The sequence below is a fragment of the Fictibacillus terranigra genome (assembly GCF_030412265.1).
GTDB classification, from domain to species: domain Bacteria; phylum Bacillota; class Bacilli; order Bacillales; family Fictibacillaceae; genus Fictibacillus_C; species Fictibacillus_C terrinigri.
Map to the genome: position 1 here is coordinate 230,687 of NZ_JAUHLN010000005.1, position 57,671 is coordinate 288,357.

Sequence of the window (57,671 nt, forward strand, 5' to 3'; positions counted from 1 at the left end):
CCCCTAACAAAGGGGCCACGGCATAGTCGCGGCGGCCCCTTGCGGGGCTGCTGGGTTAAAACAAATTAATGCCGATCAAATACAGATAATGAAAGGAGAGTCCAATGAAAACCTGTGCGTATTGTGGGAGTCAAGTGACCTATAAACATTCAGGGGACTGTTACTGTTCGTTTTGTGAGATGCAATTGAAACTCGAGGATGTTCAGGAAAACGGCCAACGAAAAAACCTGTTGCCGGCGTGTCAGCCCTCTCTTTCGGATCTGAATAAGACTACCCCGGAACTTATGCTGCTTTCTACAGTGGAATTGCTGTGTCTATTGAAATTTGCCAGAAAAGAACGAGCGGATATTTATCAGAAGCGTTATGTGTTTATTCAAGCCATGAAACAGGGAGCAAAGGAGTTTTCCGAAGCAGAACACTACACGTTTATCGAATACGAACGGGCCACGCGAAAGTGTTTTGTGGTAGAGAACCTGGTTCGTGAACGAATTGGCTATTACCCAACGAAACTGACAGATTCTTATATTCAAACACTGGCAGTGCGAATGGAGGAGTCTGCAAAAAAGGATATGGTCATTCAGCAACCGAAACCGATTTAGTCGGAGGTTAATGATTATAAATAAGTTTTTGAAGAAAACCTGCCAGAACCGGCGATATCATTAGCTTGAGGAAGAAAAAATAAAAGACCTTCGGAAAATACGGCCTATTTGGAGAGCAAAAACTTTGGGAAAATAACCATAAAAAATGGCCATCGTCTCACGTATGAGAATAATGGCTATTCTTGTTTGTGCATATGAAACCTAATCCACCCTACTGCCTCTTCAAACGGTGGCCAAGTATCATCGTTTGCTATTCGGATTGTCCAATCATAGATCTCATCGTCATCTGCAATGAGCGTGTATCCATTGAGATCTAAAAAGCAAAGGCTTTAGCATATGATGTGCGCTTGTTGCCATCGAAAAAACAATGACCAATAGCTAAAAAGCAATGATAAACAGCTGCCTTTTCCTCCAGTGTAGGATAGAACTCAATAGTCCGGATTCAGGCTTTGCCAGCACTCCTTCGAGCTTACCTTTTTCTCTACCTGGAATGCCACCATACTTCTTAAGCATAATATCGTGTATATATTCAACTTCTTCTATTGTAAGATTTTCAATGCTCATTAGTTCTTACTGAGTCTCTCCAATGCCTTACCGTTGGTTTTCATCAGTTTATCCATACTAGCTTTTAGACGTTTTTGGCGATCCGTTTGTTTTTGTTTTTGAGCTGCTACGTTCATTTCGTCATCACCCTTCTTCTTCATTGACTACACCTCCCATATACTCTACGTATATGTAAGTGTGGCCAAGATTAGAATCTATTAATCTTTCTTTACCCCATTTTACTTGATTTATACACAATTACACAACAGAATACTGGATAAATCTTCTAGTCTACTTCAACTTCCAGCCAGGTATGCTCTCATCCGAACAACGATCCTTGGCTACTTTACTTAATGCTTAATCTATGTTTATTTTCCTCATAGACACTCATTTCCTTGATGTTAGTGAAATGATCCGGTTTTACGCTTCTTTTTATTTTCATCGAAATAAGATAAACGACTCCTGCCGCAAGTAGAGATTGAACAGCCGGCAGTCCAAAGGACGTCACATATTGTGTGAAATAACCAACCAATGTGCCAAAGACTAGCGCTATGGTAGCCATCCAGTTCCACCCTTGGTGATCCACCCATTGTTGTTGACGTAAAAAGAAGAAATCGGCCATCATGACTCCAGCGATAGCGGGATAAATTAAAGCAGTCATGTAAAGAAAGTCCATAAAATGATCGAGGATACCGACTAACGCAATGATGATGGCGATAATGGTTCCGCCTAGAGTTAACAGCGCTCGGCCTTTGTTTGAATTAACATTTAACATATTGGCCAGTGCCAGGCCCATGCTGTAATTGTTCACGAGTTGGCTCGTCCATGTGGCAAACCAGAGAATTAAAAATCCCCATACCGGAAAGCCGAGCTTCATCATGACATTGACGATGTCCGCATCGCCGACACCTACCGACATGATGGCGCCGACATAGAACAGCGGGAATCCTACCGCCACAATTCCTAAGGGGATAAGGATATTATCTTTCACTTTGGGTTTGGCATAACGAGTATAGTCAGAAGCTATCACCCATTGAGACACATTGACCCCAATAATTAAGCTTACTGCAGCTAGGAAGGACATAGAGGAGGTTGGTTTCCAAGACGTAATGGTATCCCATCCTGTGTTTTGCAACGCGTAGAAAATCCCAGCGATAATTAACAGAAGACCTGCAGGAACCGCAATGTAGTCGGTCCACTTCATAGAGGCATATCCAATAATAGAGGGGATCGCAAACAATAATCCTGCAATGATGGTCACTATCCCCCAGGAAACGAGATTATGTTCATAGTCAATACCGATCATCGCTGAAATGGCATTACCGGCAACGGCCGTTTGAACCGCCCACCATCCTAAAGACACTAGAAAAATGGTGAGCCCTACAATGAACCGTGCCTGATGAGCACCAAAACTGGTTCGAGCGATAACGGAAGAAGAACGTCCGGTTTTGGCTCCCATATACCCCGCCACGGTGTTACCGATCCACTGAAAGACAATCAAAGCAACCAACAAAATCCAAAAAATTGACGACATTCCAAACGCACCGACCAGGGTAGCGCCGACCATTAACACGGGAATGGTAAATTCTAGGCCTCCAAAAATCATCGCCGGTGTGATCCAGTGCTGCCTTTTCTCCATGGGTATAGCCGAAAGGGCTTCATCACTCCCTGATTTGTTCCAGCCTGTATCCTCCATCTTCGTAACCTCCCTATGGCACTTTTTAAATAAAGGCCCTGTATTATACAAGGCCTATCCCACTAAAACAAACACCAATTCACATGTTTCCTCTCCATCATTAAAGGCTATATGTTCTTCTCCGGCGGGTATGAACGTTGCTTGTCCGGATGATACCCGGTGTTGATTTCCGTTACTTTCCGTCAGCAATGTCCCTTTTACAATCACGGAATATTCATCTTCCGTATGGTTGGATACCCCCGTTAAAGGGACTCGCTCGCCCGGGTAGATGGTCACTGTCCCAATTTTTACTGTTGTATCTTTGTTTTCTTTTTCAAAGACAGTACGAAGAGAAAAGGCCTTATTCTCTTCTGGAGGGATATCTTGAAGTTTAAGAATCTTCATGAGAACCTCCCCTCTCTTCAGACACTCTTTCAACCGCAAATGTTACGGGATGCAAGATGACGCCAAACGTGTCTTTTGCTTGATCAATGGAGATGTACCCGTTTTTCACGTCCCAGGCCACTTGGTGAGCGGGACGATCCAATGGATTTCCATACCCCCCGCCAGTAGCCGTCATTAATTTCACGACATCTCCTGTGTTTAATGGATACCGTGGGTATATGCCGAAAGGGCCGTCCACTTCTCCACTCGCTTTTTCGATCATGAATTCATTCGATGAACCTTCTCCCCCACCATTGAAGCCCCATGGGACAAATTGATTTCTTCCAAAGGTAGCAGATACCATCTGGTTATCTGACATGGCACGGTACGAACGAATGACTCCCGCTCCACCAATGTATTCTCCAGCTCCCGCACCGTCGGTTCGTAAGCTGTACTCATCAATCATCACTCCGTATCGGGTTTCAGCTACTTCAATCGGGACATTGTAGGTCTCGCCATCTCCGATACAGAATTGTCCTCTTGCACCATCCTGACCTTTGCCCGCTCCCCAACCGCCGACAGAAGGTTCCACAATAAGGAACGGTTCGTGGGTATCATGGTGGTTGCCCGACAACGTAACCGCACATACCGACAGCAAATGACCGGCCGATAATCGCTCCGGTAGATGAGGAGCCATCGCCTGCCAGATCAAATCCGCACCTGCCAACATGCTTTCCCAATAAATGGATACTGGAGCGGGACGCTCTGCCGCTAAAACGGATTTGGGATCCGTGATGATTTCCAAAGGGCGGAATACTCCATCGTTTACATCTTGAGAAGGATTGGTTATGGCTAGAAAAATCGTTCGGACGGCCGAAACCAGTGCAGTATAGGAACAGTTAATTGGGCCGGGCACCTGGGGATGGCTTCCTCTAAAATCACAACTAAACTTGTCATCTGTGATCGTTACAGCAACTTGTATCTTGAAGGGGCCATTTTTAAAACCATCATCGTCGATATAACTTTCTGCCTTAAAGGTTCCTTTCGGTAGTTTTTTCAACTCTTTTAAGGCCATCTGTTCACCGTGATCCAACAAGTGTTCGATAGAGGTACGGACCACCTCTTGGCTATGTTTTTCACAAAGCTCTTTTACTCGTTTTTCTCCCGTCCGAAGTGCTGCTACTTGAGCCCATAAATCGCCAAGCGACAGGTCAGGGAAGCGCACATTCGCTTCAATAATGTCCAAAAGAGGTTGATTCACTTTTCCCTCATCAAAGAGCTTCACACAAGGAAATTGAAGACCTTCCTGAAAAATCTCTGTCGCATCATTGCTGAAAGATCCTGGGTCTTTTCCTCCCACTTCCGTCCAGTGTGCTTTGTTTGCTGAGAACGCGACAATTTCACCCTCATAAAAGATAGGCATCACTAACCCTACATCTGAAAGATGGGAACCCCCTCCACCATAAGGATCATTAATGATAATGATATCTCCGGGTTTTAAACCATCCTTAGTATTAAACTTCTTCAAGGTTTGTTTTACCATAAACGTTAACATTCCAATGAATCCCGTTACCCCGTTACCCTGTGTTAACAGTTGCCCTTGTGCGTCCGTTAAACCACTGGCATAATCCAATACTTCATAGATTATAGGACTCATGGATGTTCGCGCCAGAGCAAAAAACATTTCATCTCCTGTAGCGATCAAGGAGTCTTTTACAATTTCTAATGTGAACGGATCGACCTTTACATTGCCTGCAGTTGTCATTATTCCACCCCCGTATCAATGATTAAATTTCCATAGTCATCCACGGTCAACGTTTGGCCAGGATACAACACCGTAGTTGCAGAAGGTTCCTCCACAATGGAAGGCCCATGTACGGTCATTGCGGGTCCAAGCAGATCCCGATCGTATACGTTCGTTTTAGACCAACCCTTCTCTTCATAAAAAACGTTTCTCACTTCTTTTATTGCCGCTTGGATGCTTTGATTTTTGGATTCTAATTTATGAAGTTCCGGCTTTTGTACGGTGCCGAATGCGGTCAAGTGCAAATTCACAATTTCAGTCGGTGCCTCTTCCAACTTGAAGGTATAGTTCTTTTCGTGAAGATCATGAAATCGGTGAATGACTTCTTTTAATGACGACTCCGTTAGTTCACCTTCAGGAACCGGCACTTTTACGGTATGTTCTTGGCCTAAATACCTCATGTCCGCAAATCTCGTAAACAGGATTCGATCCTCTGAAACCCCTTCTTCTTGATACTGTGTCATGGCTTGATTCTCGAGCTTTGTCCATTCGTTGTTGAACGTGTCTAAGTCCGTCCCATGTAAACGTTGAATAAAGGTTTGAATGTAGTCATGCCGTAAGTCGGTCATTAACATGCCCCAGGCTGAAAATACGGATGATGCAACGGGAACGACAACTTTTTTCACACCCAATTCTTTAGCCAGGGCTGGCGCATGCATCGATCCACCGCCTCCAAACGCGACGAGGGTAAACTCCCTTGGATTGTAGCCCTTACGAACGGAGATCAATTTGAGTGCATTCAGCATATTTGAATTCGCAATTCGGATAATACCGAGAGCCCCTTCTTCTTCCGTTATGCCGAAGTGATCCGCTACCTTTTCCTTGATTGCTTTCTTAACACGTGTAAGATCAACCTCATAATCAAAATTCTTTGGAGATAAACGGCCAGATAGTAAGTTAGCATCCGTAGTAGTGGGTTCTGTTCCCCCTTGTCCATAGGCTACCGGGCCGGGGATCGCTCCTGCGGAGTGTGGTCCTACTTTTAAGGAGCCGCCTTCATCCATCCATGCAATGGATCCTCCCCCATTTCCGATTTCTACAATATCGACTACCGGCACTTTGATGGGATAGCCCGCATTTCGATCATTTTTTTCGATGTAGTAGTCGGTTGAAACCTTGACCTCTCCTTTGCTTATTAACGAACACTTGGCTGTGGTACCGCCAATATCAAAGGCGATAATATTTTCCTCACCGATTAACTCTCCTAGAACAGCCGCTCCGTAGATTCCTGCGACCGGCCCTGACTCCACCATATTGATGGGGGTTTCTTTGGCTTGGGTAAACGTGGTGGTGCCTCCATTGGACTGCATGATATAGTTTTGACTTTTCGACTTCTTTTCAAGGAGTTTTTGTTCCAAACGGTTTACATAGGAGGCAGCAATAGGTTTGACATAGGAATTGAGGACCGTCGTACTCGTTCGCTCGTATTCCCGCCATTCTTTCGTGACCTCGTGGGATGCGGTGACCGCAACGTCAGGCCAGACTTCTTTAATGATTTCGATTGTCCTCTTTTCATGAATGGGATTGACGTATGAATGTAAATAGGCAACCGCTATCGCTTCAACCTCTTCTGTTTTAAAATGTTCCACGATTTCTTTTACCTGTTCTGAATCAAGGGGAGAAAGTATATCCCCTCTGTAATTTAAACGCTCGTTTACTTCCTGCCTTAAGTACCGAGGAACAAACGGAGCCGGTTTCTGGTATCGTACATTAAACAAATCCGGTCGGTTGCCTCTTGCAATTTCAAGGACATCACGAAATCCCTCCGTGGTAATAAGACCGGTTTTAACCCCTTTCCGTTCGGTAAGAGCATTGATAATGACGGTTGTACCATGGATAAATGTTTGTATGGATGCTTGGTCTATCTCACTTTTTTCAATCACATCCATCACACCGTTTTCAAAGTGGGGAGGTGTGGTATGACTTTTTGCGATGCCTACTTTTCCTAATTCATCAACATAAACTAGATCTGTAAATGTTCCTCCAATATCGGTTGCGATTCTCATAAAACCGAACCACCTTTCTCTTCTTTTTTTAGAAAATAACCGGCGTCAATACACATAGTATTGTAGATTCCTCGTTTAGGGGATTTTCCCAAAAATGGGGAACCCGAGAAGGGAAATGAATGGAATCTCCCTCTCTCACAAAGTACTCTTTTTCATCTACATGAAAGAGGACAGCTCCTTTTAAAACGTAGTAAAACTCTTCTCCTGGATGACTCGATGTTTGCGTTTGAATCTGTTTAGGTGACAGTGTCACTAAAAGCGGCTCCAGCGTTCGACTATTAAACTCCCCATTTAATCGCGTATACGTTGCGGGAGAGCCTTCAATGGTAAAAGGCTTTCGGCTTTCTATTTTTACGATGTAGTTGTGATTGGTTTCTGTATCAAAAAAATGGGTGATGGGGACTTCGAACGCATCCGCAATTCTTTTTAGAGAGGTAATAGCTAAAGAAGAGGAGCCTCTTTCTACTTGAGATAAAAAACTGACGGATAAATCCGTTTTGGCACTAAGATCTTTTAACGTGAGGCCTTGTTGTAAACGTAAGTTTTTGATTTTCTTGTATAGTTCTTCTATGGTAAACACCCTTTCAGTAATACAGAAAAAATTTACTAGTACAGTAAATCATTACAGTCTTGCTTTATTTTTAATAATGTTATCATAGTGTTTTTTAAATTGAAAGAATATTTTTTTAATTCTAAAAAACAAGAAAAGAGCAGAACTAACCAGTCTCAAAATTAAAGAATCCTAATCATTTTTTTAACGAGGGTTTAGTATTTTGTTTTCATTTGTATAATATACTTTTGTTTGTGCTTGCAATTACGTTTGTGTAATCAAATAAAACAAGGGAGTAATCTTCCTTGTTTTATTATTTTTATGAGGCAGCCTCTAAACATGAGGACAATGATTATAATCGCAACTGGCCAGCATACTCTCCTCCCGACTACATAATTCGTTCGACAGAAGGGGCGTTACATTCGTATTTTATGTAAAAAGGTCTCAATTACAGTAAACAAAAAAGCACCCAAAATGGATGCTCCGTCTCTTTATCAGTTGTTGATAATATAAATTTAACAGGTTATTCATCAAATAGATGAAAGGGATTTGAAAAATTTCCTAAAACATTCTGACATTAATTTGAAAATAAAGGTTCAAAGATTGGGGTACTATAGGACCTGTCCTTGTTGTTCTTTCTTTTGCACACTGGAATTAAGAAATGTTTTTTTTATCGACTGTGAATTCTTTTTCCCAGTAACTTGCATTTTTAATTCCTAATGCCTTAGGGTTAAATACAGGATCCAATCCTTGCTTTTTCTGTCTTTCATAATCCTTTAATGTTACCAATGCCGGTTTAGCCAGAATTAAAATAGCAATAACATTCAGCCAAACCATGATGCCTAATCCTGCATCTCCAAGTGCCCAAGCTACTTTCGCAGTCTTAACCGCACCATAGAAAGAAGACGCCATGATTACAATCTTTAATAATAGTGTCGTCCATTTGCTATCTCTACGGAATAAATAAGTAATATTCGTTTCGGCAATGTAGTAATATGCCATGATGGTAGTGAACGCGAAAAAGAAAAGGGCTATTGCCACAAATCCTGCACCAAAACCAGGAATCACACTGTCAATGGCTGCCTGAGTAAATCCTGGGCCCGCTTCCATCCCTTTCAGGTTGTTAGCGATGAATGAACCATCTTCTGCCTGTGTATTATACATTCCAGTGAACAAAATCATGAATGCTGTCGCTGAGCATACGAACAAAGTATCAATATAAACAGAAAATGCTTGTACCAAACCTTGTTTTGCGGGATGTGACACTTCAGCAGCTGCGGCTGGATGTGCTCCCGTACCTTGGCCTGCCTCATTGGAATATATTCCTCGCTTTACTCCCCACGAAATGGCCATACCAATCAGTCCACCGAAGGCTGAATCAACCCCAAACGCACTTTTGAATATCAGTGCAATGACATCTGGTAATTCTGTAATGTTCATGATTACGATGATTACTGATAAGAGAATATATCCTAGAGCCATGAAAGGTACAATAAGCTGTGCCGCGTTGGCAATCCTTTTTGTTCCGCCAAAGATGATAAAGCCTAATAAGAGGACGATCCCTAATCCAGTAATTGCCGGTTGGATTCCAAAAGCATTTTTTATCCCTAGAGCAATAGAGTTAGCTTGTACCCCAGGCATAAGAACAGCCATAGCGATTAATGCTGCAAACGCAAAAAGTACGGCAAACCATTTCCAGCCTATACCCTTTTCAATATAATAAGCCGGTCCACCCCGATATTGCCCATCCTGTTTTGCTTTATATATTTGGGCAAGAGTGGATTCAACAAATGCACTAGAGGCCCCAATGAATGCAATGGCCCACATCCAAAAAACTGCACCGGGACCACCAAAAGCAATGGCTGTAGCAACACCAGCTATGTTGCCAGTTCCGACACGTCCGGAAAGCGCAATGGAAAGCGCCTGGAAAGATGATACTCCAGCCTCAGAACTTTTTCCCTGGAACATAAGCAAAATCATATCTTTAATGTGCCGCACCTGCAAAAAACGTGTCAAAATAGAAAATAACAATCCTACTCCAAGTAATGTGTAAATAACAGGATTGCTCCACAAGATACCATTTAAGCTAGTGACAAATCCCTCCAAAATATCCCTCCCGTTTTCAGAAAATTCATTCTTTACTATTATAAATTAGGCTAAATATTTCGACAATATGTTTGTGATAATTCCTTACAATTAATGTAGTATTGTTTAGGAACATATATATAATTTTTGCCGCTTTTCTAGCCGTCCGAACTGGACTTCAGGAAAATGGAACGCGAACGAACTCCTGCCCGGTTCCCAGCCGGAGTTGATGAATTTTTCAACGGTTGAACTGTTGTTTCATTTGAAGTTTGCTCGAAAAGAACGAGTGGGCTACTATCCTTCTAAACTTACGGATTCTTATATTCAAACGCTGGCAGCGCGAATGGAAGAATCAGCAAAGAAAGATAATCGTTCAGCAGCCAAAACCGATTCGTTAATCCTTCCGAGTATGGCCAGTCGGAATTCAGTGAGTATTATTCAATATTAATATTCAAACAGAGGATGAGAATACATGGCAAACATTAAAAAGGCTACGATGAACTGCACATTCCGTTTACAAAGCTAAATGAAGGATTTTTTGAAGGGGACCTACCAGAACCAGCGATCACCATTCAAAGCGGAGGAATAGAAAAAAGGGATTGAGATTAGTAAAAAGTACGGTATTCCGTTGAAATCCTTGTCTTGAAAAGTAGTTTCATGGTGTTGTATAGATCATTTCCTTTGCTTCTAAAACTTCCGCACTTAAGAGTTCTAATCGAATAATAAGGCCTCAATTATTTTGAACTACTTTTTTTACTTGTATTAGTGCTGAATCAATGGCGCGTAACCTGAGGAAGCCACTTGAACATTCAGTACCTTTGTAACTTTTTTTTCACACTACTCATCTTGCTTCCAATGGCGAAGTATTTAAAAGCAAACTTACTTCCACTTACGGTTTTAATATTACATACAAGTTCGATTGTGTAATTAATTATAAACTTATTTTCATAAACGCTTGTGTTTACAAAAGTGTAATTGCAATCACAAATAATGTCGGATTTAAAATCAAACTTATGATAGTCATAAAACTGCTTGGTTAAACATGCGTAAACAATAGTAAGTATTGCACACAAAAAAGTATTTATAATTCACAAACCAAATGCAGATGCAGGCATAGAGCAATAGAAACTTTGTATAAATTCCTAAATAAATTGATTAAAATAAAAAAACCACCAAATTAGGTGGTTACGATTGTTGTAGTTCTTTTTCAAGTTTTTGAAAATAATCAATTAATGCTTGGTTAATGATTCGTGTTTTTTCTCCGCGTTCACCAGCGATCTTATTAAAGGCTTTTAAGATATCATCTCGGATCCAATAGGTGGATTTAGTATGGGTGTCTTCAAATTTGACTCGTTTAGGTTTATTCGCTGCAGCAAGCTTATCGGCAAGCTGAGAGATATCTACAGTATCTGTTGAAACTGATTCTTTACTGGTCACTACGCTTTTAGTTTCACTTGTGTTGTTGGAAGTGTTTTCGTTTCCGAAAAGAGCAAGATGAGCGTTTTTACTTACTTCGCCCTTACTTGTTTCTTGATCTTTATCTTTAAGTAGTGCGTTGAACCGGTCTTTTTTGGACACGCTCTTTCAACTCCTTCACAAAATCAATGTATTGTTTCAATGCTTCATTGTCTTTCTTTGTATGTGTTTGAATACCTTCAATGGTATATTCTTTAATTTTGCTACGACGGCGAATCACAGCATCGAATACGAGATCTTCATAATCATTTTTTGTTTTCTCTAAAATTGAAAGATCTATCGTTGCTCTAGCGTCTAACATACACGTTAGGATCCCAGCTAACTTTAAATCATTGTTTGTATATTCTTTAACTCCTTGTAAAAACTCCAAATACCTCTCGAGTGCATCATAACAAAATGGTTCAGACTGCAGCAGTACCACTGCATAGTCGCTTGCCGTCACTCCATTTACTGTATGGTCTCCCAAGTTGGGCGGCATATCAATAAGGATATAATCATATTCCTCTTTCACCACGGCCAATGTTTCTTTAAGGAGCTCATTCACGTTTTTACCTGAAGGTGCATACTCCCTGTATAGGTACTGCGGCAGCGTAGAAAGGTAGTCTTCTGCAGGCAGCACATGCAAGTTGGGTGTTACTTCATATATGTACGGTATTGGATTTTTATCTTTTAATGCTTGTAACACCGTTTTCTCTGTAAAGTCATAAATGTTTCGTTGTGTAAGAAAACTGGTTAGATTACCTTGTGAATCAAAATCAACAGCCAACACTTTTGCATCTTTACTAAGTAAATAGCTTGTAATCGCCGCAGTTGTGGTTTTACCCACCCCACCTTTTTGAATGCCAAAACTAATTGTAATTGCCACCACGTTCCCTCCTTTCTTAATCTATTCGATCATACAACTACAATTCCTTCTACACAAGTGTAAATGATTGTGTATCCACTTGTACAGTATTATAACATAGCGGCTATTTCGTTGTTTATGGAATGTGTTTAATAACATATAAAACTACACTCAATCGACGTTTATATAATACATTAATAATCTAATATTTACACATGCAAAAACACATACGCAAATAAAAACGCGTGTGTTTTTGTATTATACAAAAACTAATCGATCATCATTTTGAAATAATTATTGGGAAAAGCATCAGGAAACTTTTGTTAAACGTGTTACCTACATACCAAACTCAGTGGACAGGATTCCATTTCATCCATCTTCATTTACACTTTTGTTTACGAAACCAAAACCAACTGTGGATATTCAGTTTCAACCGTTACTGACAAGCTTTATCGTTCTCAAATATGAAATATTACATCTAAAGTTCACTGTTAAAGATGTAAGGCCGTTGCACAATGACACTCATTAGCTTTTCACAGCAACATTTAATAATATCTTATAATACTAAAAATTACTTCACCCCATAAACATAATTAAGCAGTGTATACCATATAAACAAAAACGTTTGTGATTACACAACCATAAACACATATCATATTTGCAAGAAACATCAATATCCTTAGGACACGCATAACGTGTCCTAAGGATATTAAGTAAATCAAGTATGTATCCTTTACTAAGGGAAGAGTTGAAATTATGAAAACCTTCAAGAGTTATAAGTCTATTTATTGGTACTACACTTGTTTATGCTTACATAAACACTTGTGTTTACAGAATTATTGAGATACTAACTCATGGATTATTTCTTTTTAGATGGAATGCTGTGTTTCTTACCGTGATCCAATATCTTTTTTGCGAGCTTTGCAGCCTCTTTATCACTCATTTTTAACTTAGACACTTATAAGCACCTCCATAACTAATCCTTCACCTAACAACAGGATGGACAACATTTCAAAGTTTCATACCAAAAAGTCAAAAAACACAGACAATAAGGATGTGTCCTAAACATAAGGAAGGATTAAACGGAGGGAATGGAGCATAAAGAAGTGGGAATGTATTTAAATACTCTTATTCAAAACAATCCCACATACGTTTTCGGAAGTGTGTTTGCTTTTACTTACAAGATAAAATATTCTATTTTGTGTTTCATATACGAAAGAGGCTGATAATACTTTTCATCGTAGATTTAGGGAATAGATCAATTGAAGTCATTATCCAAGCATTCATTAACGAATTAAGCAAATTAATTCATGGAAACACTAAAAATACCGGGGAATTTTTAACTGATTAGTCAACCTGAAAGTCCAAGAATGTTTCCTATTTAATAATCCATCCGTTGCATGCAACGATTACCGTAGGAACATGTGGATATACACTTACATATACAATTATGTAAGTGTATATGCTTGCGTTTATTTTATATGTTTTATAATTGGATTACTAACGTACCTCAGGAGTGAATCGGTACAAAATAGAATAAATCCAATCCCTATTCAGTATTTGTTAACTTTTTAATGGAAAAGGTGCCTCCTTCACTTTCCGGGAAGTTTTACATTATAAAAGATAAAAATATACGTATAGGAACAGTGTGATTTTAACGTAATTTTGTACTGTATCTCCAGATTGTATGTTCTGAAAAAGTATGCTCCTCTCCTCGTATCCGTATAGTTCTTCTTAATCAACAGCTTGTTTCTTTTTTATAAATCATTTACTGATCATAATTTAAATTCATTAATATAAAAGCAACATCGCTCTTGTTTACGGAAGCGTTTTCGCTTTTTAACTGGATAATTTTATAGTTAAGTTGTAGATTGCGTAAACACAATTATAAACGTTTGTGTTTACAAATGTTTATAATTCAACATTATTTAAACAATTAAAAGGAGCGGTCCACTAGTTTTCATCCATACTCTTCCCTCTTCAAAAAATATCCTAGGACAGTGAGAATGTGTCCCAACCTTATTCTTCCTTTGGGTAATAAAAAAAGAGGGAAAGGACCCTGAGTGAGGAATATCGTTGCAGCATTCTTTTGCGAAAACATCATATTGTTAATTTCGATGATAATACTTTCTAGCTTTTAACATAAAAGTACAAATATATAAATACAAGCGTTTTTGCTTGTGTAAACATAAACAAATACGGGACTCGGTAGAATACCTTCTTAGCATTGTGTTTTTTATTAATTCCGCCGATATTCTTTTCATACTACGTCGTTCTACCCCATATACATATTTTAGGGCTGTGAGAATGTGTCCTAATCTTATTTATCCATTCAGAGGTGAATGATGAAGAAAGAAGAAACCCGTACGAAAACCCGTAAAGTGCGCTGCGATAAAAAACGAGATGTGAAACCTACGATACCTCTTGAAATGTATGATTGTATTTCACGGCTTTCTTATGTTACAAATCGACCCATTAAAGATGTCGCTGAAGATCTCTGCAACTATGGATTATCCTCGAAGGCCGTTATAGAGAAATTAAGTTCATATTTTCGAAGAGATTTCTTAGTTTCAGAACATTTATTGTATCTAGGTGATCTTACCAGACAAACCCCTCGTATCGTTAAGAGGGGGGGTATAAAGAAGAGGGTAACTATTCGCTTTCAACAAACCACCCATGATAAACTTGCCGACCTCGCCTACGCTCTCGATCTTACGGTTTCCTCTGCCACAATGATTTTGTTAGAAATTTCTATTAAGCAAACAGACATCGTAAAAACCTATATTGAATCTTTTGTCCATCAAAAACTAGATCCAGAACGAATGAAACAGCTTAAAGAGGTTCTTAAATTTATCAATAAGAACAACCCTTATAATGAAGAAATAACATTAGCTCAGTTAATTAGTTTTTTGATGGAAGAGTTTAAAGATCGAACTATCCACTTAAAGCATATGGTGGATGAGTGGCTGCAACAAGTGAAGAATTAATTTCTTTAAATTATTTTATATATATTAACGTTTGCGAAAACACAAGCATGTACAAAAGTGATTTTGATTTTTCGATTTTCATATTTTTCATGTTTGTTTCCACAAACACTTGCATCAACGGAAGTGTTTATAATTGATATCTCTAAATCAGCTGAACTAACTATCACGTTAACTTAATGGAGGTTAATTCTCATTTCACTCTCATATTCTCATATAATCAACCGTTATATGATTCAATTGTTTATCAATGTTCTTCTTAAAGAAGGCGTTGATAATTGGAGGATCATCTCTGAACTCTGGAAGTAAACTTTTCATTAGCCACAAAATCGTGATAGGCACTTGCTTATTTTTATTATCACTTAATCAGCGTTTCTTAATATGTGATTATTAGTTATGATGAGGGAATTGAATTTGCGCTATTAGAGCATCACCAAGAGATTAATAGATAATAATGTTTTTATAAACACGTACACTTCCAATGATGTTTGTATATATGCTTGTGTTTTAAGGATTAGTTTTATAAATATACTCGAACGATTTATCGTTACCATTGATTTTTTTTTAGGAAGAGTTTAAAGACCGTACTATTCATTTAATATATCAGGTTAATCAGTGACAACAATGATTGAAGGATTGAAGGATTAACTTCTTCAATTATATGTCCAAACACAGAGACGTTTGTATAAACACAAGCATAAACAAAAGTATACTAAAAATTATTATTGATTATTATATGCAACTTGAAAGACTTCAGATATCATTTACATTCATGACTTTATCCCAACACAGTTTCATTATCATTTACTGATATTGAGATTGTTCAAAAAATACATACCTCAACATAATTGATATTAACAAACAGGAACTAGTTGTCTCGGAAAGTTTCTTCCTCCTTGGACAGTAGTTCGTTTATCGATTGAGACTCCTGTATGAATTCAATAAATAATGAGTGTTTTTATCACTAATACAGCGTCTTAACAGGTGATCCTTCATTACTATGTCGATTTTATTTTTATACTCTCTATTATTACCAACAATTAAAAGATCTATACGTATATTTTTATAAACGAGTACATACTCGTAAATGTATGTGTATATGCTTGTGTATTTTACTATAAAAGCTAAAACAAAAACCAACGCTCAGGAGGCATTGGTTTTAATTTATATTTATTTATACTTGAACAGGTATCAAGGACACATATATCGAACGGATGCCATCATCATTAAATTCCTCTGCTCTATAAAAAGGAAGGTGTAGTTTTTCCCGTTCTTTTAAAATATCACTAAAACAGCGAATCACTTCATCTTGAAAACGATGGTTTAACTTTTCTTCGTCTTCACCTGTAATCTCCATGAGATTGCGCAAGAGCTCTTTCGTTTCTAGCAAATGCTGTTCAACTTCGATTGCTTCTTGCTGATGCAGAGCGGGTTTCTTTTTCAATGGTTTTTTGGTATCGTCCTGGTCGAGGAGATATTCAGGAAGTTCTTTAGAAACTTGCTGCTTGCTGCTTGCTGCATAATCATCTTTGATGGATTTAATCAAGAAACCGACAGGGTTGTCCAGCTTCCTTTTTTCAATGATGAGTTTGCTATAGGCAATGTTGCGCTCCACTTGATCCAGTTCATACTCATCAAGTAAACTCTTTGCTACAAGGGTGGTTACTCCCATTTTTTCTAACGCTTCCTGAACATCAGATTCATATTCCTCATCGCCAGAAAGAGGAATACTTTTGACCTTGGCCTTATTTTTGTAAATATGAAATTTTATCCCGGTTACTTTGCGGCCCTTTTTAATCTCCTCAAATTCAAATCGGAGATCTGTCTTTTCTTCGAGTTCTTTCTTCCCTACATTCAACACTTTATCCTTAAAATGGCCAAACAACTTATATTTCTTAGGTTCAATGCCGAGTACTTCACGCAATTCCTCTAACGTAAATGATCGATGCTTTAGGGGCTCATATTGCTTTAATAATTCGTAAATCCGGATAGAGTAAGAAGAGCGCAACTGTATGATATTTTTCAACTGATATGTAGTAAACTTCTCTTTCAACTGTAATAAGTAAGGTTTTAGTTTAGGGCTGAATTCCAATTCGACGTAGCCTTTACCGTGAAAATATTCAGCACTTGATAACCAAGTGATATCTAATAACGACTGGCCTGTATGGATCGGCAATGTTTTTTGCTGGAGAGCTTGTACAATCTTTCGTATTTCTGTGTACTTTCCTGTCGATTTTAAGCCCAATAGCTGGACGAAATCGGATACTTTTATCTGATAGGGCCTAAACGCCTCATCGGACGGCTGTACAAGGCTAGCAAGCGTTAGAATTAATTTCTGTTCCATGACGGACAGCTGATACGTCTTTTCGATCAAGGCATTTGATTTAGTTACCCAGTTATGACCACTTAAATGATCCGGTTCCCTTATTTCTACATTCTGCATACCGTAATAAGCTAAACTATCACTGAGAGGTGGGTTAACATAATTTTGATTAACCATAATGACCTCCAATCTATCCTTTTATCACTACTATAAATGAAGTGATACATTATTGAAAGATAAATCTACCAAAAAATTATAAAAATCGACGGTTTACTCCCCTTCACGCTGAAAGAGAGATAATAGATTAAAAATAACGCTGATTTCGTGATAATTAACTATTATTTTTATCTTGTTCTCGCTGAATAAGTGATAATTTACGTTCGCTGAATTCGTGATCGTTCAATAAGTGATGAGGAGAAGCGCAATAGAGATGAATTTTTTGCCCAATCGTGATACTAGATACTCAAGAACACCGTTTAATGGGTTTATCAAGTTATCATTATTAGTTAATTAGTTACTTTATTTGAAGCAGCTGAATTCTTGATATTTCCTCCATCTAGATCACGTTGTTTAAGTGATATAACCTTTAGCATTCGAAACAATTTAAGTTAACAGAATCAGAAAGACTGCGCTGAAAAGGTGATATTTCTTTAGGGACATCATTTCACGCTGAAAACGTGATAGTAAAAAGGTTAATATACAAATTACATTCTATTTTCTTAGTTCTGGATAAAATATGAGTTATACAAACGCTGAAAAGGTGATAATACAACTACTCATTAAAAACCAGTTTAATATCTGAGGTAAAAGAATACATAATTTCCCGCTGTTCTAGTGATAGAACAGTTAAACAATAGATGATCAGTATTGACCCTGAAAACCTGAAAAACTGATAGTTAAATCGATTGTGCTCTAGCTAATTTAGTGATAGTTCTCATCATTGAGTTTCGCGCTGATTTAGTGATAGTTTTCATCATTGAAGTTTCACGCTGATTTAGTGATAGTTTTCATCATTGAAGTTTCACGCTGTTTTAGTGATAGTTTATCTCATTGAATTTCACGCTGTTTTAGTGATAGTTTATCTCACTGAATTTCACGCTGTTTTAGTGATAGTTTATCTCATTGAATTTCACGCTGTTTTAGTGATAGTTTATCTCATTGAATTTCACGCTGCTTTAGTGATAGTTTATCTCATTAAATTATACGCTGATTTAGTAATAGTTTATCTCATTGAATTTCACGCTGCTTTAGTGATAGTTTTACGCTGATTTAGTGATCGAATAAACTAGGTGTTCCTGTCATTAGTCACCGAATCCCTCATAACATAATTTAAGAAGTGTACGCTGATTAAATAATATTAAAGAAAATAAGTGAGCTTACGCTGAATATGTGATACTTTATCTTATTCCGCGCTGAATCGGTGATAGTTCTGAGTGAAATGCCCCAGTAACATAGGATTACTCCATAAAAGTTAGTTTTGACGCTGAAAAAGTGATGTTACGCTGAATTAGTGACCTTTCACGTTGAAAAGGTGATAAATGAACGCTGAATCAGTGATTCTTCACGCTAAAATGGTGATATTTCGCGCTGAATCAGTGATAGAGAGGATGATAGAATCCTGTCGTATCAAGGGGTTAGCTGTCTCTAAAACAATTAAAACATTATAAACATAATAAAAACATTTAAAACAACAACAGAGCTGCTTGTTGTTGTTTTAAATATATGTTCTAACATACACTCACCATTTGAATAGTGGGAACTCATAAACAATAACAAAATCGTTTACGGAAGTGTAAATATTAACACTTCCGTAGCTTCGATAAAGATCACAATTAAACGTAAACTGCACTTTAACAAACTATCCAGGATTTAAGAATTGGGAACTCATCAATTGGTTTTACAAGTAAAAATACAAATGTTTATGCATGTGTTTATGTGTGTAATATCGATAAATACTTCTGCAATGTTTATAACAGCATAACTATCAACACTTGTGTTTCCATTTTTGTATACGCAAATAATACATATATAGATTTGGTTATATATGTACTTTTGATTGCGTAAGTGTTTATGCTTGTGTATGTTTGGACAAAATGACGTTAAAATACATTACACGACTTTTGATCAACAGTTAATCATTATATTTAATTCAGTATATCCCTACCCAAGGATCATTCCACGTATGTTAATGTGCATAGAATGACCACATCATATTAAACACAAACTCATATATATTAACAAAACCGTTTACGGAAGTGTAAACATTTTTGTGATTTTCCTATTGTATACATCTGTTTGCTCATGGTTAAAGAACAAAATAACAAACTTAAACTACTACCGTGAACCAGATAAAGAAATTAACCAAGATCAATATAATAGGAAAATCTTCACGTAATTCCACAAGTGAAAATACAAATGTTTATGCTTGTGTTTTTGCATTCAAGCTCTATAAATACTCGTTGAATTTAGATAACAACCTAATTTCCGTCGTAAGCATCTAACATGGAGTGTGTACACTTAAATAGTCTCTTAATTTCATAAACACTTTTGTTTTCGTTTTTGTAAACGCTTTTATTATAAATATATTTTTGTATCTATGGATACGCAAACGATTACGCTTGTGAATATTCTGTAAAAAAACACTCTAAGATGCCTTATAAGCAGGACTTGTTTTCAAAAGGTAAGCCTATACACTTCCGTCAAAGAATCCTATATAAATTAAAAAATCCCACTACCAACCTCTTTTCTGCTAAAAGTAGGGACGGATAGTTTACAAACACTTGCGTAAACAAAAATGTTTGCAACTTATAGATAAAGGTTCAAAGAATCTTCACCACTACTGTTTGATATTCATCAAACAAAAACTAGTTGTCTCTCATTGTTCTTTCCTTCTTGGAACTGGTCGTAGATTACATAATAATGACTTTTTTATTATCACTAAAACAGCGTTTTAATGATCTTGCTTTTTAAGTGGATTCGATTTTGTATTATGTTAATTACCAGGATAATATTATTAAAATGTACTTATATTTTTAAAATCACGTACACAGACGTGGATGTTTGTGTAATTACTTGAATATTTGGATTTTGAAATTAAGAACAAAAGAACCAACGCATAAGCATTGGTTGTAACTTGGACAGGTAACAGGGAAAATATATCGAGAAATGTCAATATCATTTAATTCCTCTGCTTTATAAATAGGAAGTTTTAAACTATCCTAAAACAGCGAACCAAATCGTCATGAAAACGACGTTTGAACTTTTCTTCGCCTTTACCTGTAATCTCCATAGATAGCTGATGAGCTCTTTGCATTCCAGGAAATGTTGTACGACTGCGATTGCCTGTTGTTGATACAATGCCTGTTGCTTTATCAGTGATTTTCCTGTAGATATTTCTGGTGGTTCTCTGGACTTGTTGCTGACTGCTTGCTGCATAATCATCGTTGATGGATTTAATTAAGAAACCCACAGGGTTGTCCAGCTTAGAGTTAACCCTTGTTGCTAAATAGTTTATTAAGTATTTGGAGTTTGGATACAAAACACATGCATAATCACTTTCGTTTTCACTTTTGTAAACGATTATAATAAAAATATATGTTTGGTTATATATATATTTATGGTTACGCAAATGATTACGCTTGTGAATACCTGTAAATCTAAAAAGCTTTTACTCCGGTCTTACTGTTCAAAAGGTAAAAGCATCCTATTTACACTTTCGTAAAAGGATCTGTACAAACCTAAGAGAATCTACCCCGTATTCAACTGGTTTTTTTGTTTGCAAAAAAGGTGAATTTCATTTCACATAGAAATAAACACCGATGATGTTTTATATCGTAGAGTGAATTTTGTTGCGTATTGCGGAAATTTTAAGCGAACTTTCAAAGCAAGGTCAAACCGAATCGGGCATAGCGAAACAAATAGAAGGAATCGAGGAAGATCGTTTGAAAGCTGCATTAAATGAGGAGGGGTATCCATTCCGAAACCACTCTCCAAAAGGATGGTTTTTTGTGGGAAAAGGAGCGGAACCCCTTGAAAAGAGTATTCTTGAATATGCGAAAAACAATTGTGATTGATAAAGCCATTGCTGAGCAGTTGGACCAATTCGCAAAGAAAAAGCGGATTACGAAATCGGATTTACTGGAAGTGGCTCTTCTGGATTTATTCCAGCGTTATAAGGGCTGAAAAGGTTCGATTTATGGTCTAGTTTATCTTTGAACGGAACCCCCTGATGAAAGCATATAAATCGTAAATCTATAATCTACATATAGATTTTGTTGGGAAAAGGCATGGTGATTGGATGAAAACACAAGCTGATATGTTTGAGATTGAACTTAATGCCATTTTGCAAGCTTCGAAGGATAATATTGTGATCGCTGACGGGAAAGGGACTGTGCTGCGGGCGAGTCCTAACTGCACCTCTATATATGGTAAGGACTCCGCCTCTTTAATAGGCAAATCTGTGTTTGAGCTAGAAGCTGAAAATACATTCTCCCCATCTGTGACGGTGAAGGTGCTTAAAGAAAACAAGGAAGTCCAGGTGATGCAGCAAACACCGACAGGCCGTACGGTGATGGCTACAGGCCTGCCGGTACGGAATGAATCAGGTGAGATTATCCGGGTGATCAGCTTTTCGACGGATTTAACAGAAATACAGCATTTGAAGGAAGACTTTGAAGAATTACAAACGAGAATGGAGCAGTATCAAACGGAAATCCAGGAATTGCGAGGAAAGGACCTGAGCATAGAAAATCTCGTGCTCCAAAGCAAAGCGATAAGGCAAATTTGGCAACTCGTGCAGCGCGTCGCCAAATCAGATGCATCGGTTGTATTTCTCGGAGAGTCAGGCGTCGGAAAAAATGTGTTTACCCGGGCACTCCACCAAGGGAGCGACAGAAAGAAAGAACCATTTATCGAAGTTAACTGCGGCGCCATTCCGGAGGCACTGTTCGAGTCCGAGATGTTTGGGTATGAAGCGGGTTCCTTTACCGGTGCGAATCGGACGGGAAAAGCCGGGTTTATCGAGCTTGCGGACAAGGGAACGTTATTTTTGGATGAAGTCGGCGAGCTTCCCCTTTCCGTACAGGCGAAGCTGCTCATGGCCATCCAGGAAAAGAAGGTGGCGCGAGTAGGGGGACTAAAAGCCAAAAGCATCGATTTTCGCCTGATCGCCTCGACCAATCAGGATCTGGCTGAAATGGTCAGACAGGGAAAATTCAGGCAGGATCTTTACTATCGCCTTAACGTGATCCCAATTACGATTCCGCCGCTGAGAGAACGAAGAGAGGATATCCCCTTGCTCGCCCACTTTTATTTGCAAAAAACAAATGAAAAGTATGGCATGAATAAGTTTTTTCACAGCACAGCGATAGAAAAGCTGGTGGCGTATGATTGGCCCGGCAATGTCCGTGAGCTTCAGAATATGATGGAGCGGCTGGTCGTTACAGCAGAAACGAGAACCATTTATCCTGATGCTTTGCCTTTTACATTTCAACATGATCTCGAGCAGCAAGCCGGCAATCGGTCTGAAGTGGAGGATGAAGAAAAAATCAGTACCTTGAAGGAAGCGCTGGAAGAAGTAGAAATCCGCTGGCTAAAAAGAGCAACCAGACAATGTATAACCACCTATGAAATGGCAAAGTACTTGGGGCTAAATCAGTCCAATGTCGTGAGAAAACTAAAGAAATATAATATCGATGCAAAAACGCATCTAAATGCAATAGAGCATTAATCTCAATCGGATTAATGCTCTATTGCATTTTTTATCAAATGAAACATGCGCTATTACCCCTAGTTATTGTTGGCATAGTTCTTGCAACAACTATATATATACAAAAAAACACGCCATCAAGGAGGTTTTACTATGTATCAACCAAAAGATTCATCCCAATCACCGCGTTTTTGTGGAGTACGCACCTTTATGCGATTGGAACAGATGAGAACGACAGATAATGTAGATTTTGTTGTTTTAGGAGTTCCATTTGACACGGCTGCCTCTAACCGGACTGGCCAGCGCGGCGGGCCGCAGCATATAAGAAACTTTTCTGTACTGCTTCGTCCTTACAATCCGGATATGGATATTAATATTTTCGACTATTGCTCTGGAGTGGATTATGGAGATATTGATGTCGTTCCTGGTAACATCCATCAAACCTATGACAACATGGTTTCTGAGTTAAAGCCTATTTTGGATCGAAGTATTACGCCAATCATAATGGGTGGCGACCATTCCATTTCTTTAGGGAATCTTCGGGCCTTTTATCAAAAATATGGTCCTGTTTCACTCGTTCATTTCGATTCCCATGGCGATACCTGGGATCATTATTATGGCGAAAAGTATATGCATGGAACGCCCTTTCGACGAGCGGTAGAGGAAGGCCTGCTTGATGTAGAGCATTCCATCCAAGTGGGAATGCGGGGCCCATTGTATGGCCCGGGGGATATTGAAGATGCACGCGATCTTGGATTTGAAGTCATTCCGATGAAGGAAGTGCGGGAGATTGGCTTTGATGAAGTAATGAGACGAATCCATCGCCGTGTGGGGAATCGCCCAGTGTTCGTTTCTTATGATATTGACTTTGTGGATCCAGCGTATGCACCGGGAACCGGAACGCCGGAGGTTGGCGGGCCAACGAGCTACGAGGCATTGAAATATGTCAGAGGGCTGGACGGCCTAAATGTGGTTGGCTTCGATTTAGTGGAGGTGCTGCCATCCTATGACCATGGCGAAATTACAGCCGCTCTTGCTTCATCTGTTATGTATGAAATGATTACGCTGGCAGCCTTAAAGAAAAGGAAGCACGTCTTAAATAGAAATGAAGAAACAGCCCTGCAAGGATCAAAGGAGTGAGGAAATGGAATATACAAAGCACCAATACATTGGAGGTAAATGGGTCGCGGGCAAAGGGACGAAGCGGCAAATCATTAATCCTGCCAACGAAAGCCTGATTGTTGAGGTACAAGAAGCATCCAGGGAACAAACCGAGGAGGCTGTTAAAGCAGCACGCCAAGCTTTTGAAACCAGCAGCTGGCCTGCGGAAGTACAGCGAAGGGTGAACTCGCTGCATCAGCTTGCCGATTTACTGGAAATAAAGGCAGAGCAGTTTGCTGCTGCTGAGACAACCAATACTGGTAAGCCGATTCGGGAATCCCGCCTTGATATTCACGACACAGTCACATGTCTGCGCTATTATGCGGATCTCGCTTCAAGCCGGAAACCATGGGAAAAAGAAATGCATGATGGCACAACAAGCAAGGTGATGGAAGAACCGATTGGTGTTTGTGCGTTAATCGTACCGTGGAATTTTCCTCTTTTATTAGGAATCTGGAAAATTGCTCCGGCCCTGATTGCTGGAAACACAGTCGTCTTTAAGCCATCTGAGATCACACCAGTGTCAGCGCTTATGCTTACAGAGCTAATTGATCAATGTGATTTTCCGGCAGGCGTTTTTAACCTTGTTCTTGGGACAGGACAGCCGGTCGGTGAAACGCTTGTTTCGCATCCGGATGTAGATAAAGTCTCTTTTACCGGAGGATCGGAAACAGGGAGAAAGGTGAACGAACAATGTGCCCGGTCGTTTAAACGCGTTTCTCTAGAACTAGGAGGCAAATCTCCACTCATTGTCCTGGAGGATGCTGATATAGAAGCAGCGGTTGAATGGTCCGTATTTGGTGCTTTTTTTAACCAGGGCCAGGTTTGTGTGGCCTCATCACGGGTTCTTGTTCACCAATCAATTTATCATCGTTTTCTGGACAGGTTATTAATTAAACTACAGCAAGTAAAGCTTGGTGATCCACGGGACGAAGAAACGGAAATGGGGCCAGTCATCAGTGCAGTGCACCAGGCGAAAATAGAAAAGTATATTGAACTCGGAAAAGAGGAAGGAGCGGTCCTTCTACACGGAGGAGAGAGGCAAGGTGAAACCGGGTATTACCTGACTCCAGCCGTCTTTACTGAAGTGAGCCAGCACATGCGAATCCTTCAAGAGGAAATATTCGGCCCGGTTGTTACAATCCAAGCGTTTACGAGCGACAATGAGGCGATTGAACTTGCCAATGGTACGGTTTATGGCCTGGCTGCAGGGGTTTTAAGTCAAGATACAGAACGTGCTGAACGCATTGCTTCCCGATTAAAAGCAGGAACCATCTGGATTAACAGCTATCATACACCCTATGTGGAAGCGCCGTGGGGAGGATATAAGCAAAGCGGTATTGGCAGGGAACTGGGTCCACAAGGCCTGTCAGGATTTACAGAAGTGAAGCATGTGAATGTCAGCAATGAGCTTCAGCCGGTCGGCTGGTATCGTTAAAGCAAAGATGGCTTCGTTCATTACTGCGAAGGACGAAGCTGTCTTTCTGATTTTTAATTTCAGATTATTCTTATAAATTGAGAAGAGGTGTTTATAATGAGTCAAATCTCTGAACATTTTGGCCAGGACAGTATAGCCCCAACACCCGCCAGTGAGCGGAGCATGAATTTCTTTGGGACATTTGCGCTCTGGCTTGCGGCAAATGTTGTCATTACAACCGTGATGACAGGCATGATGTTTGTTCCTGATATCTCCTTCAAGGATGCGATGCTTGCTATTTTTATCGGTTCGCTGATTGGGGGCGTACCCTTGGCGTTAACAGGAAATATCGGTACACGAACGGGTCTCCCTACAATGGTTATTACAAGGGCATCGTTCGGGCAAAAAGGAGCGGCTCTTCCAGCCATCGTCAATACGATTATTCTAATTGGCTGGAGCTGGATTCAGGCGTATATGGCGGGGCTCAGCCTTAACTATGCTATAGAGTATATGACCGGATACAGCAATATCAATCTATTTGTCATTTTAACAGAAGTACTTGTCGTTTGCGTTACTATATATGGCCACCGAGGTGTAGAGAGCATTGAGAAGTGGGTTTCCATAGCTATGCTGATTCTATCCGCTCTGTTATTCTTCAAGTTGTTTACGGCGTATGATGCATCGTCACTAATTTCGATGAAGCTCAATGAAAATCCTGAAATAACAGGCATCATTGCATTTGATATAGTGGTAGCCACTGCGTTTTCCTGGATGTCTACCGTCTGTGACTTTAATAGAAACTGTAAATCACAGAAAACCGGCATGTGGGGAACTTATTTGGGTTACTTACTTGCAACTCTTATAGCAATGGGTCTCGGGGCTGTCGTAAGCGGATTTAGCATTCTATCGAATATGGAACAAACCTATGATCCTACGGTTTTGTTGTCAGCCTATGGGTTTGGTTTGGTTGCCTCAATTGTAGTTTTCTTTTCGGTGCTATCTACCAATGTTATGGCGCTTTACAGTGCAACCATGTCTTTTATGAATGTATTTCCGAAGACCGGCTTTTGGATGCCCACGCTCGTTATGGGGATCCTATGTACGGCAGGTGCTTTGTTAAAGGAAACGTTAATGACCAACTTTTTTAACTTTATCCTTTTGATTGCGACCCTATTTATCCCTGTGTTTGCCATCGTACTTGTTGATTATTTTTTCCTGAAAAAAGGTCAATATGACGCAGAGGAAATCGCATTTGACCGAAGAGGGGACTACCGCTACCAAAAGGGTGTAAACATAGTAGCCTATGTGTCGTATGTTGTCGGAGCGGTTTTTGCCTATTATTTTCAGTATATGAAACCATTAAGCATCGGTTCTACCATTCTCACTTTTATTGTTTCAGGCGCTTCCTACTGGATTTTAATGGAGGTTTCAAAGCAAACGTCCGTTCAACACAACAGGGAAACGAACATCAATGAATTGGAGGCATAATGCATGGAACAGCCCATTCAAATAGCCGTGGTTCAGGCATCCTTCAGAAATGGGGACGTTTCCTATAACGTGAACAGGATGCGTAAGATGATCGAGCAAATAAAAGCGGATCATCCTCACATGCGTTTCATCGTATTTCCTGAGCTTAGTGCCACCGGCTATTATTTATCAGCTGATATAAAAGAAGTGGCAGAAGAGCAGAACGGCACCATTTTTCGTCAGTTTCGTAAAACGGCAAGTGAAAATAACTTATACGTGGCCTATGGTTATGTTGAACGTGGGATAGCGGGGGAAATCTATAATTCTGTTCAGCTGATTGATCCTTTCGGAAACACGCTTGCCAACTACCGGAAAATACACCTTACACCTCTTGAGAAGGAAATCTTTTCATCAGGATCCGAAGCTGTTGCCGTTCAAACCGATATAGGGAAAATCGGGCTGATGATTTGCTGGGATCTTGCTTTTCCTGAACTCGCACGGGCACTGGCTTTACAGGGAGCGGATTTGCTTATAGCACCGGCAGCCTGGGAACGCCCGTATGACGGTTCTTTTCTTAAATTTGGGATGGCAAGGGCGATTGATAACACTGTTTATGTTGCTGCTCCTAATCATATCGGCCAATCGGAAAACCTCTCATTCTTTGGCAAGTCGGTGATTTATTCACCCGACGGTACGGCAATGGTTTCAGCTGAAGGAGATGAGGAAGGCACATTGGTCGCTGAGCTGGACTACAAAAAGCGCAATGAGATAAAGAAAAGTTTCTTTACGATGCTGGAGGAAAGAAGAACAGATATTTACTAAAGGAGCTAGCCGTCCATGATTAAACAAATGATTGATTTATCTATTCCCATTGCAACGGATACACCGATTTACCCCGGAGATCCAAAGCCCCAGATTAAACCGGCTACTGAAATTGACAAAGACGGCTATCAAGTGAGTGAGATCTTATTCGGCTCTCATACAGGTACACATGTCGATGCGCCGTTCCATTTTCAAAAAAACGGGGAAACCATTGATCAGTCAGATTTGATGAACTTTTTAGGTACAGGAATGGTTATTGATGTCACAGGCAAGGATGATGGGGAGAAAATTGATATGTCTGATGTAGAGAAGGATCTGGCACGGCTGGAGGATGAAAAGATTGTTCTGTTCCATACCGGCTGGTCAGCGTATCGTGGCACAGAAAAATACTTCCGGCATCCCTATATCTGCGTAAAAGTAATTGAACGGCTGCTGGAGATGGGAGTTCGAACCTTTTTCATTGATGCGCTTAACATTGACCCGCCAGATGGCACCGCTTTTCCGGCACATGAGGCAATTACGGGTGTAAACGGAATTATTGGTGAAAATTTCTGTAGCTTTGATCAAATTGATTTTCCGAAGCCGCTTATTATTGCCCTGCCGCTTCGCCTTACAGGATTGGACGGTTCTCCGGTGAGAGCAGTGGCCATAGAATTAGTCGTGTTTTAACTATATATGAGGGTCTAGTGCCGAAGAGTGTTGCGGAACGCTCTTCGGCTATTTGTAAGAAACCTTCACTGAGGAGGTATGATTCAATTTCATCCACTCGTGCAATTTTACATTGATCAAATAGAAAAAACGTCCCTATTATATAAGAGAATTGAATAGGAACGCTTTTTCTAGCCTGTAATTTTATTTGGTGGATTCATAATAGGTTTCGGCATGGTTGTCAAAAAGTGACTATAAAAATGCGCTAGTTCACATTAAACTCAGAATTGGTTCGTCTGTTTTTGACGGATGCTTTAGTCTTATGCCTTTTATGCAAGTGTACATGCTTTGGTGGAATATAATCCTGATACTTCTGTTTCAAGGTTAAAGAACACGAATAACGAAACTGATACTGCTACCTTCATCAGATAAAAAACTATCCGTGTTTCAAAGTGGCAGGAAAACTATCATATAATACACATGTAAAAACACAAATGTTTATGCGTGTTCACGTTCTTTGATTTCTGCATTAATATCTTTTAACACTTCCAATTCTCCAAAGGACTTTTTTAAAATTTCGTACCTTATTCATAGAGAGTCCGGTCCCCATTATCTGTTAATCATTACGGTTCTTAGCTGTTCGTTTGAATCAGATGCGGCTAACTTAAGTAATTTATAAACATAATGTATTTAAATTTTACCTGCTGGAAAGATAGAATGCGATTAAAACACTCGTCATTTAACATAATTTTTAAAATTTTAAGAAAACTATTGACCGACTGGGCAGTTTCACCTATACTCAGACTATGAAAACGATTTCATGATTTCGATTTCATAGTGGGAAAGATGAAGGAGAAACGCAATGGCAACTATTCAAGATGTAGCAAAGTTGGCGAGGCTATCAAGAACAACAGTCTCAAGAGTAATTAATCACCATCCCTATGTAACGGATGAAAAAAAGAGACTCGTTTTAAAAGCGATGGAAGAATTAAATTATGTACCGAATTCTTCTGCCCGGCGCCTCAGAAAGCAGCAGACTGAAACCATTGCCGTTTATGTACCAAGGATTACAAATCCGTTTTTCAGCCAGATGGTAGAGGTAATGGGAAACCACGCTTCGGAAAAGGGCTACCAACTGATCCTTTGCCAGACGAGCTACAGCCGCAATAAGGAGATTAATTATCTTGAGCTGCTGAAAACAAAGCAAGTTGATGGGCTTATTCTCACCTCGATTGAAAATGAGTGGAGAGAAATTAAGCCTTACCTGAATTACGGGCCGATCGTGTTATGTAATGAATATAATGATGATGCGGACATCCCAACTGTTTATTTAAATCAGGTTGAAGGCGCTTACATAGGGACGCGCCACTTAATTGAGCAGGGCCATACAAAAATCGCCTATTGCTCAGGGGACAATAGCGCTTCACGGTTAGCTTTTGACCGGTTTAAAGGCTATAAACAGGCATTGAAAGAGGCGGGGTTGGAATTTAATGATAAGTGGATTCTAACTAATGCCTTCAGTATAAAGGATGGAAAGCGAATCTTTCGAGCCATTGCAGACATGGAAGATCGACCAACAGCAGTTTTTACGGGAAGTGATGAAGTTGCATCCGGCATTTGGTTAGAGGCGACCAATCATTATTGGAGTATTCCGGATGATTTGGCCATTATTGGATTCGATGACCAGCCACAGGCAGAATTAATAGGTTTGACAACCATTGAGCAGCCAATTGACGAAATTGCTAAACGGGCAATGGGACAAATGATTGAAACCATTGAAAATAAGCTTCCTATTAAGAAAAAGGAAATACAGCTGAACTTTCAGCTGATTAAAAGGCGGTCGACTTGATTTTTATTTAATAATGATATTGACCGCAAACAGATTAAGGGGGATATCCATGAAGAACATTAAAAAGATTTCAAAGGTGATTACTACTTCACTAGCTCTATCGCTCGTTTTGTCCGCGTGCAGCACTGACAAAGCAAGCACAGACGAAAAGTCAAAAGACTCCGGCAACAAAGGGAAAAAAGTTGAAGTGGTCTATGCCTTCGGTAAAGATGATACGGGTGCTACTTTAAAAATAATTGATGCTTTTGAAAAGAAATATCCAAATATCGATATTAAGGTCCGTGAGATGCCCGCTGATACAGGAAAACAGCATAATTCTTATGTTACGGCATTCAACGCGAAGTCCGACGAAATTGATGTTTTTGAATTGGACGTTGTATGGCCAGCAGAATTTGCACAGGCCGGTTATGTAATGCCGCTTGACCGTTTTATTCAAAAAGATGGAATCAAGCTCGATGAATATAACGAAGGCGCACTAAGTGCTTCTAAATTTAAAGGGAAGCAATGGGCGCTTCCAAAGTTCATTGATGCGGGGATGCTCTTTTACCGTACAGACCTTGTCAAAGACGGCGAGGTTCCAAAAACATGGGATGATCTTTTGAAGCAAGCAAAGGCTGATAAAGGAAAAGGAGGTACCAAGTTCGGTTACTTGATGCAGGCGAAGCAATATGAAGGACTTGTCTGTAACGCTGTTGAATTTATCGCGTCGTACGGAGGAGAAATCATCAACGACAAAGGAGAGGTGGTCGTAGATTCTCCAGAAGCAGTGAAAGGGATTAAAAAGCTTGTAGAGGTAGCTACATCTGATGTGGTTCCTAAAAACGTAACAACATTTGCTGAGCCGGAATCGCACACAGCCTTCATTAACGGACAATCTGCCTTTATCCGTAACTGGCCGTACCAATTTGCTTTGGCAAATGACAAACAGCAATCTAAAATTGTTGGGAAAGTTGGAGTAGCTCCACTTCCGGCCGGTGATAAAGGACCTGCAGCTGCACTTGGGGGCTGGCAAGCGGGAATTAACAAAAATACAGATGTACCGAAAGAAGCTTGGACTTTCCTAAAGTTTATGGCGGGTGAAGAAGGACAAAAGATTGATGCGATAAACGGCGGGCACGCTCCGACCATCAATAAGCTTTTTGATGACGCAGAGGTACAAAAAGCCAACCCTTACTTTAAAGATGCCGGTTTTGTGAATGCCCTTAAATCAGCGGTTTCCCGTCCTGTAGCGCCGAACTACACTGAAATTTCTGATATTATGCAAATTCAAGTTTCAAAAGCAATCGCTAAAGAAATTACACCTGAGCAAGCAGCTAAAAACATGCAGAAAGAAATCTCTTCAAAACTTGAAAAGTAAGAATATGCTGGACATTTAAAAGCATAAGCCTTCATTCCTATGGAGGCTTGTGCAAAATTACTATTGGTATCGATTCCAGAATGCGATGGATGGGCTGTTTTGCTTCGCCAGTCCATTGATGGCATTCGTAATGTAAGGAGTGGGCAAAAGTGGAAGTAAACCTTAATCCCGAAAAACAACCTAAACAGGGGAAACCTGCTTCAGGCAAGAAACAGAAAGCGTCTGAAAAAAGATTAGGCTATTTACTCGTAGCACCATCATTGATTTTGATTCTCCTTATCGCAGTATGGCCCGTGTTGCAATCATTTTATTATAGTTTGTTTGACCTTAGGTTAAATAACCCAACAAAATCCGAAGTGACCCTGACCTATCATATTGACTTGGAAAAATACCTAAACAGCTATCCCTTTTTAATCAATGTATTGGAGGATGAAGCAGGAAAAGCGAATGGATCGGCTGCAGAAAGCTTAAATGGCCTGGTAAAAGGACTTAAAGAAGTGGACGCAAGCATTCAGGATGATTCAGCTGTAAAAAAGCAATACGATCAAGTAGACGACATGCTAACAAACATGGAACCGGTCAGTGATGAGCTGAGCTCGGTAAAAGTGGATAAGACAGATGCGATCAAATTAGACAAAACCCTTCACAAAGTATCCGCACAAGTAAAGGAACTTAAAGGCCTTAAAAATGAAGAGGACGCTCTCGGCCTGTCTTCATCTCTGAACGAAGCGGTCATTAAGCCTAACTTTATCGGGCTGGACCACTATAAAGAAAATCTGACGGACAAACGGATGTGGATGGCGATATGGAATACAAGCGCCTTTACATTAATTTCAGTATTTGTGGAGCTCGTCGTAGGGCTGGCCATCGCTCTTTTAATTAACAAGGCATTCTTCGGAAGAGGCCTTGTGAGAGCGACCATCTTGATTCCATGGGCGATACCGACTGCTGTTTCCGCAAAAATGTGGCAGTTCTTATATGACGGACAAAATGGAATCGTGTCAAGAATATTTGAGAAAGTCGGACTGGTTGACAATGCGACTGATTTGTTAACAAGCAATATCGGGGCGATGTTCTCCATCATCTTTACGGATGTTTGGAAGACGACCCCATACATGGCATTACTCCTTCTAGCCGGACTGCAGACCATTTCGTCTTCACTCTATGAGGCAGCGTCTATTGATGGGGCTTCCAAATGGAAACAGTTTACGACCATCACACTGCCTTTATTAAAATCAAGTATATTGGTAGCTCTGCTGTTTAGAACGCTGGATGCGTTCCGTGTCTTTGACCTCGTCTTTGTACTTACAGGGGGAGGACCTGCAAACTCTACGGAAACGATATCCATACTGGCTTATAAAAGGATGTTTGAACAGACCAATTTTGGTGATGGTTCAGCCCTTTCTGTCATTGTCTTTGTCTGTGTTGCCATCATTTCCATGATTTTTATCAAGTTTCTTGGCCGTGACCTGTTAAACGACAGATAAGGCAGTTACTGTGAAAAGGAGTGAGAGTTCGTGAATAAAAAAGCAGGCCCGTTGTTTTATATCTTTCTCGCAATCTTTGTATTCATTGTCATGTTCCCGTTTTTGTGGATGCTGGTCAGCTCCATAAAACCAATTTCAGAATTATTTGGGGACAAGGCATTTACGCCATTTACAAGCAAACCAACCCTTGAGAACTATGTGTCCGTATTCGTAAATTATCCATTTCTTAGATACTTGTGGAACAGCTTTGTCGTTTCTGGAATAACCACTGTTTATACGGTGCTGATTGCCTCCTTTACGGCCTATGCGATCGCCAGGCTTAAGTTTAAAGGAAAAACCATTATTCTTGGCCTAGTATTATCGGTGTCCATGTTCCCGCAGATTGCGACAATATCACCGATCTACATTCTGCTGAAAAATATAGGTTTAACGAACAGCTATCTCGGACTGATTATCCCGTATACGACCATTACGCTCCCGCTTTCCATCTGGATTCTCGTAACGTTCTTCCGCAAAATCCCGTTTGATTTGGAAGAAGCCGCCAAGATGGACGGTGCAACCCTGATGCAAACATATTGGAAGGTCATTCTGCCATTAGCTGTTCCCGGAATATTTACAACTGCCATCCTTGTATTTATTGCAGCATGGAATGAATTCCTGTTTGCGCTGACAATCAATACAGAAGATAAGTTTAAAACCGTACCAGTCGGAATCGCGATGTTTGAGGGACAATTTACCGTTCCATGGGGCGACATCACTGCCGCTACCATCATTGTAACTGTCCCGCTTGTCATTATGGTGTTATTGTTCCAGCGGAGAATTGTGTCCGGTCTTACTTCCGGAGCCGTAAAGGAATAGATTGATTTTGAGGTGCCTGGCACCTTTTTTTTCGAAAAAAGAGCACAATGATAATAACAGTAACCAGGGAGTGGCGAGATGAAGTTAATAGTAATAGCATATTGGGGTGAATACAAGGGAGAAGCCACTTCAGGCTATTGCTGCAGCACGATCGATATAATGTATTAATAGACTGCGACATTATGCCGAAAAATTTGAGAAGGGAGAAATAGCCAGTTTTTATTCCGTAAAGTAGTGCTGGAGGCCGGATATCCACCGCTTCAGCCCTATGATTAATTAATTCAAATTCCAGCCATATAGTCATTAAAAACCCAGTCCACTTCCCGAAGTTCCTTTTCGTAAAAAATGGCTGGTTTTTTAATGGTTATTTTACATCGGTTGTTCTTGTAAAAGGGATGCCACTAACCACTTTGCTGTTTCTGAAGTGTTCAATCTTATTTGGTGTAAATGTTACATCTAGTTTATCAGTCACATTCTTTTCCTTAAGCCTTGAAATTAAATAAATCGCTACCTAGATAAGGCTGTTTTTGACCTTAAATACTAGAGGGATGGAGGGAAGATATATTTCTATTCGTGGAACCGTCGGATCTGATTTTCAAAGTAATCGGTATTTTTATTTTTAAAATTTGCGACAACTTTTAACACAATTTCTGTTTCTTCCACGGTCAGCTCTTCTATATTTAAATACTTTTCTAATAGGGCTCCTTTTTGTATCAGCCGTCGAGTCCGTTCCTTTCGTCCTTCATTGGTTAACTTATATTCCAACGCTTTTTTCCGCTGCTCTAATACCCTAATTTTTTCATTGATTCCGTTCATTTCTTCAGAAATCATCGGATCGGCTTCCTTGATCATTCGTTTCGTCGCTCGCTGCGACTTGCTGTGAGGAATGAACTTGTTCTTTGAATAAATCAATAAACACCTTAGCTGATTCTGTATCTTTGATATTCCAGGTGTCCATTACATACTTTCCGATTTCTGACTGAGTCTTTGCAACCAACCGTTTCTGTTTATCTCTTAATCTCTTAATTTGTTCTTCAATCTCTAAAATTTGATTCTTCGTTTTTTCGGAAGCCATTTCTTCACCTCAATATAATAGTTTTAGTTAATTGTAGCATTTGAACCAAAACATGGGAAATGGTACAATAATCCCGAAAATGAAATGATAAGGGCGCACTTATATACCACTATCGTGGTATCGTGCGAAAACCCAAATCACGTCGCGCGGCGTCTATAAAATTCGCTTCGCTCATGTAGAATCCGTAAGGAGGGAAAGCGTAATGGCCATCTATCATTTTTCGAATCAGATCAAATCTCGAAAAAAACAACAAAGTGCCATTGCGGCTGCCGCCTACCGGTCAGGTGAAAGACTCGTGGATGAGCGAACCAATGAAGGAAAATATTACAACCGATCCGTTCAGCCAATTACCCATATTTTAGCTCCCAGTCATGCGCCACAGTGGGTGTATCAACGAGAGAGACTATGGAATGAAGTAGAACGGGTTGAGAAGCAGTGGAACTCCCAACTATGCCGAGAAATCAATGTGGCACTGCCAAAAGAGTTATCTCACGAAGAACAAGAAAAACTGGCGATCACCTTCTGCCAGGAGATCTTTGCAGATGATGGAATGGTAGCCGATGTCGCCATCCACCGCGATGATGAGGAGAATCCGCATTTTCATGTATTGCTCACGATGCGACCATTTAATCCAGACGGAACATGGGGAAATAAACAGAAGAAAACGAAGGAAGTCATCAATGGAAAAGTAACAACGATGGCGGTACATACAACGGACTGGAATACAAAAGAGAAACTACTATACTGGAGAGAACAGTGGGCCCATTATGCGAACCGTTTTTTAGAAAAGAACGGTTTTTCAGCACGTCTTTCTCATTTATCTCATGAAGCAAGAGGTCTGGAAACCCTGCCTACTATTCATGAAGGATTTGCGGCGAGGAAGATGGAGAGTGAAGGAACAGTATCGGATCGCATGCAAATCAATAAGGAACGGAGGGAATATAATCGAACGGTCATCGAGCTTAACGAAGCAAAACGAGAAAAACAAAAGAGGGAGCGGGCTCATTCTTTTGTACGACGGTTTACTCCCCTTGAGAAAAAGCAATTAAAAGAGGCGGCAAAAGGTTTACGGATTTTCGTAAACTACGAAAATGTCATGAAACGTAAAACACAATTACAAAAATGGCAATCGCGGCTAAACTTCCAAGCTGACTCTGTAGAAAAACAGAAAAAAATAGATCGAATCCAAAACGAAACACTGATGCTGGAAAGAGCCGAGAACATTCTCGAAAAGGAAGCGAGCCGATTCCTAACGGCTTACTATCCCACACTTGAGCAAGGTCACTATTCCAAAGAACAAAAGATAGCGATTGTGGATGTTTCACTGACAGAAAATAAGAAACTGAACCATGAACAGATCGAAAGCCTTCTAAAAAATGTGGAGCACAGAGAAGTAGAGAATGCGATTGATCAATTGCTGAATCATCGACCGGCGTTTGTATCTTCATTGCACAACGAAGTGAAGGTATTCCAACAACAATTTGAGACACTTAGGATAAAGAACAACATTGATTTTGCGCAACCCAACTCGATCAAGCATGCGCCTAAATTTGTTTTGGATAAACTACAGTTACTGCTTCAGAAAAAAGACCGTTCCGCCCAAGCGTTAGATTTAATGAACCGGCTTTATGACAACCGGTTAGAAGATCTCTATCCACAGTGGAAAGGCCGGCTACATTTAACGCTTGAGCAAAAAGAATGGCTGGTAAGGGCGCAAGAATATTACGAAAAAGAGATTACACCTACTGATTTGCCTCAATCACCAAGACGATACACTGTAATTGAACAAGAAGACCTTCTTTCTAGGCTGTATGAAATTAAGAAGGTTGCCTATCCAGAAAGAAAACGGCTTTATGAGCAATTGGTCGAACGCTATCCTCAATTTCAGCCTGAAAATGACTCCTACCTCATGATGTTTTATCAAGAATGTCAGCAAACGATTGCAGAATTATCAGGAAATGCTCAAAGGCAGCTTGGAGAGCTGGTTAAACCAAGGGATCTAACGAATGATGTAAATCCTATGAATCAAATGTACACTCCATACCCTTCACCTCAGTACGATAGATCGAGGACTTCTGATTTCTTCCAGATTCTTGAGAGTGCGATCCGAGAAGCGAACAAGAAATGGAAAGAAGATGATTTTGAACGTCGACAACTGAAGAAAAAGAAGAATAGAAGTATGGAACGATAGGTTTGTATAAACATAAATTAAAACACAAGTGAATTCGCACTTGTATACACAAACAATATCACTTGTGAAAGTGTTTGTGAAAATAGGCGGGAAAAAACGACAAGTAAAAAAATCGAAATAATTCACTCAGTCGCGATAAACGAAACATTATCCAGGTTTATCCTCTCCTCTAATTTTTCCGAACAAAAACATCACTATTTGTCGAAATTTTCTGATTGAAATGAATAGTCAGAATTATTATGATGTAAATTGTATACAATATCTGAAAAGGAATACAAAGTTAGGTTAAAGGTGAATTGAGAATGAACCATAGAAAGCATAGTCTTTATGAGCAAGTGTATTTATCAATTAAAGATGCAATTATAAAGGGGAGATTGTCTCCCAATGAACGATTGAGGGAAATGAAGCTAGCAGAAATGTTTAATACGAGCCGGACTCCAATTAGAGAAGCTTTAAGAAAGCTGGAAAGAGAACGTCTAGTCACGTTTGAGAGTTCTATTGGGGCTAAAGTCACCGATTTAAATAAAGAAACGATCAAGAGCATGTATGAATGCCGTTCTGTCTTGGAAGGATTGGCTGCAAGGAAGGCCGCTCTTCATATACAACAAAATGACTACTATCAATTGGAAGAGTATATTATTCTCGGCCGACAGTATTTTCAAGCTGGCCATCTTGAACGAGTGGTTGAAAAAAACACTTTATTTCATCAAACCATTGTAAAATTGAGCAAAAATCCATCGTTAATCCAGATGATGGACCAGGTTCGTACGGAAATTGTCCGATATCGTTTTATTACTAGCTCCGTTGGCTTTAGGTCAACCGGTTTTGATGAACACGAAGCGATTCTTCAATCTATCAATAACCGAGATGCTGACAAAGCGGAGGAATTAATGAAAAATCACATACAAGATGACTTGGAAAATATTTTAAGCGGGTTTAATCAATACCAAGTAGAATTATGAACACAAAAATGAAAGCGCTTTATTTTAGGGATTTCAGAAAAAATTCGATATGGATAGGAGGGGGCATAGCCTTGGCTGTTACACCTAATAGTCTTCCTTTGTCTGGTGTAAAAGTACTGGAAATGGGTTCTTTAATTGCAGGTCCCTTTTGTGCAAGGATTCTAGCGGAATTTGGATCAGAGATCATAAAAGTGGAAGTACCAAAAATCGGGGATCCCTTAAGGAAATGGCGAGCGCTGCATAATGGGCTAAGCAAAACTCCAGGACAAGTCAATTGGCTGGGTTCGAAAATCGGTGAACATAATCTGGACGTACTAAAAGAAATTGGGCTAACAAATGAAATGATTCAAGACATGGCGAACAAGGGAGTGATCTAGATTCACAGCTTAAAGAATCAAATAAACTTTACTGGGAGGTGATTGGATGGCGGGTCCGCTTAAGGGTTTGAAAGTTCTTGATATTGCAACCGTTTATGCAGCTCCTTTTGCCGCAGCCTTATTGGGAGATTACGGAGCAGATGTGATAAAAGTGGAGATTCCAGGAAAAGGGGATCCAGTCCGCGGTTTTCAACCAATGAAACTTGATGTATCGATTCCGTGGGCAACGGTTTCACGTAATAAAAAAACGATTACACTCGACCTGCGCAAGGAAAAAGGCCAGGAGGTATTTCTCAGATTATTAGCGGATCAAGATGTATTATTTGAAAATTTCCGTCCTGGAACGCTTGAAAAATGGGGAATACCAATCGAACGCATAAGAGATGTGAATCCGAATATAATTGTTGTCCGAATTAGTGGTTATGGACAAACCGGTCCACACCGTGAAAAAGCCGGTTTTGGCACTTCCGCTACTGCCTTCGGAGGCTACACTTATATTAATGGTGACAGGGACAGACCCCCTTTATCACCGCCGATATCGCTTGTTGATTATTTAACTGGACTATTTGCAACGATAGGAGCTGTTGTGGCACTGTACCATCGAGATGCTGGTGGGGGAGAAGGGCAAGAGATTGATTTGTCTCTTTATGAATCGATGTTCCGCTTGCTGGAAATCATGGTGGCGACTTACGACCAGCTTGGAACCGTGATGGAGAGGCAAGGGAATGATAACAGTGCATCTGTGCCAGTTGGAACCTTTCAAACAGCTGATGGAAAATGGATGGTCCTTACTACGAGTACAGACCGTACGTTCTACCGCTTAGCTGAATTAATGGGAAGGGAAGAAATGATAACCGATCCTCGCTATTCAACCAACAAAGAGCGCGAAAAAAGGCGAGTTGAGTTAATGACCATGGTGGCAGATTGGGTGAGGAAATATACAGCATCAGATATTCAAATACTTTGCGACAACCACGGCGTACCAATTTCTCCTATTTACTCCATAGAAGACATCTTCCAAGATCCACAATATAAAGCCCGTCACTCCATTGTTGAAGTCGAACATGCGTCATTTGGGAAAATAAAACTTCCAGGTGTGGTACCAAAATTCTCTAAAACTCCAGGTTCTGTAAGGAATTCGGGTTCGAAGCTGGGGGAGCACAATGATGAAGTGTATTCTAAACTTGGTTTTACACCTGAAGAAATTCAAATTTTAGAAAAGGAGGGAGTCATATGAATTGGGAGTTCAATGATTTTATTAAAGTGAAAGATGTGGGGCCGCGCGATGGCCTTCAAATGGAGAAAGCATGGATTCCGACTGAGGAAAAAATCAATATCATCAATGCGCTATCCAAAACCGGTGTTACAGGTATTCAGGTAACATCTTTGGTTCACCCGAAAGCTGTTCCGCAACTGGCAGATGCGGAAGAAGTAATGAGAAACATTGATCGGCAATCTGGCGTTTTGTACAGTGTTTTAGTGCCCAATGAACGCGGCGCACAACGGGCTGTGCCCATGAAAGCAGATGAATGGGAGCTGATGCATTCCGTAACAGAATCTCATAGTCTGGCCAATGCGAATAAAAAGGTTGATGAAAGCCTTAAGGAACATGAAAAAGTAGTCAAGTTAGCTCATGAACATAATGTAAAGGTTCAAGGAGGAATGGCAACCGCGCTAGGCTGTCCTTTTGAAGGTAAGGTTTCATTTGAAAGGGTACTTTATGTCGCAGAAGCCTATTATTCTATGGGTATCCGGTCTATAAGCATAGCGGATACCATTGGCGTCGCCGATCCGAAGCTTGTTTATACAACGTTAAAAAGGCTGATTGACCAATTTCCGGACGTCGAATTCAGTCTTCATCTTCACAATACACGAGGAATGGCGATTGCCAATGTCTTAGCTGGAATTGATGCAGGTGTTCGTGCGTTTGATGCGTCGATTGGGGGGCTAGGCGGTTGTCCCTATGCCCCTGGTGCAACTGGAAATGTATCAACAGAAGATCTCGTTCACATGCTGGACCTAATGAATATTCCAAATGGAATCGATTTGAAACGATTGCTTGAACTATCCAAGCATGTTGAAAAGGTGGTAGGGCATCCTCTGGAAAGTGCCATTTTTAAGGCAGGCCCAGCTGGCCAACTTCAAGCAGCACCGACTGTTCAAGAAAAAATCAGTAAGTAGCGTAAGGATAGGGAAAATTCACTGATAAACATTAAAGGGGGGATTTGTTTTGAAAAGTGTAAAAAAGAAATGGATCATGGTGTTGATCATTTGTCTAACCTTCGTTGTCGTATTGGCCGGCTGCAATTCTAGTTCATCAGCAGGAAAGACCGGCGCAAAAGCAGCCGTATATTCGAAAGGAAAACCTGTAACTATCGTGGCGCCTGCGCCACCGGGAAGCGGCTGGGATTTAACCGCTCGTGCGCTGGTTGAAACCTTTACGAAAGAAAAGGCAGTCAAATTTCCAATACCGGTCGTGAATGAACCTGGAGCGACTGGGGCAGTGTCACTATCCCAACTAGTAACGCAAAGTAAAGGTGCCGTGGACAAGATTAGTGTAACTTCAACTCCGATTATGGTCAATTACCTACGCGGCAATTCTGACTATAGTTATAAAGATGTAACGATGATCGCAAGGCTAATGACTGAATACTACACTGTGGTCGTTCCGAAAGATTCACCGTATAAATCCCTTAAAGATTTATTAAATGATGTTAAAGAAAAACCTCAGTCCATTCCTGTAGGTGCTTCTGGTGACGATCAGCTTCCATTTGCTTTATTGGTGGATGAAGCAGGCGGTGATGCCAAGCAGCTTAAATTCGTTTCGTATGAAGGCGGAGGAGAAATTACAAATGCTTTACTGAATGGTGATCTCAAAGTGGCAGTGTCTGGGATTAGCGAATTTAGCTCCCAAATTGAAGCCGGTAAATTCCGTGCTCTCGCTGTATTAAGCGACAAAAGGCTAGGTGGTGTTATGAAAGATATCCCGACAGCAATCGAACAAGGCGTAAATGTATCCTACGGAAATTGGCGAGGTGTTATGGGTCCACCGGATATGCCCAAAGCAGCCGTTAAGTATTGGCAAGATGTGATTGAAACATCGCTTAAATCGGATACTTGGAAAGAAATTGCCAAAAAGAATCAATGGGAAACAACTTTTATGAAAGGCGAAGAATTGCAGAAATATTTAGATGAAACCAATCACTCAATTGAAAAAGCGCTTCAAAAAACAGGACAGGAAAAATAAAACATACAATCTTGATATTGAAAAGGGAGGAGTGGTCAAATGAACAAGAATACCATTTCCGGAATGGTGATCCTCATGTTTGCGCTTATTTATACGATCATGGCATTCCGGCTGCCTGCATCATCGTCAAATACAGCGGTGATTGGTCCTTCCGTCTTTCCGGCAGCCATTGGCATTCTCTTAATCATTACCTCTATCATGCTAATTGGTAAAGGGTGGCTTGAACAACGGCAGCAACATGGCAAGACAGAGCCTGAAAATCCAATGGAAGAAGAGGAGGAAAAACAAGATCCCAAAAAAGTTTTTGTTCTCTCCCTCCTTCTCCTTGGCTACGTTTTATTATTTTTTCCACTGGGCTACTTGCTTTCAACGGCCCTCTTTATTTTAAGTGTGACGATGTTTTTGGACAGGGAACATTGGATTCGAAATGTGATTTATTCATTGGCTTTCCCAGGTATTATCTATCTTGTTTTTGATCGTGTATTGGCGGTTTATCTACCGTTAGGTCCATTAGGTTAGGGGGGAACACAATATGGATATGTTCTCACATCTCATGTCAGGTTTCAGCCAGGCATTATCTTTGGAGACTTTAGGTTTTGCCTTTATCGGGGTTTTGATAGGAACATTAACTGGAATCCTTCCAGGAATCGGCCCCATTACCGCGATCGCTCTGCTAATACCGATGTCATATGGAATGGAACCGATGAGCGGCCTCATTATGTTAATCGGAATCTATTATGGTTCTATGTATGGCGGCTCGACTACTGCCATACTCGTGAAAACACCAGGGGAAGTAGCTTCGATTGTCACAACGTTGGATGGATATGAGATGGCGAAACAAGGAAAAGCTGGACGTGCCTTATCGGCCGCTGCTATTGGATCGTTTATCGCTGGAACACTTTCTACACTAGGTTTGATGCTGCTCGCACCCGTTTTAGCTAAGGCAGCCTTTTTCTTTGGTTCGGCAGAATACTTTCTTATGATTGTACTCGCTATGTCCATGGTTTCCAGTTTAACGACAGGGTCTGCCTTAAAGGCATATATTTCTACCTTGTTTGGACTATCGATTGCGATGGTGGGGATTGATTTGCAATCCAGTGTTCCCAGATATTCATTTGGTATTCCGAACTTATTGGACGGAATTGATTTTGTTTTAGTTGCGATTGCTTTATTTGCTATTCCAGAAGCCCTTTCAACTATGGCAAGAAAGGGCAAAGTGGCAAAAATGAATGTCCAAAACTTTAAAGGATCAAATTGGATGACTCGTGAGGACTGGAAAAGATCCGTTGGACCATTTGGTAGAGGCTCTCTATTAGGATTTATCATTGGGGTTCTTCCGGGGTTAGGGCCATCTTTAGCCTCCTTTTTGTCATACGGGATGGAAAAGAAGCTTTCCAAACGGCCTGAAGAGTTTGGAAAGGGAGCCATTGAAGGTGTATCCGGTCCTGAAGCGGCTAACAATGCTGGTGTAGGCGGAGCCTTAGTTCCGTTATTTACGCTTGGAATCCCAGGCTCGGCCACCACAGCTCTTTTAATGTTTATTTTCATGATGTACGGGATGCAGCCTGGACCAGGTATGTTTAACCAACATCCTGAATTGATATGGGCAATTATTGCTAGTATGTATATCGGGAATGTTATGTTATTAATTTTGAATCTCCCGTTGGTAGGTGTATTTGCTTCGTTATTGAAGCTGCCAACTGTTCCACTTTTTGTTGGCGTGGTAGCATTTTCGGTTTTAGGTGTGTATGGAATTAATTACAATCAGTTTGATCTAATGTTGTTATTCGGGTTCGGTCTGATCGGGTATGCGATGCAGCGTTTTGATTTTCCACTTGCTCCTGCTGTTATGGCGTTAGTGCTTGGTCCACTATTGGAACAAAATTTCCGCCGTTCCTTGGATATTGCCAATTGGTTTACGTTTTTTGAGAGACCAATTTCTCTCGTTCTTAGCCTTATTATTATCGCGATTATCATTGTACCGATTGTGAACATGGTGTTTAAGAAAAAGAGAAACAACAATAAACCGTTGGAAACAGAAATCCGAACGAACGCTTAATGCCAAGATTAGAAAACTATCTGGAAACTGGATTTGTGGCGATTCTTCAAATGAAGAGTCGCTTTTTTTAGAATTTCCGATGAAGTAAGACTAATGTACGAAACAAAACGGACACTTTTTATTATTTTCTGAAAAATGAAAAACAGTTTGATATACTTTTAGTATGTACTATGATTTTTACAGCAAATCAAATCATAAAACGCAGTTTTATAGATTTCAATTTTCAGGTTCTTAACTAAACGAGGAGGTTTAGTGATGATATTCCAACGAACGTTTGATTGGACAGACTATACGGTACTAGATAAATCCAATGAACAGATTATTCAAGATTTGAGGATCCAGCAGAAATTCCATCCCTTCATGGATGCCGCCAAACTTCGGATTCAAAAGCTAGTGGATAGGATGGGCCCTCATCAAGACGCAGCGGACCGCTTCTTAGACTATTTAGAAGACGAATACGACGGGGAAGAGTAGCATGCAGCTATACAGTGGTGATATCATCCGCGTTCGCAACTATCCCTTTCAAGACGATCCAAGCCGTGGAAAGTCCCGATACGCGATGTTTTTGTCCAAAATAGGGGAGGAGGTATCGTTAGCTCCAGCTACTCAAATTGGTACACTTAGCGGCCGAGCAGGCAGTTTGCCCCTGCGGCCTTTTGAAGTTGAAATTCCAGCCGGTGTCACTTCTCAAACAGGGATTAAAGGTGTCGTGAAGTGTGACCGTTTTCCCCTTATAGATCAGCAGCAGTTGCAAGGAACTGTCATCGGTCGACTCCCAATAGAAACCCGTATTGAAATCATTCAGAAATATGAACAAATCCACCAAAACCGCCGTTTCAAAGAACCTATGGACCAGGAAAATCCGAATCATCCCCAAATCATGATGCAGTTTAAGGACCTTGTTATTGCTGAGAAGCTCGGATTTCTTAAAAATCAGGGCAAGGAATACGAAGAGGTTAGAGACCTGGACTGCCAGGTGACCGGCGTCTATTTACATCCCTCTAAACTGGGCATTCCGGTGCATCATGTGTCCTTAACCTTTGAGTCCTATGATCCTAAAATTAACCATCATATTAATCACAAAGCAACCATCGCAACTAGTGATGAAAAAGAAGTATTGTTACGAAAACTCCAGGAAGTACAGACGACCCAAGACGTGCTACATCTGGATTCCAGGTACACCAGACTGCAAAGAGAGCTAACTCTGGCCTTTAGTAACCTTAACTCCCTTCATCTAGATTTGCACCCTCAGTCTGATTTTCAAACGGTCACTCAACTGGCACAGGAAGTGTTAAACCATCGTTTAACTGAACATAAGATCTGGCTGGGATCAAACGGACGCCAAGGAAAACAGCTGATGTTAAATGGACTGGATCTGTCAGGCTGTGAGGTAACAAGCTCTCATCTTAATCAGGCGGTCTTTTATCGGTGTATATTTAAAGAGATGGATTTAAGTCAAAAAGATTTTACAGATACTGAGTTCGATTCCTGCCATTTTAGAGTAACCAATTTACACCGAGCGAATCTAACCAATGTCACTTTTCAAGACTGTGAGTTAACGCGGACAAACTTAAGCCGTACATTAATGGATGACACTCGATTTTTGGATACGGATCTGTCTCCAAAGTACATATCAAACAGAGAGATGCCCAGTATTTATTTACATGAAGCAAGGGTAAAAGGAGTGGAGTTTGAAAACACAAAGTTTTCTCAAGAATTGTTCGAGCATATTACGAAAGAACCTATTGGGCAAGTAACGGTTAAAGAAAAGAATTTTAAAGGAATGGCTATTCAAAAGGAAGGGGACAAGTGGGGATTGTTGTCAAATAGGGGGAAAAGCATCGAAAATGCTTCATTTCATAATTATAAAGAAGCTAAACAAGGAGTTCTGAGTTTTCTTCAATATGAAAAATCGCTGAGTAAAGGAAAATCGATAGATCTATAAGAAAATCCACTTAATTGCGTTACACAAACGGATACGCATGCGTAAATAATTGTCTTGATGTTGTCGTGTGTTTTGATTTATATCCCAAGACTTGTTCAACAAACGCTGAGTAGGAGTAACAATAGGAAAACAAACTTCTCTTGAATCGATTTGCTTATTACTTCAACCATGAAGAATTTGAGATATGAAAATACAATTAATCATTAAATTTTATTGTCATAAGAGGTTATCTCAAAAAATTTAGAAGCCATTTTAGAGGCTGTTTCTTTCTCATTGATTAGGTTCAAGAGAGATGATATTAATCTTATGGAGGAGAACTACTTATGAAAAAGTTTTTTGCTTTTCAAGTGTTAATTGCATTGGTTATTGGAGCGGTTATCGGACATTTTTTCCCTGAATTCGGTCAAGCCTTAAGACCAGTAGGCGACGCCTTTATTCATCTTATTAAAATGATTGTGGTACCTATCGTCTTCACTACCATTGTGATCGGGTCATCGGGCAGCGGAAACATGAAAAAAATGGGTTCATTAGGACTTAAAACAATCATATGGTTTGAATTTATAACCACGTTGATTCTTGGAATTGGTCTTTTACTTGCTAACACTTTAAAGCCTGGGGCTGGGCTTAATATGTCTCATCTTGCCCAGAAAGATATCTCACAATTAAATGATAGCGTTACTAAAGTTGTCGACTTTAAAACGATGCTTGTTAACATCATTCCAAGCAACATTGTAGATGCGATGGCAAAAAGTGATTTATTGGCAGTTATATTCTTCGCTATTTTATTTGGTGTCGCTGCTGGAGCCATTGGCAAGGCGTCTGAGCCGGCAATAAAGTTTATGGAGTCCGTTGCCAAAATCATGTTTAAACTGACACAAATCGTCATGGTAACGGCACCAATTGGTGTACTCGCTCTCATGGCTGCTTCTGTAGGTCAGTATGGTATCGCTCTATTAGTCCCCATGGCAAAGTTGATTGGGGTTGTGTATCTTGGACTGGCTATTGTCATTTTCGGCCTGTTTCCGCTCATTGCTTGGTTCCTGAAGATTTCTTACTTTAAATTGTTTCGAATGATATGGGACTTGTTCCTTATCGCTTTTTCTACAACAAGTACGGAAACCATCCTACCCCAGTTAATGGATCGAATGGAAGCGTACGGTTGTTCGAAACGTGTGGTGTCATTCGTTATTCCATCCGGGTTATCATTGAATTGTGATGGATCGACATTGTACCTTTCTGTTTCCTCCATTTTCTTAGCGCAAGCATTTGGCGTCCCGATGGATTTTGGTCAACAATTAATTTTGATGGGGGTTCTAGTGGCAACGTCCAAAGGAATTGCTGCTGTTCCATCCGGTTCTCTGGTTGTACTTTTAGCCACGGCATCGGCGGTGGGGCTTCCTGCAGAAGGTGTCGCAATTATCGCAGGCATTGACCGAGTGCTGGATATGGCACGGACCGCCTGTAATACACCCGGTCATGTTCTCGCTTGTATTGTGGTTTCGAAGTGGGAAAAAGAGTTTCGTCAGGAAGAATGGGATAATTCTCAAACCGAACAGTCAAGTTTTCGACAGGCATAAGATGCAAAAGAGCACACATGCTGAACTACATGGGGACAGTTAAAAGAGATAGGGTGTAACAGAAATCAACTCGAAATGGTTTTGGAAAGGATTTGTTTATCATAAACAAGAGCATTTGTTAGTTCTGTTTAATAATGTAAAATCCATATTTACTTATGTTAGAAGATAGACAGCAAGGAGTGAGACAGATGAAGACAACAGGGATTTCTAGAACTTTGGACCCAGTTGGACGGATTGTAATTCCGAGTGAAATGAATCGTACATATTGAGTCAAAAGACCTTATGGAGTTTTTTATTGAAAACGACACGATGATTCTTCAAAAGTATCGAACTCATCGATCCTGCCAGGTGACAGGTGAAATTCACAAGCATAATTTTTCAATTGCCAATGGGAAGATTTTTTTAAGTAAGAACGGTGCTCAACTCCTCTTAGAAGAGCTTCAAAAAGTTCTGCATCAATCATAAAAAAACCTGTATATCCGTGAACAGGGGCAATCCGAACGTGACTATGAACTTTTCACTTTTTATCGAATAACGCATATTATATATTTAAGTCTATTCAGTACGACTGCATGGGAGGCATAAAGATGCTTAACATAAATATCGCACGAAAACAATTAAATACAAAACTAAAATCAGGGGCTACATTTACCGAGGACGATGTAAACATGGCCTTAACCATATCCCAAAACACAGGACATACCGACGATAAGGTCCTTTTTGCAAAGATTAAATATGCTTATGAATCACATCAATTAAAGAATCAGGCAGCGTTTCGTGATAAAAAAAGTAATTAAAATTGTATACGCTTTCTATAATTTTTGTATGAAATGTCATTCAGGTTCATAGGGAATTAAGGCTTTGAAGCCTTAATTCCTTTTTTGGTTTTCACCGAGTAATTTTATAAGAATTTTAAAATTAAAAACTTAACTTTGGTCTTCCGGATCTAAGATATCTCATAAGGTACTTGACAAGTGTATCCTTTCCGGGTTAAAGGTTTTGGTTTGTTTTCTAATGGCTTGGTAGTACAAACTATCTGTTTTCATAAAAACAGAGGTTATGGGTCATTCTAAAATAACCACGGTTAAGGAGCAGATCATTATGAATTTACTTCATACAGAAGGTGAGTTACTAGTCGGTTTTATAGGTTTGTTTTGTATAACAAAAATGCTTGGGAAAATGACTATTACACAAATTACTCTATTCGATTTCATTTCGGCCCTTGTACTCGGAGAACTGGTTGGGAATGCTCTTTATGACAAGGAAGTTGGGCTTTTGGAAATTTTAGTTGGTATATTTTCCTGGGGGATTTTAATGTTTTCTATGCAGTTGATCACGCAGAAAAGCATGCGCGCAAGAGCATTTTTAGAAGGACGTCCAACTATTATCGTTTATAAAGGCAAGATTCGCCACAAGGAGTTAAAGAAAAACCGTATAGACTTGAATCAGTTGATGCATTTGCTGCGTGATAAGAATACTTTTTCAATCAGGGAGGTCGAGTTTGCAGTTTTAGAAACGGATGGCACAATAAATGTAGTCAAAAAATCCGATTACGAAATTCCAACAAAAGCTGATCATGGAATGCCAAAAAACCCTCCCTCCTTGCCAATTGCATTAATTAGTGATGGGCAATTAATGAAAGAAAATTTGAGAAGAAGTGGCTTAAATGAAATTTGGCTAAAAAAGGAGCTTCGTAAAAAGGAAATCGATCACTACACTGAAGTGTTCTATGCAGAATGGAAAGAAGGAGATTCTTTATATGTGGAAACATATAATTAAATCTATTTGTATATATAGAGAAAAAGGTTTGCAAGCAAATATGTAAATCGCAAAGTAATACTTTTAAATGGCCGATGTTCGGCCGCAAAAGAAGCGTTCAAAACCTGGAAGAAGGTTCCCGTGCGCAGAGCCAAGAGGGAGATCAAAGGAAGAAATCTCTTTGTTTATCTTTCCTTTTTAAATTACACTAATAATCATTTATTTACATATCCCGCATAGCATCTAATGGGCTGTTATTTCTTTCCTTTAAAATATCTAGAATGATTTCAATATGTACAGCTGCCCATGATTTTTCATGAAAGTGAAGAATCACACTTATGGTAAGAATAAAAACATATAGAAAAATAAAGACAATCCAAAGAAAATTTCCTTCTTTGAATAGAAATTGATGTAATTGTTTCGAAAACAGAAAAAAAAGCCAAGGTGCAGAGGATACAAAAATAGGGATGGTTCCCGAACCGTTTTTTTCTTTAATCATACGGTAATAAATTTGTTTTAGCGTATCGCTATTAATTGAGTGATAAAAATTGTAAATTTCTTCAACCTCAATAATTTCCTTTACTCCATTCAAAGTCTGGCCATTTTCAGAGGCCTTTTTTAGTTGAGAATAAACCTTATGAGCATCTCCACGTAATGAAAACATGTTTAATCCTTTACCTCCTTTAAAAACCTTAAATCTTATTAGAAGGTTTCACAAAATTTTTAAATTTATGCATGATATTATGGAACTGGAAGGCTCGGCATAGCCTCGATGTCCTTATCATCTTGTAAAAGATATTTACTTTTCAAAAACGATTGTTTATGACAACAAAAATATATTCTGAATAAAGAAAAGGCGACATCCGAGTCGCCTGCTATCTTATCCTTTCATCAAAAACCTGCGTGCAGCAAGCTTTGTGGTGCCACTCATAGCCCCCATCATACCTCTGCCTGAGCCACTTGAATACCACATGTTGCGCAATACCGAAGGGCTTTTAATAAGTAGGATGCAGCAACCCATCAGTAGTAAGAAGTTGAAGAATGTAATATTTTCATTAATTAAGATGCTAAGAGCAGCAATGAACAAAAAAATCTTTGCCAGTATCGTAACAATCTGGCTTAGTAATTCTCGCCACCAAACCCCTAGATATTCATTGTCATCGGCAATGACGGATACACAGGCTAGGGGGCTAAGTAAGTATAGAAACATGATATCGGCATGAAATATTGCAACGGAGAAGAGGAAGCCAATAAATGCTACTGCAAACACTGCCAAGAGTATGAGAAGAGCTGCTCCCTGAAAGTGCAAGGCTGCAAAGTTTCCGGGATCCAACATAGCTTCTATTTTATCCTTGCTGATATTTTTCCCTGCAGAGATCATCCAGTTTCCCGTATTATAGGCTACTTCTTCGAGAAGAATTTTTTGAATAAAGGGCATCGCGGGTATCAATAGCGCACTTTTTAGTGTGTTTACAATGACTGGCCCGTAGGAAATAGCATCTCCAGCGGCATTCCTGGACATGACCTCAAGGATTTTATATAACACAATGGTCAAGGCAATCGTTGAGGTGAGGGCAAGTATGAAGTTATTGACCTTACTAAAAAATTCAATCTCTGCATTTTGTTTTAGCAATAAATCGTTACAAAGTAAAAGTGCCCACTCAATAAAATCTTGCAACATACCTTGTATGGCCTCTACGATCTTCTCCTTAAAGTCAAACACACAGAATCACTCCTTATTCGGAATCGTTCACCTGTACGATCTTCCATGTGTCATCTTGCTTCTCCGTTGTGATAGCTTTGTGGTCAAAACCGCTGCGTTCAATGTCAAATGTAAATGTCTCGTCATCTTTGTTTAGTTTAACCTCTTTGACCTTAGTATCTTGGCTAAACAGTAAGTTTGCTTTTGTGCCACCACTGGGTGTATCTTCAGCTTTATTTATTGTGAGTAAATACAATAACCGATTTTGAGCGTCTTTACTTAATTCTCCTGATAATTTTTTATTATTTTTTTTCTGAATCTTTTCCCATGCAATGGGATTAGCTGCATCTCGATTATTTGCTGTAGCCAGCTTCTCTTGATCTTTAAACGAAGTTAACACGCTATTTACCGTTTCTGTCGCTTTTTTCTTTTCGACTTTAGGATCAAACTTTTCTCCACTTGCCCCTCCGTTACAAGCTGTAAGCATTAACACGATGATCAATGATAAGATGACTTTTACGTTTTTCATCTTTTATCGCTCCCTTCTTGGTCTGATGTATCAGATGATGTCATGCCTGCAAAGAAGCTCATAGCCAATTTTTCTTGTTTCTGAGCTTCCATATCGGCCTTCTTTACTTTTGACTCATGCAACTTTGCTTCCTCATTAGCGCGTTCTGTTTTTCTCTCCTCACTTCTTCTATATTCATCATGTTGCCTTTTTTGCCCTTCAAACCATTGAACCACTTCTTTCGTTGGAGTGTTTTGGTAAGCAAACTGACTGACTCGAAAAGTGTTGGTGACGTTCGGGAAAAGCTCAAACTGTTTTGTTTTCTGGGCTTTGATCGGATACTTTCCGGTGATGAGGACGATGGACTCGTTGGGATGCATCGTCAAGATCTCATCCACGTTCATTAAGTTCCGAGCCGAATAGGAATAGCTTTCAGAGGAGGAGGAGCTGGGTGATTGACCTCTTGATTTGGAAGAGGAACCGGTTTCCATCTTAGCCGTCGTTTTGCCCATCAACTCAGAGAAGTACTTTGCGGTTGTTTCATTGACATTTCCAAGGCATATCTTTATTCCGCAATTTCCTAAGATGGACTCCGCTTGTTCGCGCCCGTACTTTTCCTGTAGCTGGGTAATATTTTGGACGATGGTACAGACCGCTATGCCATACCCCCGACAAGTGGCCAAGAATCGTTCGTAGTCCGGGAATTTCCCCAGGTTTGCGAATTCATCGAGAATGAAGACGACCGGCTGAGGCAGGGAGGTGTTATGTTTGGCTCCCACCTTATAAAGCTCCTGAAACATCTGATTAAAGAAGAGGTTAATGAGCCCTTCCCAGGTGGTATCCATGACGGGAATAATGACATAGAGGGCAATCTTTCGTTTTCCCACATCTCCTAAAAAGAAGTCGGAGAAACTTGAGAACTCCGAGACCGAGCTTGAAGTGAAATCTCCAATGGTCGTAAGTAACGAAATGATGATGTTTGCTCGGGTTTTCTCTTGTGATTTTTTGAAGCCCAGTTCATAGGCTCTTCGAGCGGGGTGCGTTTTTTCCAGTTTTAAAAATTGATCATCTAGGGCGTTGGTACTTTCTTCACTTTCTTCGGGATCAAATTCTTGCAGGAAATCGAGAACTCCACTCATGTTTCTTTGGTAGGGCGGCAATTCATGGACGGCATACAAAATTAACGCCTTTAACAAGCTGAATTGAGCGTTATACCAAAAATCTTTCCGTTTCGGGTCGTTTTTGGTGGAAATGATGGTGTTCGCCACCGTGGAAGCTTGAATTTCCTCTCGTACATAATCAAACGAATTGTAGCGGTCGGAATAACTCATTTCCATAAAGTTAACGACATGTACCTCATAGCCCTGGTTCCGCTTTACAGCGGCTGTCATTTCATAGACTTCACCTTTTGGATCGGTGACTACAATGGAGCACTCTTTTTCGTGTAAGACATTTGTTACTACATAACTTTGGGTTTTAGATGACCCAGGTCCCCCGGCAACAAAATGATTTCGATTCGGAAGGGTGGAGGAGGTAGGTTGTATGAGAATGGACTGATTCACCATGCCTAAGATCAATCCGTTATGGTTTTGATAAGCCGTCTTCATTGCTGTTTCACTCCTTTTTGTGATCTTCCATACTCGCTTCTAAATCTTTCATGAGTTGTTGGGGGGCCACACCTAAGGTTTCACCGTGCGTGAATATTTCAGAAGGACGTGCAAACCGACTGGAGCCATGCACACCGTATTTATCGGCTAACTCATATTGGGTTTTTCTTCGGTTGCTAATAAAGGCCATATAGAAAGATAAGATAATGGCACTGGTGCTGCCAAGCATAAAAACAGGGTTTTTCTCTTGAATCATTTGTGTAGAGTGAAGGATAGGGTGCTGGATATTTTGCCATATATAATTTAGAAACGCCTCAGTAGACAATTGGTTTTTTTGTTCCGCGATAAATGGCAGCAAGCCAGCAATGTTAATGACGATGAGCTGTAAAATCAGCAGTGTGATCATCCACACCATCAGACGATTTCTGAACTTCTTCAATTGAATCACCCCGTTCTTCGCTCTAGTTTTCTTCGATCGGTTCAAACGCTCCCATTAATTCCAGCTTATCAATGATCCATACATTCTTTTCTTGAACAAACGTTACTTCATACATTTGATTTTTACGAGGGAACTTGCTTCCGTTCACTGAATACTCGGTCTCCATGTTGACCAATGCTTTTACTTTCTCCATATCTATAGCGGTAAGGTATACTTCAAGCGACTTGACTGTATTTGAAAAATCAATCTGCGGGCTTTCCATTTCTCCTGAAGCCTGTAACTTTGAGATCACAGAATCCGCTAATAAATTCTTTACCTGGTCAAAACGCGAGGTATAAGTCTTGTTATCATAGGTAAAGAGCGTGGTGAACGTATCCTTTACAAATCGTTTAATGTCTTCACTATGTTCCATTTCATACATCGCCGAATTCTCTTTATAATTGGTTAATGATTCCTTATTTTGTTTTGCTTTACTTTTCAACTGAGCCAGCGCGGCTTCCGATTGCTTATGTTTTTCACTCGCTTCACTGACAATGGTTCTTTGGCCAGCATACATAAAGCCAAGCAATACATTCGCCAGGAGGGAGATGCCCAGGATCGCACCTAAAAGTTTTATCATCGCATTTCCTCCTTTCTGTAGGTTAACGGGCCACCCGGCCAAATCCGGCTAAGTGTGATTTCCAATAGGACGCTTCTGCATTATGAAGACCAATCCCCGAGCCATTGGAGTCAAACATTTTTCCATTGCCGAGATAGATGCCGACATGAGTAATATATTGGTCGGTGTCATAGGTTCCTGTAAAGAAAATTAAATCGCCAGGTTTCGCTTCAGATGGAGGGATTTTTTTAGACGCGTTATACTGCAACTGTGCGGTTCTAGGCAATTTAATCCCAGCCTCATTAAAAGCCCATTGTGTGAGACCCGAACAATCAAAACCGGTGGAAGGGTGAGCACCTGCCCAGACATACGGCCAACCGGTATATTTCTGAGCTTCTTTTAAAACCGCAGCGTAAGCCTTTTTTCCGAGCGGAGAAATGTCCGCTCCGCCTGGCCCTCCTCCTGCGGCGATCAGATGACCCATGACTTTTTGAACATAGGTGTAATCTCCATAACAGTAGGGTGCACGCCAATCTGTACATCTCCAGCCGAGCTTTTTGGTCTGGTCGATGGAGAAGACTTTGGCCAGTTCCACAGAATGCTTTTTCCCCTTTAAGGCCACAAAGCCAAGATAACCAGATCCAAAGTTATACGACTGTACAATGGCCGCAAAATCGACGCCCGCTTTTTGTCCCGCTTCTAATACAGATTTAAAATGCTTTACACCTAAATTAACCGATTGAACGGGATCCTGAATGGCGTTAGGAGGGAGCCCGATGGATTCAGAACTTTGCATGATATCCAGTGTGTCAGAGCTTCCAAGTTCCTGGTACATTAATGCGAGTAGAATGTCAGTGTACTCTGGAATGCCATACTTTGTTGTATACTCACTGACCAACGGTCTCCATTTTTCAATATGAGTCGGAACATTTGCAGTCCCAAAAGGAGAAGAAACGGTGTCTTCTGATGGTCGGGAGACGTTTACGCTGAATAACATTCCAGCCATGAGAATCAAAGCAAACACACTGCCGATGAGGATAGGCTTCCAGTTACGAACCAGGAATATCGTAGACTTTACGGTTACCGTTACGGCTGCCATCCATTCTCACCCCAGATCTTTAGTGACTTGCTTCAGCTGTGCTTTGAGTTCTTGAATTTCAAGGTTCTTTGGCTTCAGCTGTTTCTTTTTCACTTTCTCTTTGACCTTTTTCTGATCTTTGATGTCTTTTATTTGTTTTTCAAGAACGGTGATTTTGTTCTTCAATTCCTTTTGTTGGACGATGTTGCCTAATTCTTTGTTTTTTAGCCGTTGATTTACATTTTTCGCATCGGTCAGGTCGCCATGAGCGACAAAGGCTTTTCCAATGCGAAGCAACTGTTCTTTATCCTTGGTGAAGGTTTGTTCAGATAAAAGAACACCATAGTCATAACTCACAATCTTTTTTTCTAGCTGCAAATAGGGACTCTCACCCTTCAGCTTTAATATCTCCTGTTCCTTATGGCGCTCATAAAGCAGCTTGATTGTGGGCTTGATTAGCAAGGGATTCGTATCAATGGCTTTTTGATAGTCTCCGTTATCGAAGTACAATTGAGCCAACTGTTTCTTGGATCCATGGTTTTGCTTCAAATGGGTAATGGCTCCTTCATAGTTGCCTTCACTAAGCAATCTATAAAACTTGGATTCTTGTTTTTCTTTGTTCAAATCCTTCGCATAAGCCGTTTCCACTTCATGCACGGTGTTTTGCTGCAGCAGGAAACTTCCTCCAAACGCTGATAAACATATGGCTGCGCTTAAAACTGTCCATAACCTTTTTTGCTGTTTCACGCGGACCCTTTCCTGTTCAATTTGAAAAAAATGTTCGGTTTCTTCTTTTGTCAGCCGGTTAAATAGGAGCGTTTTCAGTTCTGCAAGAGAAACCGCATTGGCAATCTCAAAAAAGAAGGCCTCTTTTTCTTTTATTAATACCTTTTCTTTATCTCGTTTATATTTTTCATAGGAAAAACGAGAAAACAGGGAAAGAATCAATATTTTATATTGTTCCAACGCTGGCGTTTGATCAAAGGGGAGCCAACGGTTACTTCTGTACAGAAATTTAATTGTTTTTAAATCTTTAAAGAAGATGTTCCGTGGATGCAGAAGGACCCTCTCTGAGAATGTTCCTAGCGGATCGGTTTCAAGCAAAGTGTTAAGCAAAGAGAGGCGCAATACGGTTGAATAGTTCTTGGCCACGGTAAGAGGCTGATAACCTTCCTCCAATACATAATCCAACAAAAAGCGGTCATTCTCTTTTTTAATGTCAGTAAGCTGAAAGAAGAAGGGGGAGGGGATTTTCAGATCTTCTAATTCTTCGGTTCGTTCTCCCACCACCTTTTCTTCTGCGATCTCCAGCCGGTAATGTTTTTCTTTTGAGATGAATAGGGTTCCGTGTTCAAATAATTGAATCTTCATTGATTCGTCCCTCCTCTCATAACACAAAATGACGAACTTCTTCCTTTTCGATGGGTGTCATTTCATTCCGGGCTTCATAATCCGGAATCTCGTCGGGGTCTTTTCCGTATTTCTCCCAATAGCGCTCCCGATTCCATAACCGAAGCTCCTCTTGTGTGAGTTCCACTTTGATAAAGGCGCGCTGTGAACCATAAACCAGTAACGCTTCTCCTTGCCGCTTGGCACGCAAAAGGGAGATTTCTTCATCAGAAAAGGAGAGGTTAATTTTATGAATAACATCGTCTACCCCTTTATTATCCAGTCCAAAAAGCACTTTTGTATGGCTGTTTTCCACCATAGCGGCCCCCAGGTTATCAACCGTATCTAACACATCGATGATCTGCTGGGTACCGGCAATGGCTCCTGCATTGTATTTTCTGAACCGTTTGTAGGCCTGATAAAAAAATCGCATGGAGTCTGGGTTTTTGGATAAGAAATGAAATTCATCTATGAACACATAGATGAGCTCCTCACGGTTCTTGGTTACTTCATCCCATAGAAATCCAAAGATATTAAAGTAACACGCCGCCTGGACATCGACTTCATTTTGGAGCGCTTTTAAATCAAAAGAAAACAAGGAGTTGGTGATGTTGACATTGGTATGTCCGTTGAAAAGAGAGTTTGAGCCATAAACATAGCTCTCCAGGATGAAATAAAAGTCTTGAATTTTTTCGTAGCGTTCAGGGTCTGTCGTCTTGAGTGCTCCTAAGTCCTCATAAAAGTCTTCCAGTATGGGAAACGATGTTGAGGTTAAGGTCTTCAGATCAATTTCTTCATTGATAGAGAATCGATCATAAAGCTGCGTCAGCATTTTATCCAAAATGCTGGATTCCACTTGAGATAGGTTCGGCTTTAATACTTTAAAGAAGGCTTTGAGACGCTGTACTTTTTGCTTTACCAAATCCTTTACAAAATCCGTATTGCCTTGAAAGTCTTCGGTATCGGTGATTTCGGTCGTAAAAATTTCCAACGGATTAATTTTTGTCCCGCTGTTTGAACTGAGATGCACCACTTCTCCTCCGAGGAGCCTCACAATTCGTGAATACTCGTTTTCAGGATCAATGATGTACATCTTAATCCCCATGGCAAAAC

The 57,671-nt window shown here is 40.2% G+C and carries 52 protein-coding genes (2 of these 52 running past the window's edge); 29 read left to right on the forward strand and 23 right to left on the reverse strand.

Annotated features, from left to right (window positions below):
• Both QYF49_RS21070 and QYF49_RS21075 read left to right on the forward strand, forming a co-directional pair.
• Positions 1 to 26: the final stretch of an ArdC-like ssDNA-binding domain-containing protein gene (locus tag QYF49_RS21070; RefSeq protein ID WP_290401558.1), read on the forward strand. 811 nt of this gene lie to the left of the window's left edge; only the last 26 of its 837 coding nucleotides appear in the window; its start codon lies beyond the left edge, outside the window; the stop codon is at positions 24 to 26.
• 78 nt (positions 27 to 104) lie between these two features.
• Positions 105 to 599: a hypothetical protein gene (locus QYF49_RS21075; protein ID WP_290401559.1), complete on the forward strand. Its 495-nt coding sequence runs from the start codon at positions 105 to 107 to the stop codon at positions 597 to 599.
• Positions 600 to 912: 313 nt separating this feature from the next.
• Here QYF49_RS21075 and QYF49_RS25900 read toward each other — a convergent pair whose 3' ends face one another.
• The 8 genes from QYF49_RS25900 to QYF49_RS21110 form a co-directional block, all read right to left on the reverse strand.
• A complete protein-coding gene (locus QYF49_RS25900; RefSeq protein ID WP_354005867.1) occupies positions 913 to 1,041 on the reverse strand; it encodes a Fic family protein in 129 nt (42 codons plus the stop codon).
• A 121-nt stretch (positions 1,042 to 1,162) separates the two neighbouring features.
• Positions 1,163 to 1,303: a hypothetical protein gene (locus QYF49_RS21080; RefSeq protein WP_290401560.1), complete on the reverse strand. Its 141-nt coding sequence runs from the start codon at positions 1,301 to 1,303 to the stop codon at positions 1,163 to 1,165.
• Positions 1,304 to 1,488: 185 nt separating this feature from the next.
• A complete protein-coding gene (locus QYF49_RS21085) occupies positions 1,489 to 2,838 on the reverse strand; it encodes a cytosine permease (RefSeq protein ID WP_290401561.1) in 1,350 nt (449 codons plus the stop codon).
• Positions 2,839 to 2,892: 54 nt separating this feature from the next.
• On the reverse strand, positions 2,893 to 3,222 hold the full coding sequence (locus QYF49_RS21090; protein ID WP_290401562.1) for a cupin domain-containing protein: 330 nt from the start codon (positions 3,220 to 3,222) through the stop codon (positions 2,893 to 2,895).
• Positions 3,209 to 4,966 (reverse strand): hydantoinase B/oxoprolinase family protein, encoded by a 1,758-nt coding sequence (locus QYF49_RS21095; RefSeq protein WP_290401563.1) that lies wholly within the window; start codon positions 4,964 to 4,966, stop codon positions 3,209 to 3,211. Before QYF49_RS21095 ends, QYF49_RS21090 begins: the two co-directional genes overlap by 14 nt.
• Positions 4,966 to 7,011 carry a hydantoinase/oxoprolinase family protein gene (locus QYF49_RS21100; RefSeq protein ID WP_290401564.1) on the reverse strand — a complete coding sequence of 682 codons (2,046 nt, stop codon included), beginning with the start codon at positions 7,009 to 7,011 and terminating at the stop codon, positions 4,966 to 4,968. The genes QYF49_RS21095 and QYF49_RS21100 overlap by 1 nt, the downstream gene beginning before the upstream one ends.
• A 28-nt stretch (positions 7,012 to 7,039) precedes the next feature.
• Complete coding sequence (locus tag QYF49_RS21105) at positions 7,040 to 7,582, reverse strand: helix-turn-helix domain-containing protein (protein WP_290401631.1); 543 nt, start codon at positions 7,580 to 7,582, stop codon at positions 7,040 to 7,042.
• A 633-nt stretch (positions 7,583 to 8,215) separates the two neighbouring features.
• Complete coding sequence (locus QYF49_RS21110) at positions 8,216 to 9,667, reverse strand: alanine/glycine:cation symporter family protein (protein WP_290401565.1); 1,452 nt, start codon at positions 9,665 to 9,667, stop codon at positions 8,216 to 8,218.
• A 208-nt stretch (positions 9,668 to 9,875) separates the two neighbouring features.
• On the opposite strand from QYF49_RS21110, the gene QYF49_RS21115 reads away from it, so the two are divergent.
• Positions 9,876 to 10,094 carry a hypothetical protein gene (locus QYF49_RS21115; RefSeq protein ID WP_290401566.1) on the forward strand — a complete coding sequence of 73 codons (219 nt, stop codon included), beginning with the start codon at positions 9,876 to 9,878 and terminating at the stop codon, positions 10,092 to 10,094.
• A 737-nt stretch (positions 10,095 to 10,831) separates the two neighbouring features.
• Here the strand turns inward: QYF49_RS21115 and QYF49_RS21120 are convergent.
• Positions 10,832 to 11,224: a hypothetical protein gene (locus QYF49_RS21120; protein WP_290401567.1), complete on the reverse strand. Its 393-nt coding sequence runs from the start codon at positions 11,222 to 11,224 to the stop codon at positions 10,832 to 10,834.
• Positions 11,190 to 11,987, reverse strand: a complete 798-nt coding sequence (locus QYF49_RS21125) for a ParA family protein (RefSeq protein WP_290401568.1) — start codon at positions 11,985 to 11,987, stop codon at positions 11,190 to 11,192. Before QYF49_RS21125 ends, QYF49_RS21120 begins: the two co-directional genes overlap by 35 nt.
• A gap of 2,321 nt (positions 11,988 to 14,308) precedes the next feature.
• Here QYF49_RS21125 and QYF49_RS21130 point away from each other — a divergent pair.
• Positions 14,309 to 14,953, forward strand: coding sequence for a hypothetical protein (locus tag QYF49_RS21130; RefSeq protein WP_290401569.1), 645 nt, complete (start codon positions 14,309 to 14,311; stop codon positions 14,951 to 14,953).
• A 1,171-nt stretch (positions 14,954 to 16,124) separates the two neighbouring features.
• Here the strand turns inward: QYF49_RS21130 and QYF49_RS21135 are convergent.
• Together QYF49_RS21135 and QYF49_RS21140 are read right to left on the reverse strand one after the other, a co-directional pair.
• Positions 16,125 to 17,450: a replication initiation protein gene (locus QYF49_RS21135; RefSeq protein ID WP_290401570.1), complete on the reverse strand. Its 1,326-nt coding sequence runs from the start codon at positions 17,448 to 17,450 to the stop codon at positions 16,125 to 16,127.
• A gap of 3,031 nt (positions 17,451 to 20,481) precedes the next feature.
• Positions 20,482 to 20,742, reverse strand: coding sequence for a hypothetical protein (locus tag QYF49_RS21140; protein WP_290401571.1), 261 nt, complete (start codon positions 20,740 to 20,742; stop codon positions 20,482 to 20,484).
• Positions 20,743 to 21,302: 560 nt separating this feature from the next.
• On the opposite strand from QYF49_RS21140, the gene QYF49_RS21145 reads away from it, so the two are divergent.
• The 11 genes from QYF49_RS21145 (at position 21,303) to QYF49_RS21195 (ending at position 34,046) form a co-directional block, all read left to right on the forward strand.
• Positions 21,303 to 21,455, forward strand: coding sequence for a ribbon-helix-helix domain-containing protein (locus QYF49_RS21145; protein WP_290401572.1), 153 nt, complete (start codon positions 21,303 to 21,305; stop codon positions 21,453 to 21,455).
• A 115-nt stretch (positions 21,456 to 21,570) separates the two neighbouring features.
• Entirely contained in the window at positions 21,571 to 23,001 is a 1,431-nt protein-coding gene (locus QYF49_RS21150; protein ID WP_290401573.1) for a sigma-54 interaction domain-containing protein, read from the forward strand.
• A 132-nt stretch (positions 23,002 to 23,133) separates the two neighbouring features.
• Complete coding sequence (gene speB, locus QYF49_RS21155; RefSeq protein WP_290401574.1) at positions 23,134 to 24,120, forward strand: agmatinase; 987 nt, start codon at positions 23,134 to 23,136, stop codon at positions 24,118 to 24,120.
• 4 nt (positions 24,121 to 24,124) lie between these two features.
• Positions 24,125 to 25,579, forward strand: a complete 1,455-nt coding sequence (locus QYF49_RS21160) for an aldehyde dehydrogenase family protein (RefSeq protein WP_290401575.1) — start codon at positions 24,125 to 24,127, stop codon at positions 25,577 to 25,579.
• A gap of 96 nt (positions 25,580 to 25,675) precedes the next feature.
• Positions 25,676 to 27,046, forward strand: coding sequence for a purine-cytosine permease family protein (locus QYF49_RS21165; protein WP_290401576.1), 1,371 nt, complete (start codon positions 25,676 to 25,678; stop codon positions 27,044 to 27,046).
• Between the two features lie 3 nt (positions 27,047 to 27,049).
• A complete protein-coding gene (locus QYF49_RS21170) occupies positions 27,050 to 27,847 on the forward strand; it encodes a carbon-nitrogen hydrolase family protein (protein WP_290401577.1) in 798 nt (265 codons plus the stop codon).
• Positions 27,848 to 27,862: 15 nt separating this feature from the next.
• A complete protein-coding gene (locus QYF49_RS21175) occupies positions 27,863 to 28,516 on the forward strand; it encodes a cyclase family protein (RefSeq protein ID WP_290401578.1) in 654 nt (217 codons plus the stop codon).
• Positions 28,517 to 29,357: 841 nt separating this feature from the next.
• Positions 29,358 to 30,344 carry a LacI family DNA-binding transcriptional regulator gene (locus tag QYF49_RS21180; RefSeq protein ID WP_290401579.1) on the forward strand — a complete coding sequence of 329 codons (987 nt, stop codon included), beginning with the start codon at positions 29,358 to 29,360 and terminating at the stop codon, positions 30,342 to 30,344.
• A 49-nt stretch (positions 30,345 to 30,393) separates the two neighbouring features.
• Positions 30,394 to 31,701: an ABC transporter substrate-binding protein gene (locus QYF49_RS21185; protein ID WP_290401580.1), complete on the forward strand. Its 1,308-nt coding sequence runs from the start codon at positions 30,394 to 30,396 to the stop codon at positions 31,699 to 31,701.
• Between the two features lie 149 nt (positions 31,702 to 31,850).
• Complete coding sequence (locus tag QYF49_RS21190) at positions 31,851 to 33,188, forward strand: carbohydrate ABC transporter permease (RefSeq protein WP_290401581.1); 1,338 nt, start codon at positions 31,851 to 31,853, stop codon at positions 33,186 to 33,188.
• Between the two features lie 30 nt (positions 33,189 to 33,218).
• Positions 33,219 to 34,046 (forward strand): carbohydrate ABC transporter permease, encoded by an 828-nt coding sequence (locus tag QYF49_RS21195; RefSeq protein ID WP_256227359.1) that lies wholly within the window; start codon positions 33,219 to 33,221, stop codon positions 34,044 to 34,046.
• A 567-nt stretch (positions 34,047 to 34,613) separates the two neighbouring features.
• Here the strand turns inward: QYF49_RS21195 and QYF49_RS21200 are convergent.
• Together QYF49_RS21200 and QYF49_RS21205 are read right to left on the reverse strand one after the other, a co-directional pair.
• The gene (locus QYF49_RS21200) at positions 34,614 to 34,877 is read right to left on the reverse strand and encodes a DUF3847 domain-containing protein (protein WP_290401582.1); all 264 of its coding nucleotides are present in this window, start codon (positions 34,875 to 34,877) and stop codon (positions 34,614 to 34,616) included.
• Positions 34,867 to 35,121 carry a hypothetical protein gene (locus QYF49_RS21205; RefSeq protein ID WP_290401583.1) on the reverse strand — a complete coding sequence of 85 codons (255 nt, stop codon included), beginning with the start codon at positions 35,119 to 35,121 and terminating at the stop codon, positions 34,867 to 34,869. Before QYF49_RS21205 ends, QYF49_RS21200 begins: the two co-directional genes overlap by 11 nt.
• 202 nt (positions 35,122 to 35,323) lie before the next feature.
• On the opposite strand from QYF49_RS21205, the gene mobQ reads away from it, so the two are divergent.
• The 14 genes from mobQ to QYF49_RS21275 all read left to right on the forward strand — a co-directional run bounded on the left by mobQ (position 35,324) and on the right by QYF49_RS21275 (position 49,258).
• Positions 35,324 to 37,312: a MobQ family relaxase gene (gene mobQ, locus QYF49_RS21210; protein ID WP_290401584.1), complete on the forward strand. Its 1,989-nt coding sequence runs from the start codon at positions 35,324 to 35,326 to the stop codon at positions 37,310 to 37,312.
• 302 nt (positions 37,313 to 37,614) lie between these two features.
• The gene (locus tag QYF49_RS21215; protein ID WP_290401585.1) at positions 37,615 to 38,274 is read left to right on the forward strand and encodes a GntR family transcriptional regulator; all 660 of its coding nucleotides are present in this window, start codon (positions 37,615 to 37,617) and stop codon (positions 38,272 to 38,274) included.
• A 71-nt stretch (positions 38,275 to 38,345) separates the two neighbouring features.
• The gene (locus tag QYF49_RS26040) at positions 38,346 to 38,651 is read left to right on the forward strand and encodes a CoA transferase (protein ID WP_425589615.1); all 306 of its coding nucleotides are present in this window, start codon (positions 38,346 to 38,348) and stop codon (positions 38,649 to 38,651) included.
• A 46-nt stretch (positions 38,652 to 38,697) separates the two neighbouring features.
• Positions 38,698 to 39,888, forward strand: a complete 1,191-nt coding sequence (locus tag QYF49_RS21225) for a CaiB/BaiF CoA transferase family protein (protein ID WP_290401586.1) — start codon at positions 38,698 to 38,700, stop codon at positions 39,886 to 39,888.
• The gene (locus QYF49_RS21230; RefSeq protein WP_290401587.1) at positions 39,885 to 40,832 is read left to right on the forward strand and encodes a hydroxymethylglutaryl-CoA lyase; all 948 of its coding nucleotides are present in this window, start codon (positions 39,885 to 39,887) and stop codon (positions 40,830 to 40,832) included. Before QYF49_RS21225 ends, QYF49_RS21230 begins: the two co-directional genes overlap by 4 nt.
• A 49-nt stretch (positions 40,833 to 40,881) precedes the next feature.
• Positions 40,882 to 41,898: a tripartite tricarboxylate transporter substrate binding protein gene (locus QYF49_RS21235; RefSeq protein ID WP_290401588.1), complete on the forward strand. Its 1,017-nt coding sequence runs from the start codon at positions 40,882 to 40,884 to the stop codon at positions 41,896 to 41,898.
• A gap of 39 nt (positions 41,899 to 41,937) precedes the next feature.
• Positions 41,938 to 42,417, forward strand: a complete 480-nt coding sequence (locus QYF49_RS21240) for a tripartite tricarboxylate transporter TctB family protein (RefSeq protein WP_290401589.1) — start codon at positions 41,938 to 41,940, stop codon at positions 42,415 to 42,417.
• A gap of 13 nt (positions 42,418 to 42,430) precedes the next feature.
• Positions 42,431 to 43,957, forward strand: coding sequence for a tripartite tricarboxylate transporter permease (locus QYF49_RS21245; protein ID WP_290401590.1), 1,527 nt, complete (start codon positions 42,431 to 42,433; stop codon positions 43,955 to 43,957).
• 255 nt (positions 43,958 to 44,212) lie between these two features.
• The gene (locus tag QYF49_RS21250) at positions 44,213 to 44,431 is read left to right on the forward strand and encodes a hypothetical protein (protein WP_290401591.1); all 219 of its coding nucleotides are present in this window, start codon (positions 44,213 to 44,215) and stop codon (positions 44,429 to 44,431) included.
• Between the two features lies 1 nt (position 44,432).
• Complete coding sequence (locus tag QYF49_RS21255) at positions 44,433 to 45,902, forward strand: pentapeptide repeat-containing protein (RefSeq protein WP_290401592.1); 1,470 nt, start codon at positions 44,433 to 44,435, stop codon at positions 45,900 to 45,902.
• Between the two features lie 323 nt (positions 45,903 to 46,225).
• A complete protein-coding gene (locus QYF49_RS21260; protein ID WP_290401593.1) occupies positions 46,226 to 47,479 on the forward strand; it encodes a dicarboxylate/amino acid:cation symporter in 1,254 nt (417 codons plus the stop codon).
• Between the two features lie 309 nt (positions 47,480 to 47,788).
• A complete protein-coding gene (locus tag QYF49_RS26045) occupies positions 47,789 to 47,944 on the forward strand; it encodes a hypothetical protein (RefSeq protein WP_425589619.1) in 156 nt (51 codons plus the stop codon).
• A 122-nt stretch (positions 47,945 to 48,066) separates the two neighbouring features.
• Complete coding sequence (locus QYF49_RS21270) at positions 48,067 to 48,276, forward strand: hypothetical protein (RefSeq protein ID WP_290401594.1); 210 nt, start codon at positions 48,067 to 48,069, stop codon at positions 48,274 to 48,276.
• 304 nt (positions 48,277 to 48,580) lie between these two features.
• Positions 48,581 to 49,258: a DUF421 domain-containing protein gene (locus QYF49_RS21275; protein WP_290401595.1), complete on the forward strand. Its 678-nt coding sequence runs from the start codon at positions 48,581 to 48,583 to the stop codon at positions 49,256 to 49,258.
• Between the two features lie 202 nt (positions 49,259 to 49,460).
• On the opposite strand, the gene QYF49_RS21280 is transcribed toward QYF49_RS21275, so the two are convergent.
• The 9 genes from QYF49_RS21280 to QYF49_RS21320 form a co-directional block, all read right to left on the reverse strand.
• Positions 49,461 to 49,901: a hypothetical protein gene (locus QYF49_RS21280; RefSeq protein ID WP_290401596.1), complete on the reverse strand. Its 441-nt coding sequence runs from the start codon at positions 49,899 to 49,901 to the stop codon at positions 49,461 to 49,463.
• 216 nt (positions 49,902 to 50,117) lie between these two features.
• A complete protein-coding gene (locus QYF49_RS21285) occupies positions 50,118 to 50,960 on the reverse strand; it encodes a conjugal transfer protein TrbL family protein (RefSeq protein ID WP_290401597.1) in 843 nt (280 codons plus the stop codon).
• 13 nt (positions 50,961 to 50,973) lie between these two features.
• Positions 50,974 to 51,468, reverse strand: a complete 495-nt coding sequence (locus tag QYF49_RS21290) for a hypothetical protein (protein ID WP_290401598.1) — start codon at positions 51,466 to 51,468, stop codon at positions 50,974 to 50,976.
• The gene (locus QYF49_RS21295) at positions 51,465 to 53,054 is read right to left on the reverse strand and encodes a VirD4-like conjugal transfer protein, CD1115 family (protein ID WP_290401599.1); all 1,590 of its coding nucleotides are present in this window, start codon (positions 53,052 to 53,054) and stop codon (positions 51,465 to 51,467) included. The genes QYF49_RS21290 and QYF49_RS21295 overlap by 4 nt, the downstream gene beginning before the upstream one ends.
• Before the next feature lie 7 nt (positions 53,055 to 53,061).
• Complete coding sequence (locus tag QYF49_RS21300; protein ID WP_290401600.1) at positions 53,062 to 53,493, reverse strand: hypothetical protein; 432 nt, start codon at positions 53,491 to 53,493, stop codon at positions 53,062 to 53,064.
• Between the two features lie 22 nt (positions 53,494 to 53,515).
• A complete protein-coding gene (locus tag QYF49_RS21305; RefSeq protein ID WP_290401601.1) occupies positions 53,516 to 54,112 on the reverse strand; it encodes a hypothetical protein in 597 nt (198 codons plus the stop codon).
• Positions 54,113 to 54,134: 22 nt separating this feature from the next.
• Complete coding sequence (locus tag QYF49_RS21310) at positions 54,135 to 55,190, reverse strand: bifunctional lytic transglycosylase/C40 family peptidase (RefSeq protein WP_290401602.1); 1,056 nt, start codon at positions 55,188 to 55,190, stop codon at positions 54,135 to 54,137.
• Positions 55,191 to 55,196: 6 nt separating this feature from the next.
• On the reverse strand, positions 55,197 to 56,540 hold the full coding sequence (locus QYF49_RS21315) for a hypothetical protein (protein ID WP_290401603.1): 1,344 nt from the start codon (positions 56,538 to 56,540) through the stop codon (positions 55,197 to 55,199).
• Positions 56,541 to 56,556: 16 nt separating this feature from the next.
• Positions 56,557 to 57,671, reverse strand: the 3' portion of a protein-coding gene (locus tag QYF49_RS21320) for a VirB4 family type IV secretion system protein (protein ID WP_290401604.1). It continues 838 nt past the right edge of the window; 1,115 of the gene's 1,953 nt are visible here — the last part of the coding sequence; the start codon falls outside the window, past its right edge; it ends in the stop codon at positions 56,557 to 56,559.

Bases quoted from the DNA above. Each gene is read 5' to 3' on its own strand.
- QYF49_RS21075 (WP_290401559.1), top strand. From the start codon at position 105: ATGAAAACCTGTGCGTATTGTGGGAGTCAAGTGACCTATAAACATTCA.
- QYF49_RS21080 (WP_290401560.1), bottom strand. From the start codon at position 1,303: ATGAAGAAGAAGGGTGATGACGAAATGAACGTAGCAGCTCAAAAACAA.
- QYF49_RS21085 (WP_290401561.1), bottom strand. From the start codon at position 2,838: ATGGAGGATACAGGCTGGAACAAATCAGGGAGTGATGAAGCCCTTTCG.
- QYF49_RS21090 (WP_290401562.1), bottom strand. From the start codon at position 3,222: ATGAAGATTCTTAAACTTCAAGATATCCCTCCAGAAGAGAATAAGGCC.
- QYF49_RS21095 (WP_290401563.1), bottom strand. From the start codon at position 4,966: ATGACAACTGCAGGCAATGTAAAGGTCGATCCGTTCACATTAGAAATT.
- QYF49_RS21100 (WP_290401564.1), bottom strand. From the start codon at position 7,011: ATGAGAATCGCAACCGATATTGGAGGAACATTTACAGATCTAGTTTAT.
- QYF49_RS21115 (WP_290401566.1), top strand. From the start codon at position 9,876: ATGAATTTTTCAACGGTTGAACTGTTGTTTCATTTGAAGTTTGCTCGA.
- QYF49_RS21130 (WP_290401569.1), top strand. From the start codon at position 14,309: ATGATGAAGAAAGAAGAAACCCGTACGAAAACCCGTAAAGTGCGCTGC.
- QYF49_RS21135 (WP_290401570.1), bottom strand. From the start codon at position 17,450: ATGGTTAATCAAAATTATGTTAACCCACCTCTCAGTGATAGTTTAGCT.
- QYF49_RS21150 (WP_290401573.1), top strand. From the start codon at position 21,571: ATGAAAACACAAGCTGATATGTTTGAGATTGAACTTAATGCCATTTTG.
- speB (WP_290401574.1), top strand. From the start codon at position 23,134: ATGTATCAACCAAAAGATTCATCCCAATCACCGCGTTTTTGTGGAGTA.
- QYF49_RS21160 (WP_290401575.1), top strand. From the start codon at position 24,125: ATGGAATATACAAAGCACCAATACATTGGAGGTAAATGGGTCGCGGGC.
- QYF49_RS21165 (WP_290401576.1), top strand. From the start codon at position 25,676: ATGAGTCAAATCTCTGAACATTTTGGCCAGGACAGTATAGCCCCAACA.
- QYF49_RS21170 (WP_290401577.1), top strand. From the start codon at position 27,050: ATGGAACAGCCCATTCAAATAGCCGTGGTTCAGGCATCCTTCAGAAAT.
- QYF49_RS21175 (WP_290401578.1), top strand. From the start codon at position 27,863: ATGATTAAACAAATGATTGATTTATCTATTCCCATTGCAACGGATACA.
- QYF49_RS21180 (WP_290401579.1), top strand. From the start codon at position 29,358: ATGGCAACTATTCAAGATGTAGCAAAGTTGGCGAGGCTATCAAGAACA.
- QYF49_RS21185 (WP_290401580.1), top strand. From the start codon at position 30,394: ATGAAGAACATTAAAAAGATTTCAAAGGTGATTACTACTTCACTAGCT.
- QYF49_RS21200 (WP_290401582.1), bottom strand. From the start codon at position 34,877: ATGATTTCTGAAGAAATGAACGGAATCAATGAAAAAATTAGGGTATTA.
- QYF49_RS21205 (WP_290401583.1), bottom strand. From the start codon at position 35,121: ATGGCTTCCGAAAAAACGAAGAATCAAATTTTAGAGATTGAAGAACAA.
- mobQ (WP_290401584.1), top strand. From the start codon at position 35,324: ATGGCCATCTATCATTTTTCGAATCAGATCAAATCTCGAAAAAAACAA.
- QYF49_RS21215 (WP_290401585.1), top strand. From the start codon at position 37,615: ATGAACCATAGAAAGCATAGTCTTTATGAGCAAGTGTATTTATCAATT.
- QYF49_RS21225 (WP_290401586.1), top strand. From the start codon at position 38,698: ATGGCGGGTCCGCTTAAGGGTTTGAAAGTTCTTGATATTGCAACCGTT.
- QYF49_RS21230 (WP_290401587.1), top strand. From the start codon at position 39,885: ATGAATTGGGAGTTCAATGATTTTATTAAAGTGAAAGATGTGGGGCCG.
- QYF49_RS21240 (WP_290401589.1), top strand. From the start codon at position 41,938: ATGAACAAGAATACCATTTCCGGAATGGTGATCCTCATGTTTGCGCTT.
- QYF49_RS21245 (WP_290401590.1), top strand. From the start codon at position 42,431: ATGGATATGTTCTCACATCTCATGTCAGGTTTCAGCCAGGCATTATCT.
- QYF49_RS21250 (WP_290401591.1), top strand. From the start codon at position 44,213: ATGATATTCCAACGAACGTTTGATTGGACAGACTATACGGTACTAGAT.
- QYF49_RS21255 (WP_290401592.1), top strand. From the start codon at position 44,433: ATGCAGCTATACAGTGGTGATATCATCCGCGTTCGCAACTATCCCTTT.
- QYF49_RS21260 (WP_290401593.1), top strand. From the start codon at position 46,226: ATGAAAAAGTTTTTTGCTTTTCAAGTGTTAATTGCATTGGTTATTGGA.
- QYF49_RS26045 (WP_425589619.1), top strand. From the start codon at position 47,789: ATGATTCTTCAAAAGTATCGAACTCATCGATCCTGCCAGGTGACAGGT.
- QYF49_RS21270 (WP_290401594.1), top strand. From the start codon at position 48,067: ATGCTTAACATAAATATCGCACGAAAACAATTAAATACAAAACTAAAA.
- QYF49_RS21275 (WP_290401595.1), top strand. From the start codon at position 48,581: ATGAATTTACTTCATACAGAAGGTGAGTTACTAGTCGGTTTTATAGGT.
- QYF49_RS21280 (WP_290401596.1), bottom strand. From the start codon at position 49,901: ATGTTTTCATTACGTGGAGATGCTCATAAGGTTTATTCTCAACTAAAA.
- QYF49_RS21290 (WP_290401598.1), bottom strand. From the start codon at position 51,468: ATGAAAAACGTAAAAGTCATCTTATCATTGATCATCGTGTTAATGCTT.
- QYF49_RS21295 (WP_290401599.1), bottom strand. From the start codon at position 53,054: ATGAAGACGGCTTATCAAAACCATAACGGATTGATCTTAGGCATGGTG.
- QYF49_RS21305 (WP_290401601.1), bottom strand. From the start codon at position 54,112: ATGATAAAACTTTTAGGTGCGATCCTGGGCATCTCCCTCCTGGCGAAT.
- QYF49_RS21310 (WP_290401602.1), bottom strand. From the start codon at position 55,190: ATGGCAGCCGTAACGGTAACCGTAAAGTCTACGATATTCCTGGTTCGT.
- QYF49_RS21315 (WP_290401603.1), bottom strand. From the start codon at position 56,540: ATGAAGATTCAATTATTTGAACACGGAACCCTATTCATCTCAAAAGAA.